The sequence below is a fragment of the Shimwellia pseudoproteus genome, assembly GCF_016415625.1.
Classification (GTDB): domain Bacteria; phylum Pseudomonadota; class Gammaproteobacteria; order Enterobacterales; family Enterobacteriaceae; genus Shimwellia; species Shimwellia pseudoproteus.
In genome coordinates, this window is the sequence record NZ_WBXP01000018.1 from 1 (window position 1) to 57,671 (window position 57,671).

Sequence of the window (57,671 nt, forward strand, 5' to 3'; positions counted from 1 at the left end):
TTTGAACTTTTGCTTTGTCACAGGATGTCGCTACAGGGTCAGGAGTGTGGTGATCTGATCCTAATTTCGGCTAAAAGTTCGATTTATTCAACAAAGCCGATCCATATTGCTATTTGCCGTGATATCGCTCTTTGCATTAAGGGAGTGCATCACACTAACGCCGACCCGGCGCGGCGATCACGAGGCGCTTTTTTGGTGTTTTTTCATCATTCTGCCGCTGCAATATTTTCTTGTCGGTATTCAGTGGTACGGCGTATTTGCCATTTTTATTCCGGTCTACGCATTTTTATTTATCCCCACCCGGATGGCGCTCTCCGGTGACAGTAAAAACTTTTTAGAAAGAAGTGCCAAAATACAGTGGAGTATGATGCTTGCTGTTTATTGCATTAGCTATGCGCCAGCGCTACTGATGTTACCCGTGGCCGGATACGAAAATCAGAATATAAAATTGTTATTGTTTCTGATGATTGTGGTGCAACTTTCTGACGTGCTGCAATACGTCTTCGGTAAGTTAATCGGCAAAAGGCCGATTGCGCCAGCGCTCAGCCCGAATAAAACCATTGAGGGGTTTATTGGGGGGATTGCTTCCGCCACGTTAGTCGGCGCACTGCTCTGGTGGGTGACACCGTTTGCGCCATGGCAGGCGGCGCTGATTTCCCTCGCCATCACCCTGTTAGGGTTTGCGGGAGGGCTCTGTATGTCGGCCATAAAACGCGACCGCGGCGTAAAAGACTTTGGCGCCATGATTGAAGGGCATGGCGGCATGATGGATCGTATTGATTCACTGTGTTTTTCCGCCCCGGTCTTTTTCCACCTTGTCCGGTTTTATTTCACCTGACCTCCCCGCCGTTATTCTTCCTGTTGTGAGACATTATGGACGATTTAACCCTGCGTTATTACGACGCTGAAATGCGCTACCTGCTTGAGGCCGGTGAAGAGTTTGCCCGCGCCCACCCGGAACAGGCGGCACGGCTAAACCTCGATAAAGCCGGTGCCCGTGACCCGTATGTCGAACGGCTGTTTGAAGGCTTTGCCTTTATGATGGGGCGGCTGCGCCAAAAGCTGGATGACGATTTACCGGAGCTGACAGAAGGGCTGGTCAGCCTGCTGTGGCCGCATTACCTGCGTACCATACCGTCCCTGTCGGTAGTTGAATTTTACCCGGACTGGCGGGCACTGAAAGAGCCGGTATCTATTGCCAAAGGTGTTGAGGTGCTGTCGCGGCCCATTGGCGAGAAGGACACCCGCTGCCGCTACAGCACCACCCAGGCGATCAGCCTTCAGCCGCTGTCGCTGGTACGGGCCAGGCTGCTCACCGACCCTGAAGGCCGTTCGGTTATTACCCTGCGTTTTGAATGCAGCGACCTGGCCGACTGGCAACGCTGCGATCTTAGCCGCATTGCGTTTTACTTCAATGCCGACGCCCCACTGGCCTGTGCCATGCACGAGGCGTTTACCATGAATGTAGCCCGCCTGGGGTTGAGGTTACCCGGTGAGGCGGACAGCAAGCCCCTGGACGGGCATTTCACTGCCGAAGGATTTGGTGACGACGATATCCTGTGGCCCAGGGGCAGTAGCGGTTTTAGTGGTTATCAGCTGTTGCTGGAGTATTTCACCTTCCGCGAGAAGTTTATGTTTACCGCACTGCGCGGGCTGGAGCAGGTCACTTTCCCGACGGAGCTGCGCGGGTTTGAGATTGATGTCGTACTGAGCGAACGCTGGGCCCACGATTTTAGCTTTACCGAAAAGCATCTGCGGCTTAACTGTGTGCCGGTCATTAACCTTTTCCCGCTGGAGTCCGATCCGCTGGCGGTGAACGCACTACAAACGGAATACCTGCTTAACCCGATGCGCATACAGGATGGCCACACTGAAATATATAGCGTGGATTCCGTCACGCCCTCCAGCCAGCACCGGTATGTGCCATTCTCCAGTTTTCGCCATAAAGGCGGGATGCTGCACCATGATGCGCCGGAATATTACTACCACACCCGCGTGCGCCGGGGGCCGTCCGGGCTGCACAACACCTGGCTTACCCTCGGCGGTGAGGCGTTCGATAATCATACTGTGCCGGAAGAGGAGAGCCTCTCCCTGACGCTGACCGGCACCAATGGTCAGCTACCGCGCCGCGCGCTGCAAAGCACAGTGCTCGATAGGGTGATGAAAACCACCCCGGCCAGCATGGCGGTGCGTAATCTCTGCGCTCCGACGTTACCCTGCTATCCGCCGGATCAGGATCGCTTCCACTGGCGCATATTGAGCCACCTTGGCAGTAGTTTTCTCTCGATGATGGACAATGCCGATGTGCTGCGCGGCACCCTGGCACTGTATGAGTGGACCCACAGCGAGATGAACCGCCGCCGGCTGGAGGCCATTATCGGGGTGACGCACAGCGAAGCGGAGCGCTTTGAGCAGGGCTATCTGGTCCGCGGCGTACAGATTGAGATTACGCTCGATAGTCATGGCTTTGCCGGGCGCGGCGATATCTGCCTGTTTGGTGAAATGCTCAGCCGCTTCTTTGCGTTGTATACCGATATCTACCTGTTCAACCGTCTGATTATTATTCTGCAACCAACCGGAGAGCGCCTGGAATGGGAAGAGAAGCACAACCGCCGTATTCCCGGCTGAGCCCGCGACTGGAGGCCGATCTTCACCGGATAAGCTTCTATCGCTTCTGCCAGCTACTGGAAAAGCGCCAGCCTGGCAAGCCGTTACTCGGCGCCACCAGCCATCCCGCAGATGATCCGGTGCGCTTTTGCCCGCACCCGGGAATGGGGTTTCCCGTCAGTGAGTTGAAAGCGGTTGAGTATGATGACGAGGACGACGCGGCACCGGCTGTTATCCGCACCACGTTTATGGGGATATACGGTGTTGACTCGCCGCTGCCCACGGCGTATCTCGATGACATTACCCAGCGTCGGGAGGGCCATGAGGCGTTACAGGGGTTCCTCGATATTTTTAGCCACCGCATCCTGACGCAGTTTTACCGCATCTGGCGCAAATACTGCTACCCGGCCAGCTTCGAACCCGGCGGCAGCGACGCTATCTCCCGGGCGCTGCTCGGGCTGGCCGGGCTGGGGATCCCCGGTACCGCAAACCATATCACCACGCCGCTCTCGCGTTTTCTGGCGCTGCTGGGCGTATTGCGCCAGCCGGGCAAAACCCAGCAAGGGGTGCAGGTGCTGGTGGGTCTGTTGGCGCCGCACACCCGGGTGCGGGTCAGCCCGTATAGCCCGCGCCCCGTCGCAATCCGCCAGCCGCTGGGATTTTATGGCGAGGCGGGTTTCCTGCTGGATGGCAGTATGCCGCTGGGGGATGAAGCGATGGATACCAACAGCCAGCTGTTGATAGCGCTGGCCACGGATAACGCACAGGAGACCCAGGAGTGGATGCCGGACGGCGCGTGCTTTCAGGATCTGCTGGTGATGTTACGGGTCTATCTGGGCTGGCGATTCAACGCCCGGATCACGCTAACGGCCCGTACCCAGTTGCTGGCAGCCACTCCGTTGGGGGAGGCGCCTTTCTGGCTGGGCATGAATGGCGTGCTGGGCGCCGGGGAGGAAACCCTCCCGGAGGGCATTCCGCCCACCGTAACGACCGAACTGGGTTATTACGCGGGCCTGCAACCCGCCACACCACAACAAGGAAATCGACGTGTCAGATACCGGTTTGTCTAACATTCTCCCCTGGCTGTTGGCCCTCAGCCTGACGGGCTGCGGGGCGGCACAGCGTGTCACTGATGGCACCGCGTCGGCATTACGGGCGGTGTTTTACCCGCAGATTAAGGTACTGCGGCTGGATTTTACCGCCCGCGCAGCACTCAATACCGACACCCGTGAGAGCTATTCGCTGTCTGAGCCGGTGATGGTGCGCGTTTACCAGTTGAAGGCCCGGGAAACGTTCGACCGGGCGGTATATCAGCAACTGCTGAACGAGGGCGATATCCTGCTGGCAGGTGACCTGCTTGCCAGGCGTGATGTGGTGATAACGCCCGGCGGGAATGTGAGCCTGGATATGCCAATGGCGGCCGACGCGCAATTTGTTGCTGTAGTGGGGCTGTTTCGCCACCCGGACACTACCAAAAACACCTGGAAGCTGGTGCTGCCCCGTACGGCACTGGACCCGGATAAACCTCGGGTGCTTGAGGCCGCCAGCAACTATCTGACGCTGCTGCCCATTAAGGATAAATAATGGCTCAGGAATATAACTCCCCGTCGCTGTATGAGTTGCTGGTGGGGAACTTCACCGGCGGCCTGGCGCTCCATCAGGTGAATGAGCAGCACCAGGTTATCCTCTCGGTGCTGGATAACATGCAGCGTATTCTCAACTGCCGGGCCGGGACACTGGCGCATTTGCCGGATTATGGCCTGCCGGATATGACGACCATTTTGCAGGGGATGCCGGGTACCACCCATCAGCTGATGGCTACCTTCTCGGCTGTTCTGCTTAAATATGAACCCCGGGTGAAAAGCATCGCGGTGGTGGTGCTGGAGCATACGCATCCCGGTAGGTTGCGCTACGCCATTGATGCGGAGCTCAACGGGCTGGGGCTGGTGCGCTATGGCACGGTGTTTATACCGGAAGGGCGCGTACTGTTGCGTCATCTGAAGCAGCAATATGCAGGCGCATAGCGCCCGAGTTTGCCACCGACACTTTCATCACTTCCCGCTATTGAATGGATATAACCCGTGAACAATCCCGCCCAACACAAAACCGGTGGCGACCCGCGCTTGCTGCCGGATTATGTCGCCCTGTGTGACGAACTGGCAAAACTTTCTCACCCGGCGCGCCCGGATATTGACTGGCACCGCGTGGTGCAGCTTAGCGGCGTGCTGTTTCGCCACAACGGCGTGGAACTGCAAACCGCCTGCTGGTATACCCTTGCCCGGGCACGCACCGCCGGGATAGCCGGGCTGAACGACGGCCTGGCTATCCTCTCGGCCCTGTTGCGCTACCAGTGGCAGGTATTCTGGCCCTTGTCTGCCCATGCCCGGGCCGATATCCTCGCCGGTTTTAGCCAGCGGCTACAGTCGGCGCTGCGTACCCTGGTGCTGAATAATGGCGACCTGGCGCAGGTATATCTGGCCGGGCAACAGCTGAACAGGATCAGGGATATTCTGCAACAGCAGGAGTCCGGGAGTGCCCGCCAACTGGAGGCCCTGTGTGCCTTTATGCACAATGCGGCTCTCCGTCTGGAAAACGCCACCCCCGGGCACCTGCCGCCAGCGCTGTCGGATACTGTCGCTGAGGTGGCTGAGGGTATGTATGTTGAACGTCCGGTGTATACCGGCAGCGGCCGGTACTGTGAACCACCCGCCGCAGTGCCGCCAATGGTGAGAGCGGCTTTGCAACCCAGCCTGCATCCGGGGCGCCGCTTTATCCTCGGTGTAGTGATGGGGGTCGTAACCGGTGTGGTGGTGGGGATAGCGTCGGTGATGGTGCCGGGTGGCGCCGGAGGGTGGGGGTGGCCGTCTTCACCCTCGGGGGCGGATCGGGCACTGCCGGTGAATGCCAGTGAGCAGGCGTTAAACCGGTTACAGGCACTGCCGCCCCTGTGGCGCCATACCTATGGCTTTGCGCTGATTGCCAGGGCAGAACCCGGGGAGGCCGACAGGCTGCGCGCCCAGTGGCAGGGCTATATTCACGGTAATGCTCTGCCGCCGGAGGCGCTTTCTGGCTGGCACCAGGGGATGGAAGGGTTGCAGGAGATGGCCCGGCGCCTGAATACCCTTGATGAGCGCAAAGGGAAGTATCTGACCGGCTCTGAACTGAAGTCGATGGTCTTTACCATCACCCAGCATTTTTCCCGGGCAGTGCCGGTGGAAGAACGTCTGTATCAGCTCAGCCACGCCGGGGACAATGCGCCACTGGCTGCCCAGCAGCTACAGCTGGATATCTATTTGGATCAGCTACTCAACCGCTACATGCTGATTCAGCAACAGATTAATGAAGGGGCGTGAAGGTGGGGAAAAGCACCGGCCTGATGTCGCAGACCGGTGCATAAGGTGGAGAGGTGGGTCAGTACATTACTTTATGGCCGTACTGCTCCAGGATCCCCTTAACGCGCTCCATGGTCTCTTTTTTCGGCGGCTTGATCCCGTCCAGCTTGTACTCTTCGCCCATGGCCGTCCATTTATGTTTGCCCAGCTCATGGTAGGGCAGCAGCTCTATCTTCTCGACGTTCCCCATATCCCGGGTAAATTCACCGAGGCGGTGAGCAGAGTCATCATCGTCTGACCAGCCCGGCACCACCACGTAACGAATCCAGGTATTGATTCCGCGTTTAGAGATGTATTTGGCGAAGTCGAGGGTGCGCTGGTTTGATACCCCGACCAGGTTCTGGTGGATATCGTCGTTCATTTGCTTGAGGTCGAGCATCACCAGATCGGTTACGTCGAGCAGCTCATCAATCACCGGATCGTAACGGCGGACAAAACCGTTAGTGTCGAGGCAGGTGTGGATACCCTCTTTTTTGCAGGCCCGGAACCAGTCACGCACAAACTCAGCCTGCAGGATAGCTTCGCCGCCGGAGGCGGTCACACCGCCGCCCGAGGCATTCATAAAGTGGCGGTAGGTTACAACGTCTTTCATTAACTCTTCAACGGTGATTTCTTTACCGCCGTGGGTATCCCAGGTATCCCGGTTATGGCAGTACATGCAGCGCATCAGGCAGCCCTGGAAGAAGGTAATAAAGCGGATGCCGGGGCCATCCACAGTACCGCAGGATTCGAAGGAGTGAATACGACCAATTACTGACATTGCGGTGTTATCTCCATGTATACCCCCTGTGGCGGGGTGGGTGAGCGCGGGTCTGGTTGCCGCGTCGAGTCTGTTTTGGCAGAGAACTGTATAAACAACAGGTACCTGGCAAAACCGGCTCCGGAGAGAAGGTGAGATCGCCTTACACTCAACAGTACGTCTGATACTGACCAGTATAAGAAAGGCCCCACTTTCGTGGAGCCTTCATTTTACGCTTATTCAAACGTTTTTTCAGTCAAAACCACATTAGATGGATTGAGTGAAGGTACGAGTGATAACGTCCTGCTGCTGTTCTTTAGTCAGGGAGTTAAAGCGTACTGCGTAGCCAGATACACGGATGGTCAGCTGCGGATATTTTTCCGGGTTTTCCATCGCGTCGAGCAGCATTTCACGGTTCATAACGTTAACGTTCAGGTGCTGACCACCTTCGATGGACTGTTCGTGATGGAAGTAACCATCCATCAGGCCAGCCAGGTTAGCTTTACGAACTTCGTCGTCTTTACCCAGTGCGTTAGGAACGATAGAGAAGGTGTAAGAGATACCATCTTTAGCGTAAGCAAACGGCAGTTTTGCAACGGAGGTCAGAGAGGCAACAGCACCTTTCTGGTCACGGCCGTGCATCGGGTTAGCACCAGGACCGAACGGCGCACCAGCGCGACGACCATCCGGGGTGTTACCGGTTTTCTTACCATACACAACGTTAGATGTGATGGTCAGGATAGACTGGGTCGGGATAGCGTTACGGTAGGTAGACAGTTTCTGAATTTTCTTCATGAAACGTTCAACCAGGTCAACAGCCATGTCATCAACGCGAGCGTCGTTGTTACCGAACTGCGGGTATTCGCCTTCGATTTCGAAGTCGATAGCCAGACCGTCTTCGTCACGAATCGGTTTAACTTTCGCATATTTGATAGCAGACAGGGAGTCAGCCGCTACGGACAGACCAGCGATACCGCAAGCCATGGTGCGGACGATGTCACGGTCGTGCAGTGCCATCAGAGACGCTTCGTAGCTGTATTTGTCATGCATGTAATGGATGATGTTCAGGGCGGTGACATACTGCGTTGCCAGCCAATCCATGAAGTGATCCATACGATCCATTACGGTATCGAAGTCCAGAACGTCGCCAGAGATAGGCGCAGTTTTCGGACCAACCTGCATTTTCAGTTTTTCATCAACGCCACCGTTGATTGCGTACAGCATGGTTTTCGCCAGGTTTGCACGCGCACCGAAGAACTGCATTTGTTTACCAACGACCATCGGGCTTACGCAGCAAGCGATGGCATAGTCATCGTTGTCGAAGTCCGGACGCATCAGATCGTCGTTTTCGTACTGGATAGAAGACGTATCGATAGAGACTTTTGCAGCGAATTTTTTGAAATTCAGCGGCAGTTTTTCAGACCACAGGATGGTCATGTTCGGTTCCGGAGACGGGCCTATGGTGTACAGGCTGTTCAGGAAACGGAAGCTGTTTTTGGTAACCAGAGTACGACCATCCAGGCCCATACCCCCAACGGATTCAGTTGCCCAAATCGGGTCGCCGGAGAACAGTTCATCATATTCTGGGGTACGCAGGAAGCGAACCATACGCAGTTTCATGATCAGGTGGTCAACGATTTCCTGAGCCTGTTCTTCAGTCAGTTTACCGGCTTTGATATCACGTTCGATGTAGATATCCAGGAAGCTGGATACGCGACCGAAGGACATTGCAGCACCGTTCTGAGATTTAACGGCAGCCAGGTAACCGAAGTAAGTCCACTGAGCAGCTTCCTGAGCGTTGGTAGCCGGAGCAGAGATATCGCAACCGTATTTGGCAGCCATTTCTTTGATCTGACCCAGCGCGCGATGCTGGTCGGCGATTTCTTCACGCTGACGAATGACGGCTTCCAGATCTTCACCGCTTTCCAGTTTGGCCTGCAGGGAAGTGAACTGAGCAAATTTGTCTTTCATCAGGTAGTCGATGCCGTATACGGCGATACGACGGTAGTCACCGATGATACGGCCACGGCCGTAAGCATCCGGCAGACCGGTCAGGATACCGGCTTTACGGCAACGCAGGATGTCCGGAGTATAAACATCGAACACACCCTGGTTGTGGGTTTTGCGGTATTCAGTAAAGATTTTTTTAACTTCTGGGTCCAGAGTACGGTTGTAAGCCTTGCAGGAGTTTTCAACCATTTTGATGCCACCGAACGCGATAAGACCACGTTTCAGCGGAGCTTCAGTCTGCAGACCAACTACTTTTTCCAGATCTTTGGCGATATACCCAGCATCATGAGAGGTGATGGTGGAGATAACAGAGGTATCAAAATCAACAGGCGCGTGCGTGCTGTTTTCGATTTTGATGCCTTCCATGACTTTTGCCCACAGTTTGGTAGTTGCATCAGTTGCACCTGCCAGGAAGGACTCGTCACCTTCATAAGGAGTGTAGTTTTTCTGGATGAAGTCACGCAGGTTGACCCCATTCTGCCAGTCACCTGCAGTAAAACCTTCCCAGGCTTTGGCAAACATTTCATTAAGCTCGGACATTTAACACCTACCTTCTAGTGTGGATATCTTATTTACTACCCGGTTGCGGTACTTAGTGCTTATCGCCGCCGCGTAGGTAAATTACCCAGTAAGTCAACCCAACTAACAAACCGCCACCAATAATGTTCCCGATAGTCACCGGAAGCAGGTTATCGGTGATGAAGTTCATCACAGTCAGGTGAGAAAAATTCTCCGGACTGGACCCAACCGCGGTCCAAAATTCCGGCGTTGCGAAATCACGAATCACAATCCCCATCGGGATCATAAACATGTTTGCAATACTGTGTTCGAAGCCGCTGGCCACGAACATCGCCACAGGTAAAATCATGGCGAACATTTTATCCATCAGGCTGCGGCCAGAGTAGCTCATCCAGACCGCGAGGCAGACCATCAGGTTTGCCAGGATGCCAAGGCAGACCGCCTCAACAAAAGTATGATGCATTTTATGGTCTGCGGTCTGGAGTACGTTCAGGCCCCAGGCGCCGTTAGCCGTCATATATTCACCTGACAGCCAAATCAGCAAGACAAAGAGTAATGCACCCACCAGGTTGCCGACATAGACGTTAATCCAGTTTCGCGCCAGTTGGCCCCAGGTAATTCTGCCGCTGGCTTTAGCGACGACGATCAAAACAGTAGAGGTGAACAGATCGGCACCGCAGATAACACACAGGATCAGGCCCAGTGAAAAGCATAGACCACCAACAAGTTTGGTGATGCCAAAGGGCATTGCAGCCGCGCCTGTGGTTGCGGTGATATAAAATACGAAGGCGATAGAAATAAATACGCCAGCAGTGATTGCCAAATAAAATATCGTTAATGGTTGTTTCGTTGCTTTATAGACACCAGCTTCTTCAGCGACTTTCGCCATAGCGGGAGGAAGCAATAGATCAAAAGGGTTGTCAGCTTTCACACTAACTCTCTCTTTATTAATTCGGCGACCAGATACTAACAAAGCATTATAGAGTAAAATTTGATGCAGATCATATGTCGCCAAGCTAACGGGCCCGAAAACTACAGGGTTATTGTGAGTTTTAGGCATAAGTTTTTGATTATCCTGATAAAAATAAATTTTAAAAATTATTATATCTGTTGAATAACGTTGTGAGACCTCCCTGTAATCGTAAAAAAAGATTGACTAATAATGCTTAAAAGTAGCAGTGCCCCCTGGGCTTGTTATTTTATTTACCCATTGGTAACTCAGCTATTACATTTAAAGTATTATTCGCCGCGGAATAAAAAAACGGGGCAATTCAATGCCCCGTAATATAGCGGATAATCCAGAGTTATCCTATCCAAAAGTGGTATTAAGCTGGATTTGCGGCAAACCACTGTGCTTTAGCACGCTGTAATTTGTCGTAAGCGGCCAGCATTGCCTGATGGGCCGGGAAGCCATTCAGGGTGTCATCTACCGGCTGCAGGCCGTAGAACGGCGCTTCGCCGCTAATGGCGGCACTGGCGTCTTCTACTGTCTGGGCGCCATACATCCGTACAAACGCATTCAGGTACTGCAGCGGCTGGCGCTCTTCTTCTTCATTGAGCAGCAGCAGGGTTTGTAGGCAGCGGTAATAGTTGGCGCGGGCCGGGCTGAACAGGGAGCCATTGAACTCCATTGTCCATTCGGTCCAGATCAGCGCCTGTTCCAGATCACCACCCGCCAGGGACAGCATCGCTTTCAGCTCACCAATACGCAGGGTATACCAGCCGTTATCGGCACCGGTGGCCAGGCCCAGCAGTTCGCGCACCCGGGTAAAGTCATCGTGGCCTTCTTCGTCTAACTGCTCGATCAGCGCCAGGTAGTCTGCTTTATCCCAGTTGCTGCCCGGCAAGCTGAGAATAGTATCCCGCAGGTGGCTGCCCATATTGTTGTTCGCCAGCCACAGATCTTCTGCCGGATAGATATCGGACATCCCCGGCACCAGGATACGGCAGGCGTATACATCAAGATGTTCGTAATCAGCGATGTAAACCTCTTTGCCTTCGGCGCGGAAGATTGCCATCAGCGTGGCGAACTCTTGCTCGGTCGTCCCGGAGAAGTTCCAGTCGGCAAACGGATAGTCGGCATCCTGCTTAAACAGATCCCAGGAGATAAGACCGCTGGAGTCGATAAAGTGGGTTTCCAGGTTGGTGTGTTCGGCCACTTCTTCGTCATCAAAGGTGGGCGGGGTGAACACATCCAGATCTTTCAGGCTGCGGCCTTGCAGCAGCTCTGTCACGGTACGTTCCAGTGCGACACCGAAGTCCGGGTGGGCGCCAAAAGAGGCAAAACAGGTGCCATTCTGCGGGTTAAACAGTACCACGCAGATAACCGGATACTTACCGCCCAGGGAGCCGTCATAGGCGAAGATAGGGAAACCTTCTGCTTCCATGCTGTTGATCGCTTCCACCACCGCCGGGTAGCGGGCCAGCACGTCTTTAGGAATTTCCGGCAGGCTGATGGATTCCGCAATGATGCGGTTTTTGATATAGCGCTCGAAGACCTCAGACAGCCCCTGAACCCGCGCTTCGTTGCGGGTATTACCGGCGGACATCCCGTTAGACACATACAGGTTGGCGATGATGTTCATCGGAATATAGACGGTCTGCTCATCGGACTGACGAACAAACGGCAGGGCGCAGATCCCGCGGTCGTCGTTGCCGGACTGCAAATCGACCAGCAGGCTGGCCGCCAGCTCATGGTCCGGATCATAGAACCCGCGCAGGTGATCATCGAGGATCCCCTCCGGCAGGCTATCGTCTTCCGGCAGCGGGAACCACTTCTCGGTAGGGTAGTGAACAAACGGACCATTGGCGATGGTTTTTCCCAGCCAGAAGTCAGCAAAGAAATAGTTGGTGGACAGACGTTCGAAATACTCACCAAGCGCTGATGCGAGGGCGGCTTTTTGGGTGGCGCCTTTCCCGTTGCTGAAGCACAGCGGGCAGTCCACATCGCGGATATGTACCGACCAGACATTGGGAACCGGGTTCAGCCAGGAGGCCTCTTCGATGTTAAAACCCAGCGCGCTGAGTTTATGCTGGAAGCGAGCGATGGAGTCTTCCAGGGCGGCGTCTTTGCCGGGAATAAATGTTTGAGTCATGGGTTTCACTTTTTATCGTACGCAAAGCGCGCAATGATACGGGTTTTACCTGTCGGGTGCTATTGCCGGGTATTCGGCAGCAAAAATTAAATTTCTTGCCAGAATTAGGATTTATGCCATCAATCAGGACGTAAATCATGCAAGCCTTCGACCTGCACCGCATGATGCTGGATAAGGTGTCCGCGAGTTTCCTGTGGGAAGTCGCTGTCCGCTGTGTCTATACCTTTGTACTGGTCTATTTGTTTCTCAAACTCACCGGGCGGCGCGGTGTGAGCCAAATGTCGCTGTTTGAAGTGTTGATTATTCTCACGCTGGGTTCCGCCGCGGGGGATGTGGCGTTTTATGACGATGTCCCGATGCTGCCTGTGCTGGTGGTGTTTTTGGTGCTGGGGGCGTGTTACCGGCTGGTCATCTGGCTGATGACCCACAGCGAGCGGTTACAGGGGCTACTGGAGGGAAAACCGGTCATTATTGTGGCCCAGGGCGAGCTGGCGTGGAGCCATTTGCAGCAAGAAAATATGACAGAGTTTGAGTTTTTTATGGAGTTACGCCTGAGCGGTGTTTCCCATCTTGGCCAGATTGCGCTGGCGATCCTCGAAACCAACGGCCAAATCAGTATTTACTACTACCCGGAGGCGGAAATAAAACCCGGGCTACCGATCTTACCCGGCGTTGGCCAGCAGCCATACCGTGTCTTGCCGGAAAACGGCGATTATGCGTGCATCCGCTGTAGCGCGGTGCGGGATATGTGTGCCGGCGATCGTTGCCGCTGCTCCCGTTGTGGAGAAGAACGCTGGCTGAAGGCCAGCCGGGCTTCCCGGGTTAGTTAGCAGCGATTTACGCCAGATTTTCGCTGTTTAACAGTCGATGCGTTTGTGTGATTTCCGCCACAAAATCATCCCGGAGGCGATTAGCCATTGCAGCCGGTGCGTCGCAATGATAAAACCGATAGCCACAGGAAAACGTATTGATTTAGGTGTGGTGAGGGGAAATGACTCAGATTTTTAATTTTAGCTCTGGCCCGGCAATGCTACCGGCTGATGTACTGCGACAGGCTCAGGCTGAGCTGTGTGACTGGAATGGCTTAGGCACCTCGGTAATGGAGATCAGTCACCGCGGTAAAGCCTTTATCGAGGTGGCGGAACAGGCCGAAAAAGATTTACGTGATCTTCTCCATATCCCGGCTAACTACAAAGTATTGTTCTGCCACGGCGGTGGCCGTGGTCAGTTTGCGGCGGTGCCGCTGAACCTGGCGGGCAATAACCGCGTGGCCGACTACGTTGATGGCGGTTACTGGGCAGAAAGCGCAGCCAAAGAAGCCAAAAAATACCTCACCCCGAATGTGATCGATGCTTGCATTACCGTGGACGGCGAGCGCGCGATCAAACCGATGCGCGAATGGCAGCTGTCTAAAGAGGCGGCCTATCTCCATTACTGCCCGAACGAAACCATTGATGGGATTGCCATCAATGAAATGCCGGCTTTTGGGGATGATGTCACCGTCGTTGCGGACTACTCCTCAACTATCCTTTCCAGCCCTATCGATGTCAGCCGTTTCGGCGTGATTTATGCTGGCGCCCAGAAAAATATCGGCCCGGCGGGCCTGACCCTGGTAATTGTCCGTGACGATCTGCTGGGTAAAGCGAATAGTGCCTGCCCGTCAATCCTCGACTACACCGTGCTGGCGAACAATGACTCAATGTTCAACACCCCGCCGACCTTTGCCTGGTATCTGGCGGGCCTGGTGTTCAAATGGCTGAAAGCCAAAGGCGGCGTGGCGGCAATGGATCAAATCAACCAGCAAAAAGCCGAGTTGCTGTACGGCGTAATCGATAACAGCGATTTCTACCGTAACAATGTGGCTGCAGCAAACCGCTCACGGATGAACGTGCCGTTCCAGCTGGCAGACAGCGCCCTGGATGCGGTTTTCCTCGCAGAGTCTTTTGCGGCGGGTTTGCATGCGCTGAAAGGCCACCGCGTGGTAGGGGGAATGCGTGCCTCCATCTATAACGCCATGCCTCTGGAAGGGGTTCGTGCCCTGACCGATTTTATGCTGGATTTTGAACGCCGCCACGGGTAATCCCTCCCGGAAGGCTACCGATCTGCCCCCGCGACACGCATCGCGGGGTTTCAATTTTTTGACGTGAGAGCTTTACCCCTATGCAGGAATCCCTGACCCTCCAGCCCGTTGCGCTGGTCAATGGCACTATCAATCTTCCTGGTTCTAAAAGCGTATCTAACCGCGCGTTGTTGCTGGCCGCACTGGCGACCGGCACCACCACCCTGACTAACCTGCTGGACAGCGATGACGTCCGCCATATGCTTAATGCCCTGCAACGGCTGGGGGTGTCTTATTCGCTGTCTGACGATCGCACCCGCTGTGAGGTTACTGGCCTGGGCGGGCCGCTTCAGGCGCAGGGCCCGCTGGAGCTGTTTTTAGGTAACGCAGGTACCGCAATGCGCCCGCTGGCGGCGGCGCTATGCCTGGGAAGTAACGACATTATTCTGACCGGTGAACCGCGCATGAAAGAGCGGCCTATTGGCCATCTGGTGGATGCGCTGCGCCAGGGCGGGGCACAGATTGACTATCTGGAGCAGGAAAACTACCCGCCGCTGCGCCTGCGCGGTGGTTTTACCGGCGGAAATGTCAGCGTTGATGGTTCGGTTTCCAGCCAGTTTCTGACCGCACTGTTAATGGCTGCGCCGCTGGCCAGCCAGGACACGGTGATTGATATTAAAGGCGACCTGGTATCAAAACCCTATATTGATATTACCCTTAACCTGATGCAGACGTTTGGCGTTGCGGTAGAGAACCAGCAATACCAGCGTTTTGTGGTGCGCGGCCAGCAGCAGTACCACTCCCCGGGGGATTACCTGGTGGAAGGGGATGCCTCTTCTGCGTCCTATTTCCTGGCGGCGGGCGCCATAAAAGGCGGCACCGTGAAAGTGACCGGTATTGGCCGCAACAGTGTGCAGGGCGATATTCGCTTTGCGGATGTGCTGGAAAAAATGGGCGCGACCATCACCTGGGGCGATGATTTTATTGCCTGTACCCGGGGCACCCTCAACGCCATTGATATGGATATGAACCATATTCCCGATGCGGCGATGACCATCGCCACCGCGGCACTGTTCGCCAACGGCACCACCACGCTGCGCAATATTTACAACTGGCGGGTGAAGGAAACCGATCGTCTGGCGGCGATGGCCACTGAGCTGCGTAAAGTCGGTGCTGATGTGATTGAAGGCGAGGATTTTATTACCATTACCCCTCCGGCCCGGCTGACGTTTGCCGAGATAGGCACCTATAACGACCACCGGATGGCAATGTGCTTCTCCCTGGTGGCCTTGTCGGACACGCCGGTCACTATCCTTGATCCGAAATGCACCGCAAAAACCTTCCCGGACTATTTCCAGCGTCTGGCGGCCATTAGCACCCAGGCTTAATTTACCCCCGGGCCTTGCGCTGGCAGGGCCCGGGTTTCCCGCCGCTATTTCTCTTCGTATCCCCGCACTGTATGGCAGTTACTTCTATACTTATTGTTTCAGAATGATATTTCACGACAGTGGTAACAGTCCGGGAGGTTGCAGCGTATAATGCGCGCCGTAATGGTTCACCTGCATTCTCAGAAAAGGAGAGAAAGATGACAGCACACGCTCCGGTAATCACCATTGATGGCCCAAGCGGCGCAGGAAAAGGCACCTTATGCAAGGCAATGGCAGAGGCGCTGCAATGGCATTTACTGGACTCAGGGGCGATATATCGGGTACTGGCACTGGCCGCCCTGCATCACCGGGTTGATGTGGATGCCGAAGACGCGCTGGTGCCACTGGCTGCCCATCTGGATGTGCGGTTCGTCTCTAACGGCGGTAAGCTGGACGTTATTCTGGAAGGGGAGGATGTCAGTGGTGAAATCCGTACCCAGGACGTGGCGAATACCGCATCAAAAGTGGCGGCATTTCCGCGGGTTCGTGAAGCGCTGTTGCGCCGCCAGCGGGCGTTTCGCGAAGCGCCAGGCCTGATTGCCGATGGTCGCGACATGGGGACGGTGGTGTTCCCGGATGCGCCGGTAAAAATATTTCTGGATGCCTCTTCAGAAGAGCGCGCCCAGCGCCGTATGCTACAGTTGCAGGATAAGGGCTTTAGTGTTAACTTTGAGCGCCTTTTGGCCGAGATCAAAGAACGCGATGAACGCGATCGCAACCGTGCAGTCGCACCGTTGGTACCGGCAGAAGATGCTTTAGTGCTTGACTCAACGCGATTAACTATTGAGCAAGTAATTGAAAAAGCGTTAGAATACGCCCGCCAGAAATTGGCGTCTGTGCAGTCATAAAGCACAGCAGAATCGGTCCGGAATGGCCCGGGAAGCACGCTTCCTGAGCGGTTCCGGCTATTGTTTCAGTAGTACCTGCCGCAATGGATTGTTGGCAGGCATTTAAACAACCCCATCCGGCATGGAGCCAGGTGGACGTTAAATTAAAGATCCTAATACTAAACATGACTGAATCTTTTGCTCAACTCTTTGAAGAGTCCCTGAAAGAAATCGAAACCCGCCCGGGTTCAATCGTTCGTGGTGTTGTTGTTGCTATCGACAAAGACGTAGTACTGGTTGACGCCGGTCTGAAATCTGAGTCTGCCATTCCGGCTGAGCAGTTCAAAAACGCCCAGGGCGAACTTGAAATCCAGGTTGGTGACGAAGTTGACGTTGCTCTGGATGCAGTAGAAGACGGTTTCGGTGAAACTCTGCTGTCTCGTGAGAAAGCTAAACGTCACGAAGCGTGGCTGATGCTGGAAAAAGCTTACGAAGAAGCAGCTACCGTTACTGGTGTTATCAACGGCAAAGTCAAGGGCGGCTTCACTGTTGAGCTGAACGGTATTCGTGCGTTCCTGCCGGGTTCCCTGGTTGACGTGCGTCCGGTTCGCGACACGCTGCACCTGGAAGGCAAAGAGCTTGAATTCAAAGTAATCAAGCTTGACCAGAAACGTAACAACGTTGTTGTTTCCCGTCGTGCTGTTATCGAATCTGAAAACAGTGCAGAACGCGATCAGCTGCTGGAAAACCTGCAGGAAGGCATGGAAGTCAAAGGTATCGTTAAGAACCTCACTGACTACGGTGCATTCGTGGATCTGGGCGGCGTAGACGGCCTGCTGCACATCACCGATATGGCCTGGAAACGCGTTAAGCATCCGAGCGAAATCGTGAACGTTGGCGACGAAATCACTGTTAAAGTGCTGAAATTCGACCGCGAACGTACCCGTGTATCCCTGGGCCTGAAACAGCTGGGCGAAGATCCTTGGGTAGCTATCGCTAAACGTTATCCGGAAGGTACCAAACTGACCGGTCGCGTTACCAATCTGACTGACTACGGCTGCTTCGTTGAAATCGAAGAAGGCGTTGAAGGTCTGGTTCACGTATCCGAAATGGATTGGACCAACAAAAACATCCACCCGTCCAAAGTTGTTAACGTTGGCGACGTAGTGGAAGTTATGGTTCTGGATATCGACGAAGAACGTCGTCGTATCTCCCTGGGCCTGAAACAGTGCAAAGCCAACCCGTGGCAGCAGTTCGCTGAGACCCACAACAAAGGCGATCGCGTTGAAGGTAAAATCAAGTCTATCACTGACTTCGGTATCTTCATCGGCCTGGACGGCGGCATCGACGGTCTGGTTCACCTGTCTGACATCTCCTGGAACGTTGCAGGCGAAGAAGCAGTACGTGAATACAAAAAAGGCGACGAAATCGCAGCTGTTGTTCTGCAGGTTGACGCAGAACGTGAACGTATCTCCCTGGGTGTTAAACAGCTGGCAGAAGATCCGTTCAACAACTACGTTGCTCTGAACAAGAAAGGCGCTATCGTTACTGGTAAAGTAACCGCAGTTGATGCGAAAGGTGCTACAGTTGAATTAGCTGATGGCGTTGAAGGTTACCTGCGCGCTTCTGAAGCTTCACGTGACCGTGTAGAAGATGCTACTCTGGTTCTGAGTGTTGGCGACGAAGTTGAAGCTAAATTCACTGGCGTTGACCGTAAAAACCGCGTAGTAAGCCTGTCTGTTCGTGCTAAAGACGAAGCTGAAGAGAAAGATGCAATCGCTTCTGTTAACAAACAGGAAGACGGTAACTTCTCTAACGCAATGGCTGAAGCGTTCAAAGCAGCTAAAGGCGAATAATTTCGACCTTACGCTTAAAGGCGGCTGCGGCCGCCCTTGTTCGTTCGAGAGCTGTAAGATAATTTTCCTGACAAGGAAACCGGAGGAAGCATGACCAAGTCAGAATTGATTGAAAGACTTGCAAGCCAGCAATCTCATCTGCCCGCTAAAGCGGTGGAAGATGCCGTAAAAGAGATGCTGGAGCATATGGCCTCTACCCTGGCAGAGGGCGAGCGTATCGAAATCCGGGGTTTCGGCAGTTTCTCTTTGCACTATCGCGCGCCACGTGTTGGACGCAACCCTAAAACCGGCGATAAAGTGGAACTGGAAGGCAAATATGTTCCGCACTTCAAGCCGGGTAAAGAGTTGCGCGACCGCGCCAATATTTATGGCTGAGCCCACCGGGCTGACCAGACAAGAAACGACATCTGCGGATGTCGTTTTTTTTTGCCTGCAAGATGCGTATTTGGCCGTATTTCTGGGGTAACGCATGCTGTAGCGGTCACTTTTCACTGAATAATTGCCGGATAAACAGAATATCGGGGAGGACGGCGGCCCCCGGCGCGACGACACTGTGCACGACAAGGAGGGCACAACAAGGAGGGCACATGTTGTCATTACGGATCAGCGGTTGCTGTGTGGTTGGCGGGGTACTCCCGCTGTGCTGGCTGGCGTCACTTCCCGGGTTGCCGTTAACCGGGGCTGCGGTTCTGGTGGCTATCCTGCTGCTGCTTATCCCGCTTCGGGCGCTACGCTACACCGGTTTAATACTACTCATGGCCTGTTGGGCTTGTCTGGCGGGCCATCGGGTATTGTGGCCCGCCACGGCGCTGACCCAGGGGGTTATCCACGCCGAAGGGGAACTGCTAAGCCAGAACGAGGGGGGCCATACCCGGGTGGCACTCTACCGCTATAACGGGCAGCCGCTTTTCCCCCGGGTTAACGTACGGGTTCGCGGTTTACCTGCGTCCCCGGAGGTGTGCCCGGGCCAGCGCTGGTCAATGCACCTGCGGCTGCGTCCGGTACACGGCCAGTTGAATATTCCCGGGTTCGATAGCCAGCGCCGTGCCGTGGCCAACCGGCAGATCCTTACCGGCAAGGTGCTGAAGTCGCAACGGCTGTCCCACACCTGTAGCTGGCACAGCCGCCTCACTCGCCATATTACGACCGCTGCCGGAGAGCACCGCCACGGCGCGGTGATCCGGGCGCTGGCATTTGGTGACCGCCGGGGGCTGCCAGAACCGGTAAGGCAGTTATTCCGGGATACGGGAACCGCGCACCTGATGGCGATTTCTGGCCTGCATATTGCCCAGTCCGCCGGGGTGTTTTGGTTGCTGGCGCGGCTGGTGCAGTGGCTATTACCGGCGGCGGGTATTGGGGTTCGTATCCCCTTACTGGTGGGCATCCTCGGGGCGGCGCTGTATTGTTGGGTCTCGGGTGCAAATCCCCCGGCATTACGGGCGTTACTGGCACTGATGCTCTGGAGCCTGTTACGCCTTAGCGGGCGCAAATGGCCGCCGGAAACGGTCTGGCTATGCTGCGTGGCGGGGATCCTGTTTGCCGATCCGCTGACTATACTGTCAGACAGTTTTCGCTTATCGGCTTGCGCGACCGGCGCGCTGGTATTGTGGTACCGCTGGGTGCCGTTTGATTTAGCCGCGTATCCCCGCGGCTGGCGTTACCTGGCCGGGTTGGGGCATCTGCAACTGGGGATCAGCGCACTGCTGTTGCCGGCACAGGTGATTATCTTCCACGGCGTCAGCCTCAGCGCGTTTGCCGCCAATATGGTAGCGGTGCCGCTGGTCAGTCTGCTGGTGGTGCCGCTGCTGTTGGTGGGGATGCTCACCAGTGGGATCCCCGGGGCCGCCTGGCTGTGCTGGTGGCTGGCGGATAACGTCCTGGATGCGGTATTGCGCGTGATGCACTGGCTGCCCCCGGGCTGGCTGGCGCTGGACAGCCGGGCAACGGGGCTGGCATTTATCCCGCTGGTGGTGATGGTCACCTGGCGGCTGGGATGGTACCGCAGCTCCCCGGCACTGGTACTGGCGATGCTGCTGGCGTGCACCAGTGGTTACTGGCCCACGGCCAGTGGCGGCTTGCGCTGGGCGGTGCATATGCTGGATGTGGGGAACGGTCTGGCGGTGGTGGTGGAGAAAGACCGTCGGGCGCTGCTTTACGATACCGGTAATCGCTGGCCGGGCGGGGACAGCGGCCAGCAGGCGATTATTCCCTGGCTGCGCTGGCGTGGGCTGGCGCCCGATGGGGTTATCATCAGCCACGGGCATCTCGACCATATCGGCGGGCTGGGCAGCATTCAGCGGGCCTGGCCTGGGTTACCGGTATATAGCGCCATGCTGACCCCGGGCCACCGGCCGTGTTTTGCCGGGGAGGCGTGGCGCTGGCAGGGGCTGAGCCTGCAGGTGCTCTGGCCGCCGCGTAGCCGCCCGGGGGCAGAGAATAACCATTCCTGTGTGGTGAGGATCAGTGACGGCACCCACAGTATCTTGCTCACCGGGGATATTGAGCGCGCGGCGGAGTTGGCTATGCTGAAAACGCAGCGCGGTAATGTCCAGGCCAGTGTGTTACAGGTACCCCACCACGGCAGCCGGACATCATCTACCGGGCAGTTATTACAGTGGGTGAATCCTCAGGCCGCGCTGGCGTCTGTGGCGCGCTATAATCCATGGCGTTTTCCGGCGCATCAGGTGGTGCAACGTTACCGTCAGCGCGGTATCGACTGGCACGATACCGGGCAATCTGGCCAGATTACTGTACAAATGTTTAGCGATCGGTTGGAAATTTTGAGCGCCCGCAAGCAAATTTACCCTCGCTGGTACCATCAGTGGTTTGGCGTACCTGCCGATAGCGGGTAGAATGTGCGGCTATTTCATTAGGATGTTGGTTAGACTGAATGCATAACGATAAAGATCTCTCCACGTGGCAGACCTTCCGACGGCTTTGGCCGGTAATCGCGCCTTTCCGGCCGGGCCTGATTGTGGCCGCAGTGGCGTTAATCCTCAACGCAGCCAGTGACACTTACATGCTGTCGTTGCTCAAACCGTTGCTGGATGATGGCTTTGGTAAAACTGACCGCTCTGTTCTGATGTGGATGCCCTTAGTAGTTATTGGGTTGATGCTGTTACGCGGTATCACCAGCTACGTATCAAGCTATTGTATCTCGTGGGTATCCGGTAAAGTTGTGATGACTATTCGTCGCCGTCTGTTTAATCACATGATGGGGATGCCGGTCTCTTTCTTTGATAAACAATCTACCGGGACACTGCTTTCCCGTATCACCTATGACTCTGAACAGGTTGCGTCGTCCTCTTCCAGCGCACTGATCACCGTGGTCCGCGAAGGGGCCTCGATAATCGGCCTGTTTGTGATGATGTTCTACTACAGCTGGCAGTTATCGGTGATCCTGATAGTGCTGGCACCGGTGGTTTCTGTTGCTATTCGCATCGTGTCTAAGCGGTTTCGCAGTATCAGTAAGAACATGCAGAACACCATGGGCCAGGTGACCGCCAGCGCCGAGCAGATGCTGAAAGGGCACAAAGAAGTGCTGATTTTTGGTGGCCAGGAAGTTGAAGGGGAACGCTTTAACAAAGTCAGTAACCGGATGCGTCACCAGGGGATGAAAATGGTCTCTGCCTCGTCCATTTCTGACCCGATTATCCAGCTGATTGCCTCCCTGGCGCTGGCGTTTGTGCTCTACGCCGCCAGCTTCCCGAGCGTGATGCAAAGCCTGACGGCCGGTACCATTACCGTGGTCTTCTCCTCAATGATTGCCCTGATGCGTCCGCTGAAATCGCTGACCAACGTCAATGCGCAATTCCAGCGCGGGATGGCTGCCTGCCAGACCCTGTTCTCTATTCTGGATATGGAGCAGGAAAAAGACGAAGGCAAACGGGTTGTTGAGCGCGCTCACGGGGATATCGAATTCCGCAATGTGACCTTTACCTACCCGGGGCGGGATGTACCGGCACTGCGCAATATCAACCTCAAAATCCCAGCCGGGAAAACCGTCGCCCTGGTGGGGCGCTCTGGCTCCGGTAAATCAACCCTTGCCAGCCTGATCACCCGTTTCTACGATGTGGACTCCGGTGAGGTGCTGCTTGATGGTCACGACCTGCGCGAATATACCTTGCGTTCGCTGCGTAATCAGGTGGCGCTGGTCTCCCAGAACGTCCACCTGTTTAACGATACCATCGCCAACAATATTGCCTACGCCCGTACGGAAGAGTATGACCGTGCGCAGATTGAACAGGCGGCGACCATGGCCTATGCCACTGACTTTATCAACAAGATGGATAACGGTCTGGACACGGTGATTGGGGAAAACGGCGTGCTGTTATCCGGCGGCCAGCGCCAGCGTATCGCGATAGCCAGGGCACTGCTGCGCGACAGCCCGGTGCTGATCCTCGATGAAGCCACCTCCGCGCTGGATACCGAATCCGAACGGGCGATCCAGGCGGCGCTGGATGAACTGCAGAAAAACCGCACCTCACTGGTGATTGCTCACCGGCTGTCTACCATTGAAAAAGCTGATGAAATCATTGTGGTTGAAGATGGCACCATTGTGGAACGCGGTAGCCATACGGATCTGCTGGAACAGCGCGGCGTGTACGCGCAGTTACACCGGATGCAGTTCGGCCAATGATCGAAAAGATCTGGTCAGGTCATTCGCCGCTCTGGCTGCTGTTATGGCCGCTCTCCCTGCTATACGGCCTTATCACTGCGGTTATCAGGCTCAGTTACCGGCTGGGCTGGCGGCGTAGCTGGCGCTCACCGGTACCGGTGGTGGTGGTGGGCAACCTGACCGCAGGCGGTAACGGCAAAACCCCGGTGGTTATCTGGCTGGTTGAGCAGCTAACAGCCCGGGGGATCCGGGTAGGGGTTGTCTCACGCGGGTACGGGGGGAAGGCCGGGCACTATCCTCTGCTGCTGTCGGCGGGCACCACCACCGCTGAGGCCGGTGACGAGCCGGTGCTGATTTATCAGCGCACCGGCGCTGCGGTCGCGGTGTCTCCTCGCCGGGCGGAGGCGGTCCAGGCGTTGATTGATCAGGCGCAGCCGCAAATTATTATTACCGATGACGGGTTACAGCATTATGCCCTGTGCCGGGATAAAGAAATTGTGGTTGTGGATGGCGTACGCCGTTTCGGTAATGGCTGGTGGTTACCGGCCGGGCCGATGCGGGAGCGGGCAGGGCGTCTGCGATCGGTTGATGCGGTCATCGTCAACGGCGGTACCGCGCAGCCTGGGGAGATAGCGATGTCGCTGTCTCCAGGGCAGGCGGTTAACCTGAAAACCGGCGCCCGCTGTGATGCCAGCCAGTTGTCCCATGTGGTGGCAATGGCCGGTATCGGCCACCCACCGCGCTTTTTTGCCACACTGGCATCGCTGGGGGTGGTGACAGAAAAAAACGTCCCGCTCTCGGATCACTATGCGCCGTCTGCTGAGGCTATTCAGGGGCTGGTCGGCCCGGGGCAGACTCTGCTGATGACCGAAAAAGACGCCGTCAAATGCCGGGCTTTTGCCGAAGATAACTGGTGGTATCTGCCGGTGGATGCACAACTTGCCGCGCCGGATGCCGAAAAACTGCTTGCTGAACTTCAGGCCCTGGTCAATTAATCACTGCGCCCGGGGCGGTTCACGCAGCGTATAACAGGATGCGTGATGCCGCCTATTGCTCTCTCCCTTCGTCAGGCCCGCCGGCTACAGCTGTCCGCCCTGGGCCTGCTGCGCAAACCGCGCCGTCATCCTCGTCCTGCTGACCTGCTCAGCGCCATTGAACAAATGTCCCTGTTGCAGATAGACACCATCAATATTGTTGCCCGTAGCCCTTACCTGGTGCTGTTCAGCCGGCTGGGATCGTACCCGGCAACATGGCTTGATGATGCGCTGGCCACCGGACAACTGTTCGAATACTGGGCCCATGAAGCCTGTTTCCTGCCGCGCCAGGATTTTGCCCTGGTGCGCCACCGGATGCTGGACCCACAGGGAATGGGCTGGAAATACCATCACGACTGGATGACCGCACACCAGCAAGAGATAGGTGCGCTACTGGCGCAGATTGAGCGCCACGGCCCGGTGCGATCCGCAGATTTCTCCCACACCGGGAAGGGCAGCAGCGGCTGGTGGGAGTGGAAGCCCCATAAGCGCCACCTGGAAGGGCTGTTTACCCGCGGCGACGTGATGGTTGCCCGGCGGCACAATTTTCAGCGGGTCTACGATCTCACCCGGCGGATCATGCCGGAATGGGACGATGCCCGGGATCTTATCCCCCGTGAACAGGCGGAGGCCCGGATGCTGGAGAACAGCGCCCGTAGCCTGGGTATTTTTCGCCCGGAATGGCTGGCGGACTATTACCGCTTACGCAATGTCGATCTGAAACCGCTGCTCACGGCCTGGCTGGACAGCGGCAGCATCATCCCGGTGGAGGTGGAGCAACTGGGCACGATGTACTTGCACCAGCAACAGTTGCCGGCACTGACGGCAGCCCTGGATGGAAAATTGCCCGCCACCCATACCACCGTACTGTCGCCGTTTGATCCGCTAGTGTGGGATAGGCGGCGGGCTGGGCAATTATTTGATTTTAGTTACCGGCTGGAGTGTTATACCCCGGCGCATTTACGGCGTTACGGCTATTTTGTGTTACCGCTGCTGTACCGGGATGCACTGGTGGGGCGAATGGACAGCAAAATGCACCGTAAAGCCGAGTGTTTTGAGGTTATCAACCTCTACCTGGAAACAGAGACCCGTATAACCGCGGGGCTGATCAACGGCATACGTACGGCCATCACCGATTTTGCCCGCTGGCAGGGGGCGGTGCAGATCCGCCTTAGCGAATTGCCCCCGGCGCTGGCCGCTCTGAGTGCGCTGGAGTGGGAAATCCCGCTGGTACCGTGATATTCTCGTCGCTATTGTTCGATCCGTCAGGAGGAGTTATGGATCATCGTTTGTTAGAAATCGTCGCCTGCCCGGTATGTAACGGCAAGCTCTACTTCAACCAGGATAAACAAGAACTGATTTGTAAGTTTGACGCGCTGGCCTTTCCGTTGCGGGATGGGATCCCGGTGCTGCTGGAGCACGAGGCGCGCTCACTGACTGCGGAAGAGAGTAAACCATGAGTTTTGTCGTCATTATTCCTGCCCGCTACGCCTCTACCCGGCTGCCCGGTAAACCATTAAAAGACATCAATGGTAAGCCGATGATTGTTCACGTGCTGGAGCGTGCCCGTGAATCCGGGGCGGAGCGTGTCATTGTGGCCACTGACCACCCGGATGTGGCCCGGGCCGTAGAAGCCGCCGGTGGTGAAGTCTGCATTACCCGGGCGGATCATCAGTCCGGCACTGAGCGCCTGGCGGAAGTGGTCGAAAAATACCAGTTCAGCGACGATACCCTGATAGTGAATGTTCAGGGCGATGAGCCGATGATCCCGCCGGTGATTATTCGCCAGGTGGCAGACAACCTCGCCCGGGTTGATGCCGGTATGGCGACCCTGGCAGTGCCGATTAGCGAACCGGAAGAAGCCTTCAACCCCAATGCCGTAAAAGTGGTGCGTGACGCGCAGGGCTTTGCGCTCTATTTCTCCCGGGCGACCATTCCCTGGGATCGCGACCGTTTTGCCCAGACCCGGGACACCATTGGTGACTCTCTGCTGCGCCATATCGGCATTTATGGCTACCGGGCGGGCTTTATCCGCCGTTATGTGAGCTGGGCGCCGGGCCCGCTGGAGCAGATTGAAATGCTCGAACAGCTGCGCGTGCTGTGGTATGGCGAGAAAATTCACGTGGATGTGGCCAAAGCGACGCCTACCGTTGGGGTTGATACACCTGACGATCTGGCGCGGGTCCGCCAGGCGATGGCCTGATTTTTCCGTTAATCCCGTGCAACCGCCGGAGATGCAGCGCCCCATATGGCTGGCGATGTGTCCCCGGCGGTTTTTTTATTCTCATTGTGCGGCGCCGGGCGGAATGAGGATTAATTGCCGGGAACTTGATCTGACCGGATGACAGTTGCCCTGAGTATGCTCATGATGGCGGGTAGCGTGTTCGTGAGGGTGAAAACAATGGAACAACTGCGCAATGAACTGAGCCACTTACTGGGTGAGCGCCTGAGCCGCCTGGAATGTGTGAGTGAGAAACTCGACTCTACGCTGTGGTCGCTGTATGACAGCAACGGAAATGCACTGCCCCTGCTAGCCAAAAGCTTTGTCACCCGGGGAGAGGCGGCCCAAATGGCCAGCAAGATGTCGATGCTGGCCCGGGCGGGCACCCTGCGTTTGCCCACCATCTACGGGGTGATAACCCATGACAATACCCCCGGCCCGGATGTGCTGCTGATGGAGCGCCTGCGGGGTGTTTCTGTGGAAGCGCCAACCCGCACCCCGGCCCGCTGGGCGCAACTGAAAGACCAGATCGTTGAAGGGCTACTGGCCTGGCACCGTATCGACAGTGCGGGCTGTGTGGGAATGGTGGACAGCACCCAGGATAACGTCTGGCCTAACTGGTATCGCCAGCGGGTGGAGACCTTATGGAGCACCCTGACCCAGTTTCGCAATACCGGCCTGACGATGCAGGATAAAGGGATTTTATTTCGCAGCCGGGAATACCTGCCGCAATTATTCGCCGGCTTTAATGATAACTGCGTGATGGTGCACGGTAATTTTAATTTGCGCAGTATGCTAAAAGATGCCCGCAGCGATCAGCTGGTGGCGGTGGTGAACCCCGGTCCGGTGCTGTGGGCCCCCCGGGAATTTGAACTGTTCCGGTTATACGAAGAAGGGCCAGACAGCGAGTTGTTCTGGCACTATCAACAGCGGGCGCCGGTGAGTGAGTCGTTTTTGTCCCGGCGCTGGCTGTATGTCATGTGGCGTGAAGTGGCCCAACTGGTGCAACACGGGCGCTTTGACCGCCCGGCATTCGACCGGGCCGCCAGTGAGTTACTGCCCTGGCTGGGCTGATACGCCATTCACCCGCTGCCAGATCCGGCCCAGGGTTTCATACACCACCCGATCACTGTGGGTCAGCCACAGGGGGGAGGGCAAGGCCCTTTCCCAGGGGTTAAGCGGGGAGTCAATAGCCAGCTGGTTGGCCGGGGCCGGGATCGGGTTAAGACCGGCGTGGTGGAAGAAGATCATCGCCCGGGGCAGATGCGACGCTGAGGTCACCAGCAGGAAGGGGGCATTACCGATGGTTTTTGCCACGGCGGCGGCCTCCTGGCCGGTATCTCTCGGGCTGTCGAGGGTGATGATGCTGTCCCGCGGAACCCCGAGGCTGACGGCAACCCGGGCACCGGCTTCGGCGGTGCTGACCGGGTTAGTCTTTGCCGCCGCACCGGTGAAGATCATCGTTGATCCGGGGTTCTCTCGCCACAGCCGGACCCCTTCCGTGACCCGGGCGAGGCTGTTATTCACCAGATTTGAACTGGGGGCTCATTGCGGATTCCAGGTATAGCCACCACCGAGGACTACCACCCAGGCGACCCGGGTTTTACCGGGCTGCCAGGTAGGGTAGTGATTTTCGATGGGGCGCAGCAGGCCATCGGCGACTGGTTGCAGGCTTAACAGCAGCAATGTGAGCCAGCTTGCTGTTAATAATATTTTTCCGGTTTTTTGCCAGCGGGTAAACCACAGCAACACAATGGCCAGCCCGATTACCAGCAAAAGAAAAGGCAGCGGCAGTAATAAACCGCCGATAGCTTTTTTCAGGGTAAAAAGCATCAGTGATGGTTCCTTTTTTGACCATATAGCAGAGAAACAGCGGGGATATTACACCCTGAGGGTTCATTATCCTTGCGCATGTGACAAAATAGCGCTTTTGCCAGTCGGCTACCTGAGTTTCGGAGTTGTAGCAATGCAGGATCGCAATTTTGACGATATTGCCGAGAAGTTCGCGCGCAATATTTATGGCACGACCAAAGGCACGTTGCGCCAGGCGATCCTGTGGCAGGATTTGGATCGCTTATTTGACGCGCTACCGCAGCGCCCTTTACGGGTGCTGGATGCCGGGGGCGGGGAAGGGCAAACCGCGTGTCGGGTTGCCGAACGTCACCACCAGGTTACCCTGTGTGACCTTTCCCAGGAGATGCTGTCGCGTGCGCAGCAGGCGGCCCGGGAAAAAGGTGTGATCGACAATATGCATTTTATACATTGTGCGGCGCAGGACATCGGGCAACATTTGGAAAGCCCGGTGGATCTGATATTGTTTCACGCGGTACTGGAATGGGTCGCCGATCCCCAGGCGGTACTGGCGCACCTGTGGCAATGCCTGGCCCCGGGTGGCGCGCTGTCACTGATGTTTTACAATGCCAATGGTTTGCTGATGCACAACATGGTGGCCGGTAATTTTGGCTATGTTGAGCAAGGCATGCCGAAGCGCAAAAAGCGTACGCTCTCCCCGGACCACCCGCTGGATCCCCAGCAGGTTTATCAATGGCTGGCCGACATTGGCTGGCAGATAACCGGCAAGACCGGGGTGCGGGTTTTCCATGATTACCTGCGGGAGAAACACCAACAGCAGGAATGTTTTGACAGCCTGCTGGCGCTGGAGACCCGTTACTGCCGACAGGAGCCTTGGATAAGCCTTGGCCGTTATATTCATGTCACCGCCATCAAGCCGGAGAACCAAGGATAAACTATGAGTGATTTTTCCCAGACGGTGCCTGAACTGGTTACCTGGGCCAGGGAAAATGATTTTTCAATTGCGCTGCCCACCGATCGGCTGGCGTTTTTACTGGCTATTGCCACACTGAATGGCGAGCGGCTAGACGGTGAAATGAGCGAAGGCGAACTCAAAGATGCATTTCGCTACGTCAGTGAAGCCTTTGAGCAAACGAATGAAACAATGACCGCGCGCGCCAATAACGCCATCAACGATATGGTGCGCCAGCGTTTGCTCAACCGCTTTACCAGTGAGATTACCGAAGGTAACTCTATCTACCGTCTGACCCCGCTGGGGATCGGTATTACCGATTACTATATTCGCCAGCGTGAGTTTTCAACACTGCGTCTGTCGATGCAGTTATCTATTGTGGCGGGCGAACTTAAGCGCGCGGCGAACGCGGCGGATGAAGACGGGGATGACCTGCACTGGCACCGCAATGTGTTTGCCCCGCTGAAATATTCCGTGGCGGAGATTTTCGACAGTATCGATATGACCCAGCGCATCATGGATGAGCAGCAACAGGCAGTAAAAGACGATATTGCCGGGCTGTTGAATAAGGACTGGCGGGCGGCGATTACCAGCTGTGAAGTGCTGCTTTCCGAGACGTCCGGTACCCTGCGTGAATTGCAAGATACCCTGGAGGCGGCGGGGGATAAGCTCCAGGCTAACTTATTGCGTATTCAGGATGCGATCCTTGGGCGCAGCGGGCTGGAGTCGATAGAGCGGCTGGTTTTTGATCTGCAAAACAAGCTGGATCGTATTATCAGTTGGGGCCAGCAGGCCATTGACCTGTGGATCGGTTACGATCGCCATGTGCATAAATTTATCCGTACCGCGATTGATATGGATAAAAACCGGGTCTTTGCCCAGCGCTTACGTCAGTCGATTCAGAACTACTTCGACGCGCCCTGGGCGCTAACCTATGCCAGCGCCGATCGTCTGCTGGACATGCGTGATGAAGAGATGACACTGCGTGACGACGAAGTGACCGGCGAATTGCCTGCGGATCTGGAGTTCGAAGAGTTTAACGAACTTCGTGAGCAGCTTGCGGCGATGATCGAGTCCTCATTACAGGTTTATAAAGAGCAACAGAAGCCACTGGATCTGGGATCGGTCATGCGCGCCTATCTGGCGCAATACCCCCGGGCCCGTCATTTCGATGTGGCGCGAATAGTGGTCGACCAGGCAGTGCTCCTGGGTGTGGCTGAAGCAGATTTTTCCGGACTGCCTGCTAAATGGCAGCCGATTAATGATTACGGAGCCAGGGTACAGGCGCATGTCATTGACAAATATTGAACAAGTGATGCCAGTTAAGCTGGCACAAGCGTTGGCGAATCCTTTATTTCCTGCGCTGGACAGCCAGCTGCGCGCTGGCCGTCATATTGGCCTGGATGAGCTTGATAATCATGCCTTTTTGATGGACTTCCAGGAGTACCTGGAAGAGTTTTATCACCGCTATAACGTGGAACTGGTGCGGGCGCCAGAAGGTTTCTTCTATTTGCGTCCCCGCTCCACGACCCTGATCCCCCGCTCGGTACTGTCTGAGCTGGACATGATGGTGGGCAAGATCCTGTGTTATCTGTACCTCAGCCCCGAGCGGCTGGCCAACGAGGGTATTTTTACCCAGCAAGAACTGTATGACGAGCTGACCACGCTGGCTGATGAAGCCAAACTGCTGCGGCTGGTGAATAACCGGTCTACCGGGTCTGACCTGGATCGCCAGAAGTTGCAGGAAAAAGTCCGCGCCTCATTAAGCCGCCTGCGCCGTTTGGGCATGGTGTGGTTTATGGGCCACGACAGTAGCAAATTTCGTATTACCGAGTCGGTGTTTCGCTTTGGTGCCGATGTTCGCAGTGGTGACGATCCGCGGGAAGCGCAGCTGCGCATGATCCGCGATGGCGAAGCCATGCCGGTGGAGAGCCACCTGCAGCTGCATGATGAGTCGGACGAACCTCTTCAGGACAAAGCGGAGGATGAAGAAGAATGATTGAACGCGGAAAATTTCGTTCACTGACCCTGGTGAACTGGAACGGCTTTTTTGCCCGAACCTTTGACCTTGATGAACTGGTGACCACCCTCTCCGGGGGGAACGGGGCGGGTAAATCCACGACCATGGCGGCGTTTGTTACCGCCCTGATCCCGGATTTAACCCTGCTGCACTTCCGTAACACCACCGAAGCCGGGGCGACCTCTGGCTCCCGGGATAAAGGCCTGCACGGGAAACTGAAAGCCGGGGTCTGTTACTCGGTGCTGGACGTGATTAACTCACGCCATCAGCGCGTGGTGGTTGGGGTCCGGCTGCAACAGATAGCCGGCCGTGACCGGAAAGTAGACATTAAGCCGTTTGCGATTCAGGGGCTGCCGACCGCTATCCAGCCGACACAACTGCTGACCGAGACCCTCAACGAACGCCAGGCCCGGGTGCTTACCCTCCAGGAACTGAAAGACAAAATTGACGGGATGGACGGGGTACAATTTAAACCGTTTAACTCCATCACCGAATACCACTCCCTGATGTTTGATCTGGGGATCGTTGCCCGTCGTCTGCGCTCTGCGGCAGATCGTAGTAAATACTATCGCCTGATTGAAGCGTCGCTGTACGGCGGGATCTCCAGCGCCATCACCCGCTCCCTGCGCGACTATTTGCTGCCGGAAAACGGCGGGGTGCGCAAAGCATTCCAGGATATGGAAGCCGCCCTGCGCGAAAACCGGCTCACCCTCGAAGCGATTCGGGTAACCCAGTCTGACCGTGACCTGTTCAAGCATTTGATCTCGGAAGCCACGAACTATGTGGCGGCGGATTATATGCGCCACGCCAACGAACGGCGCGTTCATCTTGATAAAGCGCTGGAATTTCGCCGCAGCCTGTTTAGCAACCGCAAACAGCTCTCTGCGGAGCAGTATAAACATGTGGATATGGCTCGGGAGCTCGGGGAGCACAGCGGTGCAGAAGGGGATCTGGAAGCGGATTATCAGGCCGCCAGCGACCACCTGAACCTGGTGCAGACCGCCCTGCGTCAGCAAGAGAAGATTGAGCGCTATGAGGCGGATCTGGAAGAGTTGCAGATTCGGCTGGAAGAGCAAAATGAAGTGGTGGCGGAAGCCGTCGAACAGCAGGAAGATAACGAATCCCGCGCTGAAGCCGCTGAACTGGAAGTGGATGAGCTGAAAAATCAGCTGGCCGACTACCAGCAAGCGCTGGATGTGCAGCAGACTCGCGCTATTCAGTACCAGCAGGCTTTACAGGCCCTGGAACGCGCCCGGGAACTGTGCCATCTGCCGGATCTCACCCCGGACAGTGCCGAAGAGTGGCTGGAAACCTTCCAGGCAAAAGAACAAGAAACCACCGGCAAAATGCTCGATCTCGAACAGAAGATGGGCATGATGCAGGCGGCACACAGCCAGTTCGAGCACGCCTGGCAACTGGTGGTGGCGATTAATGGCCCGGTTAGCCGTAGCGACGCCTGGCAGGTGGCCAGGGAGCTGTTACGCGATGGGGCAGAGCAACGCCACTACGCGGCGGAAGTGCCGGCATTGCGCGCCCGCCTCAGTGAACTGGAGCAGCGCCTGCGCGAACAGCAGGATGCCGAACAGTTACTGGCCGAGTTCTGCAAGCGTCAGGGTAAATCTTTCGATCCGCTCGATCTCGAGACGGTACAGCAGGAACTGGAAGCGCGCATCGAGTCACTGTCTGACTCAGTGGCCCAGGCCGGTGAACAGCGTATGGCGCTGCGCCAGGAACTGGAACAGGCCCAGTCAACGCTGAAAACCCTCACCCTGCGGGCCCCGGTCTGGCTGGCGGCCCAGAGCAGCCTGAACCAGCTTGCCGAGCAGACTGGCCAGAGTTTTACCTCCAGCCATGACGTGACCAGCTACCTGCAACAGCTGCTGGAACGCGAGCGTGAAGTCACCGTTGAACGTGACGAAGTAGGCGCCCGCAAACAGGCCGTGGACGAAGAAATTGAACGCCTGAGCCAGCCCGGCGGCGCAGAAGATCAGCGCCTGAATGCCCTGGCCGAACGCTTTGGCGGGGTGTTGCTGTCTGAAATCTATGATGATGTCAGCCTGGAAGATGCGCCTTACTTCTCCGCGCTGTATGGCCCGTCCCGCCACGCTATTGTGGTGCCGGACCTGAGCCAGGTGCGTGAACAGCTGTCTGGCCTGGAAGATTGCCCGGAAGATTTGTATCTCATCGAAGGTGACCCGCAGTCCTTTGATGACAGCGTTTTCGGGGTGGATGAGCTGGAAAAAGCGGTGGTGGTGAAGATAGCCGATCGCCAGTGGCGTTATTCCCGCTTCCCGGAAGTGCCGCTGTTTGGCCGTGCGGCCCGGGAAAACCGGATTGAAAACCTGCACGCTGAACGGGAAACCCTCAGCGAACGTTATGCGACGCTGTCGTTTGATGTTCAGAAAACCCAGCGTCTGCATCAGGCGTTCAGCCGCTTTATTGGCCAGCACCTGGCCGTGGCGTTTGAGGCCGATCCGGAAGCGGAAATTCGTATTCTGAGCGGCCGCCGTGGGGAACTGGAACGGGCGCTCTCCAGCCACGAAAACGACAACCAGCAGCAGAAGACGCATTTTGAACAGGCGAAAGAAGGCGTTGCCATGCTTAACCGCCTGCTGCCGCGGGTTAACCTGCTGCTGGACGATACCCTGCCGGACCGCTGCGAAGAGGTCCGCGATCGCCTGGCGGAAGCCCATGAGGCCGCCCAGTTTATTCAGCAATTCGGCAACCAACTGGCCAAACTGGAGCCTATCGTCTCTTATCTGCAGAGCGACCCGGAACAGTATGAACAGCTGAAAGCGGATTATGAATACGCCCAGACGCAACAGCGTGAATCCCGCCAGAAAGCGTTCTCGCTGACGGAAGTGGTGCAGCGCCGGGCGCACTTTAGCTATACCGATGCAGCAGATATGCTGGATGGCAACAGTGATCTGAATGAAAAATTGCGCCAGCGTCTGGAGCAGGCAGAAACTGAACGTAGCCGCGCCCGTGAGGCCCTGCGCACCCATGCTACCCAGTTGAGCCAGTATCATCAGGTGCTTGCGTCACTGAAAAGCTCCCACGACACCAAGAAAGAGCTGCTGGCTGAACTGTACACCGAGATGAAAGCCATCGGTATTCAGGTGGATAGCGAGTCAGAAGTCCGCGCCAGAGCCCGGCGTGATGAACTGCACGCCCGGCTGTCGACTAACCGCAGTCGCCGTAGTCAACTGGAGAAACAGCTGGCGATTTGCGAAGCAGAAATGGACAGTCTGACCCGCCAGTTGCGTCGCCTGGAGCGTGATTATCACGAAATCCGCGAGCATGTGGTGGTGGCCAAGGCGGGCTGGTGTGCGGTGATGCGCATGGTGAAAGACAATGGTGTGGAACGCCGTCTGAACCGCCGTGAGCTGGCGTATTTATCCGGTGACGAGCTGCGTTCAATGTCGGATAAAGCGCTGGGGGCTCTGCGTCTGGCGGTTGCCGATAACGAACATCTGCGCGATGTGCTGCGCGTGTCGGAAGATCCGAAACGCCCGGAACGTAAAATTCAGTTCTTTGTGGCGGTGTATCAGCATCTGCGTGAGCGTATTCGCCAGGATATTATTCGCACCGATGATCCGGTGGAAGCCATCGAACAGATGGAAATCGAGCTTAACCGCCTGACAGAAGAGCTGACCGCCCGCGAGAAGAAACTGGCTATCAGTTCGCGCAGTGCGGCGAATATTATTCGCAAAACTATCCAGCGTGAACAGAACCGTATCCGGGTACTCAACCAGGGGCTGCAAAGCGTCTCGTTCGGCCAGGTGAACAGCGTGCGTCTGAACGTGAATGTGCGGGAAGCCCACTCTACGTTACTGGATGTGCTGTCAGAAGAGCATGAACAGCATCAGGATCTGTTTAACAGCAACCGGCTGACCTTCTCTGAAGCGCTGGCCAAGCTGTACCAGCGCCTGAACCCGCATATTGATATGGGCCAGCGTACGCCGCAGACCATCGGTGAGGAGCTGCTGGATTACCGTAACTACCTGGAAATGGAAGTTGAGGTTAACCGCGGGACTGACGGCTGGTTACGTGCGGAAAGTGGCGCGCTCTCTACCGGGGAAGCTATCGGTACCGGGATGTCTATTCTGGTGATGGTGGTACAGAGCTGGGAAGAAGAGTCCCGCCGGTTACGGGGCAAGGATATCTCCCCGTGCCGTTTACTGTTCCTCGACGAAGCCGCCCGTCTGGATGCCCGCTCAATCAATACCCTGTTTGAGTTGTGTGAACGCCTCGAAATGCAGTTGATTATCGCGGCGCCGGAAAATATCAGCCCGGAAAAAGGTACCACCTATAAACTGGTGCGTAAGGTGCATCAAAACCACGAGCATGTGCATGTGGTTGGGTTACGCGGTTTCGGCGTTACCGATCCGCAGGAGCCTGCCGCGCCAGCAGACGCGTCGTAACGTCACGGCGATATCACTGAACTTACCCCATGTCTCTTTTGACATGGGGTTTTTTGTTGATGTCATTTAAATAATTCCCCCCATTAATGGCCATTTTTCAGAATAGGTTCATACGGATTTTCTTTATAGTAACAGGGCGAATTACACGACCTATAATGTTAATTAAGCAGCAAATTATTGTGAGCAAGTTGTCTGAATTAGGGGGCAAGGGAGGTTGCATATGAAACTGAACAGTCGCAGGATGTCCGCGCTGAGCATGTGTGTTGCACTGGGGCTCGCTCCGTTGTTCACCGCCCAGGCCGATGAGCCTGAAATTATCCCATCTGATAGCTCTGCGGTGGTTGCCGCGGCACCTACCGATGTCAATGAGTCACTGCCGATGTCACCCGCGATGGCGGGACTGCTGGGCCGGGCGCCGGTGAGTGCGCCAGTTACCAGTGGTACGGTAACCAGCACCAGCGGCAGCACCACGGCTAGCGGAAGCGGTAGTCTGGTCACGCCGGTGGCACCACCGACCGGGTTAACGGTACAGCAAGGGCGCGATCGTCTGCAGGCTCTGCTGCCTGCGGGTTATACGCCGGTCTATTTTAATGCGCTGGCGGCCCTCTATGGCGCCCGTAATATGAGCCCGATGTGGAGTGATAGCGAAGCGGTGCGGCGTTTTCAGCTGCAACTTGCCGAAACGGCGATTGCCGGTTTTCAGCCACAATTTGCCACCTGGGTAAAATTACTGACTGATTCGTCAGTCACCGGAATGAGCCGTGACGTGGTGCTGTCTGATGCGATGCTGGGGTATCTCGATTACGTCAGTAACGTTAGCCGCCAGGGAAGCCACTGGCTGTACAGTACCAGCCCATACACTATGGAGCTGCCGGCCCTGTCGGTGATTAACCAGTGGCAGCTGGCTATCGATCGCCGCAGTGAGGCGAATTTTGCCACCTCACTGGCGCCCCAGAACCCTCAGTACCACCAAATGCGCGCGACGCTGCTGCATCTGATGGGGGATTCCCGTCAGAGCTCGCAACAGCGCGCGGCGCTGGTGGCGCTGAATATTCAGCGTCTGCGTCTGTTACCGGACAATCTTTCTACCGGGATCATGGTAAATATTCCTGACTTCTCGCTGAAGTATTATCTCAACGGTAATCAAATGCTGGCGTCACGGGTTATTGTCGGGCGGCCGGATCGTAAAACCCCGCTGATGAGCAGCGCCCTGAGTAACGTGGTGCTTAACCCGCCGTGGAACGTACCGCCGACGCTGGCCCGCAAAGATTTGCTGCCCAAAGTGCGTAAGGATCCCGGCTATCTGGATCGCCACGGGTTCACCATGATGCGCGGTTGGGGGAGTTCTGAGCCGATTAACCCGCGCCAGGTGAACTGGTCCGGGATCACAGAAACCAATCTGCCGTATCGCTTCCAGCAGAAACCGGGGCCCACCAACTCCCTGGGGCGTTATAAATTTAATATGCCCAGCTCTGATGCTATCTATTTGCACGATACCCCGAATCACAACCTGTTCCAGAAAGATGTGCGGGCGCTGAGTTCCGGGTGTGTGCGGGTCAATAAAGCGTCCGAATTGGCGAATATGTTATTGCAGGATGTTGGCTGGAACGATGCACGCATCTCTGATGCCATGAAAGCGGGTAATACCCGTTATGTGAATGTGCGTAATCATATTCCGGTGAATCTCTATTATTTAACGGCATTTGTCGGTGATGACGGGCAGACGCAATTTCGTACAGATATTTACAATTATGATTCCGTTGCGCGATCTGGCGCACAAATCCTGCCAAAAGCAGAACAGTTGATTAGGTAAGTTAAGCAATTTAAACAATTTTGCGGTCGTAATACTGGACTGGCGCGGTGTGAAAGTGTTTCACAAGCCGCGCCAGCGCTGGAGCGGCATCTTGACGCGTGCTTTTTTGACGTTTAATGTGCCGAATGTGCGCCAGAAGTGCATTTATTCACAAATCCAGCCTGTGCCCGGCGAAGGTGCGGTGCTGGTTGTGGAATATTACGATTAATAACTTACCTGTAGACTAACATCATGGACAAATTTGACACTAACCGCCGCAGGTTGCTGGCGTTAGGTGGCGTTGCTCTGGGAGCGGCAATGTTACCGACGCAAGCGTTTGCGACACTATCCACACCGCGTCCGCGTATTCTGACGCTGAATAATCTCCACACCGGAGAGACTATCAAAGCCGAGTTTTTTAACGGTAATGGATATAATCCTGAAGAACTCAGTCGGTTAGATCATTTCTTCCGCGATTACCGCGCTAATCGTATTAAATCTATTGATCCCGGTCTGTTTGATCAGCTCTACCGTTTGCAGGGCCTGCTGGGCACCACCAAACCGGTGCAGTTGATCTCTGGCTATCGCTCACTTGACACCAATGCGGAGTTGCGTTCCCGTAGCCGCGGGGTGGCAAAAAACAGTTACCATACCAAAGGTCAGGCAATGGATTTCCATATTGAAGGCATTGCGCTGAATAATATTCGCAGAGCGGCGTTATCCATGGGCGCAGGTGGTGTAGGATACTACCCACGCAGTAACTTTGTGCATATTGATACCGGGCCGACCAGGCACTGGTAGGGACCTGTCTTTGGGACGGGTATGAATAATATCCGGCCCAGGCCGGTAATGGAGCGTTATGAACTATCATATTATTCCGGTAACGGCTTTTGCCCAGAACTGTTCGTTGATCTGGTGTGAGGGCTCCCAACAGGCCGCGCTGGTGGACCCAGGTGGTGATGCAGATAGAATCAAACAAGCAGTAGCGGCGAAAGGCGTTACGGTTTGCCAGATCCTGTTGACCCACGGCCATCTCGACCATGTTGGGGCCGCTGCTGAACTCGCCGCACACTACGGTGTGCCGGTGATCGGCCCGGAAAAAGAAGATCAGTTCTGGCTTCAGGGGTTACCGGCCCAGAGCCAAATGTTCGGGCTGGAAAACTGCTTGCCGCTGACGCCGGATCGCTGGCTGAGCGAGGGGGACCAAATCCCTCTGGGGGATGTGACTTTACAGGTGTTGCATTGCCCCGGGCATACTCCCGGCCACGTGGTGTTCTTTGAGCCCCAGTCGGCGCTGTTGATCTCCGGCGACGTGTTGTTTAAAGGCGGGGTTGGCCGCAGTGATTTCCCGCGCGGCGATCACGGCCAGTTAATTGCGTCGATTAAAGAGAAGTTGTTACCGCTGGGCGATGACGTTACCTTTATTCCGGGGCACGGTCCGCTGTCCACCCTGGGGGAAGAGCGCCGTACTAACCCGTTCCTGCAGGACGAGATGCCGCTGTAATGTGTGTCCTGCCTGGCAGGCGCAGCATATAAACGTATAAAAAAGGCCGCAATCGCGGCCTTTTCTCTTGGTAGGGTGAGGAGTAATGGGGCGGGGGATTATTCAATCACCGCCACAATGGCTTCGCACAGGGCGGACATATTGTCCGGCGTCATCCCGGCAACGTTGATGCGGCCAGAAGCAACAGCGTAGATCCCAAACTCTTCGCGCAGGCGCAGTACCTGCTCTTTGGTCAGACCGCTGAAAGAGAACATCCCGTTCTGGCGAGTGATAAAACTGAAATCGCGGCTGGCGCCTTTTTCCTGCAGGGTATTAACGAACAGCAGACGCATACGCTGGATACGTTCGCGCATACCGGTCAGTTCCTGCTCCCACAGGTTGCGCAGGGCGTCATTACTTAAAATGGTCGCCACCACCGAGGCACCGTGAGCCGGAGGGTTAGAGTAGTTGGCGCGGATGCAGGCTTTCATCTGGCTGAAGGCGCGATCGGCGGTATCGCTGTCCGCTGCAACCAGGGTGCAGGCCCCGACGCGTTCGTTATACAGGCCGAAATTTTTGGAGAAGGAGCTGGCGACGATCAGTTCCTGATGCAGGGCGGCAAAGGCGCGCAGGCCTTCGGCATCCTCTTCCAGACCGCGGGCAAAACCCTGGTAGGCAAAGTCAAACAGCGGCAGCCAGCCTTTTTCTTTGTTCAGGTTGGCCAGTTGTTGCCACTGCTCAAGGGTCGGATCAATACCGGTTGGGTTATGGCAGCAACCGTGAAACAGCACCACGTCCCCGGCCTGAGCCTGCTGAAGGCTGGAGAGCATCCCGTCGAAATCCAGGCTGTGGTTTTCGGCATCGTAATAGTGGTAATCACACACTTCCAGGCCTGCGGCGCCAAACACGCTTTTATGGTTCGGCCAGCTTGGGTTACTGACCCAAATGCGTTTGGCACTGGTATTTTTCGCCAGGAAGTCCGCCGCAACGCGTAACGCCCCTGTCCCGCCAGGGGTTTGGGCGGTCTTAGCGCGTTTCGCGTCAATAAGTTGGCTGCCTTTACCAAACAGTAATTCCTGCGTGCAGCGGCCAAATTCGGGAATACCATCAATACCGAGGTAATTTTTGGTGGTTTCATTTTCCAGCAAATATTGTTCGGCTTTCTTAACGCTGGTCAGCACCGGGGTCTTCCCGGTTTCATCTTTATAGACACCAATACCAAGGTTGATTTTGGACGTTCGCTGGTCGGCGCGGAACAGATCGGCCAGACCAAGGATCGGATCTGCAGGGGCGGCGGTGATGTTTTCAAACATGTTGAGGTTCCATTTTCAGAAAGGGAAATCTCCTCCAGATTAACGGCGGATTTACAAAATGCCAATCGTTTACCGACAAAATGCTGCGCCGCTCGAAAACTTGCTGTGCGCTGGCAAATATTCCCGCGATAAATCGCGCGCTAAAGCAGCATTCCCGCCGATCTTGACGGAATAACGGGGGGCTAGGCGGTTTTTATAAACTCAATAAATGCCCGCAGCGGTGGCGGTACCAGTTTGCGACCGGAGTAATAGAGCCAGGGGCCGGGGAAGCGCTGCCACCAGGGTTCCAGAACGGGCTCCAGCGCACCGCTGGCGATGTGTGGCTGGAGCCACTCTTCAAACAGGTAGATTACCCCCAGCCCGCTAATCGCGGCCTCTACGGCCATGTCTGTTGCGCTACCGGCGCTGTAAATAATCGGCCCGCTGGGGACCACAGTGACAATATCTTCCCCCTGCTGATAAACCCATTTCTCCAGGTTGCCCTTACTGAAACGCCCGGACAGGCAGGCGTGGGAACGCAGATCGTCAGGATGCTGCGGACGACCGTGGTGGTCAAGGTATGCCGGGGCCGCCGCCGTGGCGAACCGCTGCTCCCGGGGGCCAACCGGTATGGCTATCATGTCCTGCTCCAGCCACTCCCCGTAGCGGATCCCGGCATCACAACCGGCAGACAGCAGATCAACCACCTCACTTTGTGCGGTTACCTCCACGCGAATGTCCGGGTAGCGGGCGAGAAACCCTGGCAGGATCTGCGGTAACCACAGGCGGGCGGTGTTAACCGGGACATTCAGCCGCAACAGGCCGGCGGGGCTGTCGCGGCCGGCGAGGGTTAATTCCAGCGCCGCGTCGAGGGCGGCAATCGCCGGTTCAATACGCTCAAGAAGTAGCTTCCCTTGTTCGGTCAGGAGAACACTGCGCGTGGTGCGATGCAGGAGCCGGACCGCCAGGCGATTTTCAAGACGGCGCACCGCCGCACTTAGCCCGGACGGGCTGACCGCTAATTGCCTTGCCGCTTCCCGGAACCCTCCGGCGGCGGCAACCGTGGCAAACGCTTTTAAATCCCCCAGCTCATCGGTCGCTTTTTTTACCATCATGTTCTCTCCGTCAGTACCTTCGGGGGTATTGTGCATTTTAATGCACACCCCGTACACCGTCATCCGGATACTAAACGGCATGCTACCGGCGTAGCATGCCGTTTATTGCAACACCACAGCCGACAATATCAGGAGATATATTATGAGTTCATCTACACCATTAGCCCTTGTCACTGGCGCATCGTCTGGTATCGGGATGAGTTATGCACGCCGACTGCTGGCGGACGGCTACGATGTGATTGCGGTTGGCCGCCGTAAAGCGCGCCTGGAATCACTGGCCGCAGAATTTCCTCAACGGCGTGTACAGGTGGAAGTTGCGGATCTCAGCACCCTGGCTGGGGTTCAGGGGCTGGCGGAGATATGCCGCCGTGAACCGATTACGCTGCTGGTGAATAATGCCGGTGTGTCACATTACATGGGGTTCACACAGTTACCGGCGGAGCAGGCCTGTGAATTACTGCATGTAAAAGTGCTGGCGCCGACGCTGCTGGCCCATGCGGTATTGCCGGGTATGATAGCCAGCAAGCAGGGCACCATCGTTAATGTGGCCGGGATGCTGGCATTTGGGGCGACGGCGCCGCTTGGTCAGGCCCCGGGCCGGGCCACTTATGTGGCGTCGCTGAGCCATCTGGTGTCGCTGACCCTGGCGCTGCACGAAGAGTTTGCCCATACCGGGATGGCATTTCAGGTGCTCTGTCCCGGGGTGGTGGCCACCGAGTTTCATGAGCGCCAGGGCATGGATCTGAGCGCGTTCCCACGGATGTCCGCTGACGATGTGGTGACGGCGAGCCTCAATGCGCTGCGGTTACAAGAAGTGGTGTGTGCTCCCGGGGTTGAGGATAACCGGTTGCTGGATTGCGCATTACAGGCAAGTCTTGCGGCTTTCCAGGGCCAGTCCCCGGCGCTGGCTTCCCGCTACCGGTAATACCGGAGAGGGGAGAATAACAACGCCAGTCAGGGGCTGACTGGCGTTGTGTTCCGGTGATATGCGCCTTAGAACTGGTAAACCAGACCCAGCGCCAGCTGATCGTCGGTGCCCACCATGCCGCCAACGGTGCGGGTATAATCGGAGTTATCCAGCAGGTTGAAGCGGTAGTCCGCAAAGACGTTCATGTTTTTGTTGAAATAGTAAGTTGCGCCCAGCTCGATATATTTGGCCATATCCGCGCTGCCGCCGTCGAAATCATGCCCGTTGTCGCTGCGGGCCTCCAGCTTTTTGCCTCTGCTCTGTACATAGGACAGTGACGGACGTAAGCCGAAATCAAACTGATACTGGGCTATCGCTTCGAAGTTTTCCGTTTTATTGGCAAACTGATCGTCGTTTTCCAGGGTCAGATTACGGGTCTGGGCATAGACCGTGGCCAGATAGATGTTATTGGCGTCATATTTCAGGCCCACGGCCCAGGCTTCCGCGCGTTTACCTTTATTGTCATCTTTCTGTTGGCCAGTACGGGCCGAGTTACTGTACGAGCCAATAATGCCGAAGCCGTCAAAATCATAACCCAGTGAGTAACCGGCGCCATCGCCGTTAGAGGTTGCCGGGTTAGCGCGGTCGTTTTTCCCCTGATACTGGATCCCAAAGTGCAGCCCTTCCGCCAGCCCGAAGAAGTTGCTGTTGCGGTAGGTCAGCAGGCCGGTTGAACGCATGGTCATAAAGTTATCGACATGACCGCCGCCCCAGGTTTCCCCGGACCAGGAGGGGGCCATATCGGTAAAGGACTCGACGTCATAAACGATGCCGTAGTTACGGCCGTAGTCGAGGGAGCCGTAATCACCGGCGCTCAGGCCGGCGAAGGCCAGACGGGTTTTTTGGCTCTGGGCGCCTTCGGGTGTGCTGGCCATGGCGCGATATTCCCACTGACCATAACCGGTCAGCAGATCGTTAACCTGTGTTTCCCCTTTAAAACCAATCTGTGCGTAGGTGCTGTCAGAGTTGGTGGTATCACCACTGGTCGTGAAATCGTGTTCGGCGTTGATCTTGCCGTACAGATCCCGCTTATTGCCGTTTTTATTGAATATTTCTGCAGCGTTAGCTGTACCAGTAACCAGCAGGGCAGGAATCACCACCGCCAGGATGTTGCGCTTCATCATTATTGATTACCCTCATAGGTTTTATTATTGACACCTGCCACTGCCATCAATGGTTTGTTGTTAAAACATTGATAAAAGTTTGGTGTCTTGTTGTGTCTGTCAGGCATATTTCCATCCGGACTGCCGTTTCGCTAGCCTGAAAATGCTACAAATATCAATAAAAGATTACAAAAAGAAAAATAATGTAATTAAATATTTAATAATTTGTACTTTGTGAGATGCTTCAACTTTCATCACCGAACGGTAAAGTTAGCTAAATATCCATTTCAGGATATCTGTATTTCTTAGCAATTATTAATATAATGTTATTTTATTGTTAATTTATGCTTTCTTAAGTAACTATTTGTGCGTTAATCATTGAAATGAGCCACCGGACGGCGCGTGAATTGGCTTTTACCTGGCGTGTTTCTTGCTAACAAAAGTCAATCACCGGGCGGCGATATTTTTTGCAGATGATGGGTGAGACACATTCTGTAAAGAATAGATCTGGATTAATGATTGCAAATATGATTTAAGGCGCTAGCGCAGTATTGTGCGTTATTGGCATCTGCTATAGGCCAGTTATTACATAATGTAACGACAATGCCGGGAAGGGATAGCGGCATGGGAGGAGGCCGGGAGAGGCTAGCGCTACCGTGAAAAAGAATGGCTGGGGATATAAAACGAAAAAAGCCGGCCCAGGGCCGGCTTAATCAGTGATGGCGGACCATCAGTCAGCTGATCAGAAGGTCGCGCTGCGCGGTGTGCGCGGGAACGCAATAACGTCACGCACGTTCTGAACCCCGGTAACGTAAGCTATCAGGCGCTCAAAGCCGAGGCCGAAACCGGAATGCGGCACGGTGCCGTAACGGCGCAGATCGCGGTACCACCAGTAGTCCTCTTTATTGAGGCCCATTTCCGCCATCCGGGCGTCCAGCACGTCGAGGCGCTCTTCACGCTGGGAGCCACCAATGATTTCGCCAATCCCCGGTGCCAGTACGTCCATGGCGGCAACGGTTTTACCGTCATCGTTCATGCGCATGTAGAACGCTTTGATATCTTTCGGGTAGTTTTTCACTACCACTGGCGCGTTAAAGTGTTTTTCCGCCAGATAGCGTTCGTGTTCAGAGGCCAGATCAACACCCCAGTAAACCGGGTTTTCGAATTTTTCACCACATTTTTCCAGGATAGCCACCGCATCGGTGTAGTCCACCTGGGCAAAGTCGGTGCTGATGAATTTTTCCAGCCGGGTAACCGCGTCTTTATCGACACGCTCGGCAAAGAATTTCATATCGTCCGCGCGCTCTTCCAGTACCGCCTTAAAGACGTACTTCAGCATGGCTTCCGCCAGACGGGCGTTATCTTCCAGATCCGCAAAAGCCACTTCCGGCTCCAGCATCCAGAACTCGGCCAGATGGCGGCTGGTATTGGAGTTTTCAGCGCGGAAGGTCGGGCCAAAGGTATAGACTTTGGACAGCGCGCAGGCGTAGGTTTCCGCATTCAGCTGGCCGGAGACGGTCAGGAAAGACTCTTTGCCGAAGAAGTCCTGGTCAAAGTCCACTTTGCCCTGATCGTTACGCGGCAGGTTTTCCATATCCAGGGTGGATACGCGGAACATTTCCCCGGCACCTTCGGTGTCGGACGCGGTGATAAGCGGGGTAGATACCCAGAAGAACCCCTGCTCGTCAAAGAAACGGTGCAGTGCCTGCGCCAGGGTATGGCGTACCCGGGCCACTGCGCCAATCAGGTTAGTACGCGGGCGCAAATGGGCGACTTCGCGCAGATACTCGATGCTGTGGCGTTTAGCCGCCATCGGGTATGTATCCGGGTCTTCCACCCAGCCGGTCACTTCAACAGAAGATGCCTGAATTTCGAAAGCCTGGCCCTGGCCCTGAGAGGCGACGATTTTACCGGTAGCGATAACAGAGCAGCCGGTGGTCAGACGCAATATTTCCTGATTGTAATTGGGCAGAGAATTATTGACGACGACCTGTACAGGATCAAAGCAGGAACCGTCATAAACGGCGAGGAAGGAAAAGCCAGCTTTTGAATCTCTTCGTGTACGTACCCACCCGCGGACGGTGACTTCGCTGTCAACGGCAGTGCGGCCCTGGAGTACGTCGGCTACAGGCACAACGCTCATATTTTTCTCTCTATATAGTCCAATAACAATAAGTGCTCGTCCCGCGGATTGCGGGAACCGTCTATGTTACCTGGCACACGCCAGCAAACAAGCAGAATTCACCACCAGAACAAAGAAAAGCGCAGCGCGGGGGGAAATCACGGGGAGCCAAGTGGCCCCCCGGGGGAATTAACTGGCTTTTTTCACCAGTGGCAGGTCAAAGGCTTTGCGTAATGCCCGGACAAACGCTTTATCCTGGCAGATGGTTTTGCCTGGGCTGTCCGAGAGTTTGGCCACCGGTTTACCGTTACATTCCACCAGTTTAATTACGATATTCAGTGGCTTAACCGTTGGGATGTCGCAGGTGAGCCGGGTACCAATCCCAAAACCAAGATTGATGCGCGAGGCGAAATGGCGGTACAGATCGATGGCTTTGGGTAAATCCAGATTATCAGAGAAAATCAGCGTCTTGCTGAGCGGGTCAATGCCCAGCTTCTGATAGTGGACAATGGCTTTTTCACCCCATTGCACCGGGTCCCCGGAGTCGTGGCGCAGCCCCTGGTAGCGGGTGGCGAACACCTCGCCAAAGTCACGCAGGAAAACGTCCATGGTGATGCAATCTGTCAGGGCAATGCCCAGTTGATCCGGGTACTCGTCAAGCCACGCCTGGAGGGCCGCGCGCTGGCTATTTGCCAGTACCGGGCTGATTTGCTGATGGGCCTGGAACCACTCGTGTGCCTGGGTACCCATTGGGGTCAGATCGAGACGGCGGGCCAGATCGTAATTACTGGTGCCAATAAACCAGGGCTCTTGTTTCAGGCGTTCGACAATGGCGAACTGCACATCGCGGGAAAAACGCCGCCGGGTGCCGAAGTCCATCAAACGGAATTTGTCGAGGGAGATATCGGTGGTGATACGCCGGAAGTCCGCCAGTTTATGCTCCAGGTGAGCAAGCGCCATGTCCACGGTGACTTCCGGGGAACGATAGCGGTGCACGACCTCGCTAATGACGGCGAGCAGGGGAACTTCCCACATAATGACTTCCCGCCACGGACCGGTCAGCCGGATAGCCAGTTTGCCTTCTTTATTGCGGATAGAGACCTGGCTTGCGTCGTAGCGATAGTTTTTCAGCCACTGCAAATAGTCAGTTTCAAAAAACGGTAGCCCGCTGAGCCACTGGTGTTCATCTTCGCTTAAGGCCAGACCCTGCATGGCCTGCACTTGTTCACGGATGGCGCCGGCATACATACCCAGCATGTCATCACCACGGCAGCGGAACTCAGCCGCTACATTGACATCGTAATAACGGTGAAATACTGCCTGCTGCATATGAAGCTTATAAGCATCCGTATCCAGTAGCGAATGCAATATCGGGGAAGCGTGTTGTGTCATGGCGCGTTACAGCATCCTCATTACAGGAGCGTTTCCATCATGGCTTGGAATCAGATAAAGACGCAGGAGTATACCCTGATTATCCGTTTATTAAAGCAGGATCACAACATAAGCCTGAAGCCAGGTCGATAGCGAATTGTGCCAGCAAGCCGACAGTGCATGCAAACTATACATCCTGTAAAGAAAAGATGAAGATTCTGCGTGGCAACAAAACCGTAACCGGAATAGACTGGGATCCGATACTTACGGCAGATACAAAAGGTTATCTATGACTCAACAACCCCAGGCCAAATACCGCCACGATTACCGTGCGCCGGATTATACCATTACTGATATTGATTTGACCTTTGAACTCGATGCAGCGGCCACTATTGTCACCGCAGAAAGCAAGGTGCAGCGCCATGCCGGGTCTGGGGTTGCGCTTTGTCTGGATGGTGAGGAATTAACCCTCAAATCGATCGCTGTCGATGGCCAGCCGTGGCGCCATTACCACCAGGAAGATGGCGCTCTGGTGATAGAACAACTGCCGGAACGGTTCACGTTGACCATCGTCAACCAGATAAGCCCGGCGACAAATACCGCCCTGGAGGGGTTATACCAGTCCGGGGATGCGCTGTGTACCCAGTGTGAATCCCAGGGGTTCCGTCATATTACCTGGTACCTGGACCGCCCGGATGTGCTGGCCCGGTTTACCACGAAAATTATTGCCGATGCGGCCAAATACCCGTTTTTACTCGCCAACGGTAACCGCATTGCCCAGGGGGCGCTGGACGACGGCCGCCACTGGGTGCAGTGGCAGGATCCGTTCCCGAAACCGAGCTATCTGTTTGCCCTGGTCGCCGGTGATTTCGACGTGCTGCGGGACACGTTTACCACCCGCTCCGGCCGGGATGTCGCCCTTGAGTTGTATGTCGATCGCGGCAACCTCGATCGCGCCGACTGGGCGATGACCTCCCTGAAGAGCGCCATGAAATGGGATGAGACCCGCTTCGGGCTGGAATATGACCTCGACATCTATATGGTCGTGGCGGTGGACTTCTTCAACATGGGGGCGATGGAGAATAAAGGGCTGAATATCTTTAACTCCAAATACGTGCTGGCCCGGGCGGAAACCGCCACTGATAAAGACTACCTGAATATTGAACGGGTGATCGGCCATGAATATTTCCATAACTGGACCGGTAACCGCGTAACCTGTCGGGACTGGTTCCAGCTCAGCCTGAAAGAGGGGCTGACCGTGTTCCGTGACCAGGAGTTCAGCTCTGATCTCGGCTCCCGGGCGGTGAACCGCATCAGTAATGTGCGCACCATGCGCGGCATGCAGTTTGCCGAAGATGCCAGCCCGATGGCGCACCCGATCCGCCCGGATATGGTCATCGAAATGAACAACTTCTATACCCTGACAGTGTATGAGAAAGGGGCCGAAGTGATCCGCATGCTGCACACCCTGCTGGGAGAGGCGAACTTCCAGAAAGGGATGCAGCTCTATTTCGAGCGCCATGACGGCAGCGCCGCCACCTGTGACGATTTTGTCCAGGCGATGGAAGATGCCTCTAATGTTGACCTTTCACAGTTCCGCCGCTGGTATAGCCAGTCCGGCACCCCTATTGTGACGGTGCACGACGATTATGACCCGGAAACCGAACAATACCGTCTGACCCTCAGCCAGCGGACCCCGGCGACGGCGGATCAGGCGGAGAAGCTCCCGCTGCATATTCCGTTTGATATTGAGCTGTATGACAACCAGGGTAAGGTGATTCCACTACAGAAAGAGGGCCATCCGGTTCACAACGTGCTGAACCTGACCCAGGCCGAGCAGACCTTTATCTTTGATAATGTCTATTTCCAGCCGGTGCCCTCCCTGTTACGTGAATTCTCGGCGCCAGTGAAACTGGAATATAAATGGAGCGATCAGCAGCTAACTTTCCTGATGCGCCACGCCCGCAATGATTTTTCGCGCTGGGATGCAGCCCAAAGCCTGCTGTCCACCTATATCAAGCTGAGCGTTGCCCGTTATCAGGCAGGCCAGCCGCTGTCACTGCCGCTGCACGTTGCTGACGCCTTCCGGGCTATTTTGCTTGATGAGCAGATCGATCCGGCGCTGGCGGCAGAAATTCTGACGCTGCCGTCCCAGAATGAGATAGCGGAACTGTTCCAGACCATCGATCCTCAGGCGATTGCGGCGGTGCATAACGCACTGACCCGTACCCTGGCCCGGGAACTGGCTGACGAGCTGCTGGCGGTCTATGGCGCTAACAGGTTGTCCGGTTACCGGATCGATCACGACGATATCGGTAAACGCGCCCTGCGTAATACCTGCCTGCATTATCTGGCATTTGTGGATAACGGCCAGGCGGATGCGCTGGTGAGCCGCCAGTATCACGAGGCGGACAATATGACCGATGCGCTGGCGGCGCTGTCAGCCGCGGTTGCCGCAGAGCTGCCGTGCGGTGCTGCCCTGATGCAGGAGTATGACGATCGCTGGCATCAGGATGGTCTGGTGATGGATAAATGGTTTATTCTCCAGGCCACCAGCGGTGCCGACAATGTCCTCGACACCGTACGGGCGCTGCTGAACCACCGGTCATTCAGTATTGGCAACCCGAACCGGGTTCGCTCTCTGATTGGCGCGTTTGTCAGCGGCAACCCTGCGGCATTCCATGCCCTGGATGGCAGCGGTTATCGCTTCCTGGTTGAGATGCTCACCGAGCTGAACACCCGTAACCCTCAGGTGGCGTCACGCCTGATTGAGCCGCTGATCCGTCTGAAACGCTATGACAGCAAGCGCCAGGCGCTGATGCGTGACGCGCTGGAAACCCTCAAAGGGCTGCCGAATCTGTCGGGCGACCTGTATGAGAAGGTCACCAAAGCGCTGGCCTAATCGTCGCTTTTGACACTTAACAACCCCGCATAGCGGGGTTTTTTTATTATTGGGCCGGTTCGGCAATGTCGCTCAGTGCGCGGGTGAAGTGGCCCAGGGCGTTATCCAGGGCCCGCTGTAGATCGGGGCTGAAACGGGCACTGTGCTGGTAATCAGCAATCTGGTTGTGCCTGGCGTACAGCACCGGCAGCACCCGCCGGGCGCCGAGGGTGGTAAAGAGCGGTGTCCCGGTGTCCGGAGGCAATAGCGGCTCTCCGGTGACCAGCGGTAATACTACTTTATGGTCGAGGGCGCCGGGGGGAAAGGTTGCTATCAGGCGCTGTAGCAGCCCGGGTAGCGGTTCAGGGAGGGCCGGGGTGGCAATCATTATCCCCCCGGCGCTGGCCAGCTGCTCCTGAAAGGTTTGCAGCGCCGGGCTAATACGCCGGGATAGCCAGAGATCTTCCGGGGTGAAATTCTGGATATGCCAGTGGCAGACATCAATCTCCTGTCTGCTGAGGGCTTCTCTGGCATATTCCAGTAACGCGCTGGCAGGGGAAGGGAAGCGTGGGCTGCCAGTCAGGGTGATCACGCGCATACGTGGACCTCCACGAGTAACTGATACCCGGGACAGTGCCACTTTTTGCCAGGGAAATTAACTATTATTTTCGGCACAGAATAGCTGAAATGCGCATATTATCGGCAAAACAGGAAAACGATTGCCTATTGCGGATCTTTTTTTGCTATAGGTCAATTCCCTTTCATGGGCAGATGATGAATAATACGCCCCCGGTTTGCACACCGGGAATCCAGGAGAGTTCATGTACTATCCCTTCGTTCGTAAAGCACTTTTCCAGCTCGATCCAGAGCGCGCTCATGAATTAACGTTTCAGCAATTACGCCGCATTACTGGTACCCCTCTGGAAGCGCTGGTGCGCCAGAAGGTGCCGTCCAGGCCGGTGACCTGCATGGGGCTGACCTTTAAAAACCCGCTTGGGCTGGCCGCAGGACTGGATAAAGACGGTGAGTGCATTGATGCTCTTGGCGCGATGGGCTTTGGTTCCCTTGAAATAGGGACCGTGACACCGCGCCCCCAGCCGGGTAATGATAAACCACGGTTATTCCGCCTGGTCGCCGCTGAGGGCCTGATCAACCGCATGGGCTTTAACAATCTGGGTGTTGATAACCTGGTTGAGAATGTCAAAAAAGCGCATTTTGATGGCGTGCTGGGGATCAATATTGGCAAAAATAAAGACACGCCGGTAGAGCAGGGTAAAGACGATTACCTTATTTGTATGGATAAAATTTATCCATATGCTGGCTATATCGCCATCAATATCTCGTCGCCAAATACCCCGGGGTTACGTACCCTGCAATATGGTGAGGCCCTGGATGATCTGTTGAGCGCCATCAAAATCAAACAGCAGGCGCTTCATGAGCAGCACAGTAAATATGTTCCGATTGCAGTTAAAATCGCGCCGGATCTTACCGAAGAAGAATTGATTCAGGTCGCTGACAGTTTGGTTCGCCATAATATTGATGGCGTTATTGCCACCAATACCACGCTGGATCGCTCCCTGGTTCAGGGCATGAAATATTGCCATGAAACGGGGGGATTGAGCGGGCGCCCGGTGCAATTAAAAAGTACCGAAATCATCCGCCGGTTATCGGCAGAATTAAATGGCCGGTTACCGATCATTGGCGTGGGCGGTATCGACTCGGTCATTGCCGCCCGGGAAAAAATGGCCGCGGGCGCTTCACTGGTGCAAATTTATTCCGGATTTATATTCAAAGGGCCCCATTTAATAAAAGAAATTGTAGGGAATATCTGATTTTTTAAAATATGTCCTTGACCGGGGCTTTATTTTTAGCCCTGGTTGCTTTATATTTCTCAACTGTTGCTAATTTGAGCATTTAGCCGTTAATACGTTATGGCTTTCGGCAATACGCACAGGGATGTCGTAAACACTTGGGTGAATAAAGGGGACGTGGATGAAGATTAAACCAGACGATAACTGGCGTTGGTATTATGACGATGAACACGATCGAATGATGCTCGACCTGGCCAATGGTATGCTATTTCGTTCGCGCTTTCCCCGTAAAATGCTAACCCCCGACGCATTCTGTGCGCCGGGGTTTTGCGTTGATGATGCCGCGCTTTATTTTTCCTTCGAAGAGAAATGCCGCGATCTGGAATTAAACCGGGATCAGCAGGCCGAATTAATCCTTAATGCCCTGGTGGCCATTCGCTTTCTGAAGCCGCAAATGCCGAAAAGCTGGCATTTTGTCGCCCATCCACAAACCTGGCAGCCGGCGGCTGGCGATATGCTCTGTGTCTGGCTCAGCGATGATCGTCAGCAGGTTAATCTGCTGGCGGTGGAAAGCGGTGAAAACGCGACCCTGTGCCTGTTGGCCCAGCCGGGATTGGTCCTGGCGGGGCGTACCATGCAACTGGGGGATGCCATCAAAGTGATGAACGATCGTCTGATGCCTGCCACGCGCCAGCCTTGTCGGCTGGAGCAGGCGGTTTAATTCGACGCGAGTGTTACGTCACTCAGGGGAATACAGCTACAGGCTAAAATGGTGCCATCTTCACCAATGGCGCCTTCCTTCATGGCGTGAACCTGCCCCCCGGTGAGCGCGATCCGACAGCAGCCGCAAATGCCGGCCCGGCAGGAGTAGGGAACACGTATCCCGTTTTGCTCAAGCTGCTCCAGTAACGGCTGCTGGTTATTGCCGGTGAATGTCTGTTGTTGCCAGTTGATGGCCAGCGCCCGTTGCTGTGCCCCTGACTGGGCTGTCGCAACGGCAGAGACGGTATCCGCCCCGGCGCCATAGTGCTTTGCCGGCCCGGTGGCGAGCACTTCCACGTCATCCCCTTCCCGAATAACACCGCTGTGGCGGGCTATCAGGTTCTGGCCGAAGTCGACATCCCCATTATCCTGGGCGGTGCGAAACTGTTGTAGCGTCGCCAGCGGTTCTGCAGAAGGGTGTTTGCGGCCCTGTTCGGGGCTGATGGTGGTGAAAATGCAGCGGCTGCAGGGTTTTACCACATCAAAGGTGACGCCGCCCACCCGGATAACCTTCCAGCTATCTTCCGCCCACGCCGGTGCGCCAGCAACCACCAGATTGGGGCGAAATTGGGTCATACTGACACTGGCAGGGCAGCGCTGCTGCAAATCGCGCAGGGAGCTTTCGCTGGTCAGCAGATAGGGGAAACCGTCGGCAAAACTCAGCGGTACGGCCTGATGATTTTTCACCCGGCGCGACAGTTGCGGGCTAAGCCAGCGTAGCTGTACTTCCCGGGGGAAAAAGCCGCTGAGCCAGCTATTTATTGGCGCTGGTGCAATCAGTGCGCTGAAATGGTTGCCCCATACTTCCGTCGGGGACTGTACCGACAGGAAATCGTCGTAACGGATATGGGCCGTGCTGGCGTCCGGTGCGGTAAGATGCAGACCATCCGGCAGTAGTGATGGGGTAAACAACACCATTTGTGGATACTGACGGGCGGTGATAAACGTTCCGTCCGTCTCGGTGATCATAAAAATACGATCCTGGGCGAGACCGCTCAGATCAGCCAGACCATGTGAAATCCGCAACCCGCGCATTGATTTCACCGGGTGGATGTATAAGCGGGAAAGGGTAAGCATGACAGCACTCCGTGCGGTGCAATGATATAAAGGCCAACTTTATGACATGTGCCACAGATTAGCTATAATGCGCGACAATTTTCATAAATGATAAGTGATGATATGAATTCTCTGTTTGCCAGTACGGCACGTGGTCTCGAAGAACTGTTAAAAACAGAACTGGAAAGCCTGGGCGCAACCCAGTGCCAGGTTGTCCAGGGTGGTGTCCATTATCAGGGAGACGCGCGGCTGGTTTATCAGAGTTTGCTCTGGAGCCGTTTGGCGTCCCGTATTTTGCTACCGTTGGGTGAGTGCAACGTCTACAGCGATCTGGACCTGTATCTTGGGGTACAGGCCATCGACTGGACTGCACTGTTCGCCCCGGGGGCAACCTTTGCCGTGCACTTCAGCGGCCTGAACGACACTATCCGTAATAGCCAATATGGCGCGCTGAAAGTTAAAGACGCCATTGTGGACAGCTTTACCCGCAAAAACCTGCCGCGGCCGAATGTCGATCGTGAATTGCCGGATGTCCGTATTAATGTCTGGCTGAATAAAAATGTGGCCAGTATCGCGCTGGATCTGAGCGGTGAAGGGTTACATCAGCGTGGTTATCGCGATCGTACCGGCCAGGCACCCATCAAAGAAAACCTCGCCGCCGCGATTGTGATGCGCTCTGGCTGGCAGCCGGGGACGCCGCTGCTGGATCCAATGTGTGGTTCCGGCACCTTGTTAATTGAAGCCGCCATGATCGCCACCGATCGCGCCCCCGGGTTGCACCGCACCCGCTGGGGGTTCAATGGCTGGGCGCAGCACGACACTGAACTGTGGAAATCCGTAACCAGTGAAGCACAAGTCCGCGCCCGCCGCGGGGCCGCAGACTACAGTTCACGTTTTTACGGTTCAGATAACGACAGCCGGGTGATTGAGCGCGCCCGGACCAACGCCCGTCAGGCGGGCTTAGGAAACCTGATCTCATTTGAGGTTAAGGATGTTTCCCGGTTGACCAATCCGCTGCCAGAAGGGCCCCAGGGGACGGTGATCAGTAACCCGCCTTATGGTGAGCGCCTCGATAGCGAACCGGCCCTGATAGCTCTGCACAGCGTACTGGGGCGCATTATGAAAAGCCAGTTTGGCGGCTGGAACCTCTCGCTGTTTAGCGCCTCGCCGGAGTTGCTGAGCTGCCTGCAGCTGCGGGCAGAACGGCAATTTAAGGCCAAAAACGGCCCGCTGGATTGCGTGCAGAAAAACTACCAGCTGATGGCCAATACCGGGGGGACGCCGCCGGCAGCGATTGCGGAAGATTATGCTAACCGCCTGCGCAAAAACCTGAAAGTTCTCGATAAATGGGCGCGGCAGGAAGGCATTGAGTGTTATCGGGTGTATGATGCGGACCTGCCAGAATACAATGTCGCAGTGGATCGCTATGGCGACTGGGTGGTTGTGCAGGAATATGCGCCACCGAAAACGGTTGATCACAACAAAGCGCGTCAGCGGTTATTTGACGTGATTGCCGCAACCCTCGCGGTACTGGAAATCCCGCCCGGCAAACTGGTGCTGAAAACCCGTGAACGGCAGAAGGGGAAAAATCAGTACCAGCGGATGGCGGAAAAGGGCGAATTTATTGATGTTAAAGAGTTCAATGCCCATTTTCTGGTGAACCTGACTGACTACCTGGATACCGGGTTGTTCCTCGATCACCGTATTGCCCGTCGTATGCTGGGCCAGATGAGTAAAGGCAAAGATTTCCTCAACTTGTTCTCATACACCGGTAGCGCCACGGTACATGCCGGGCTAGGCGGCGCGCGTTCTACCACCACGGTCGACATGTCCCGTACTTATCTGGAATGGGCAGAGCGCAATTTACGGCTCAACGGCCTGACTGGCCGCGCACATCGCCTGATCCAGGCTGATTGCCTCGCATGGCTGCGGGAGGCCCGGGAACAGTTCGATCTGATCTTTATTGATCCACCGACATTCTCTAACTCCAAACGCATGGATGATGTATTTGATGTTCAGCGAGATCATTTGGCGTTGATGAAAGATTTAAGCCGTCTGCTGCGCAAGGGCGGTACCATTATGTTTTCCAACAATAAACGCGGTTTCCGCATGGATCTGGACGGGCTGGCGGCGCTGGGATTACAGGCGCAAGAAATCACCCAGAAAACCCTGTCACGGGATTTTGCCCGTAATCGTCAGATCCATAACTGTTGGCTGATCACCCGCCTGGGTGAGGAGTAAAAAGATGTCGTTAATCAGTATGCACGGGGCGTGGCTGTCGTTCAGCGACGCGCCGTTACTCGATAATACCGAACTGCATATCGAGGAAAATGAACGGGTTTGCCTGGTTGGCCGTAACGGTGCCGGGAAATCCACCCTGATGAAAATTATTAATCAGGAAGTGCCTCTCGATGATGGCCGTATTGTGTATGAACAGGATCTGATTGTTGCCCGTCTGCAACAAGATCCACCGCGCGATGTGGCGGGAACCGTATATGACTTTGTGGCGGAAGGGGTGGAGGAGCAGGCCGAGCATCTGAAGGCGTATCACGATATTTCCCAGAAAGTGATGGTTGATCCGAGTGAGAAAAACCTCGATAAAATGGCCCGCATTCAGGAAATCCTCGAACACCAGGGGCTGTGGCAACTGGAGAGCCGGATTAACGAGGTGCTGGTCCAGCTGGAGCTGGAACCCAATACACCGCTGTCGTCGCTGTCTGGGGGGTGGTTGCGTAAAGCGGCTCTGGGGCGGGCGCTGGTGAGCGCCCCGCGGGTACTGCTGCTGGATGAACCGACCAACCACCTGGATATTGAAACCATTGACTGGCTGGAAACTTTCCTGAAAAGTTTCCAGGGCAGCATTGTATTTATTTCCCATGACCGGTCATTTATTCGCAATATGGCGACCCGTATTGTCGATCTGGATCGCGGCAAACTGGTTTCATACCCGGGCAATTACGATGAGTATCTGCTTGCCAAAGAAGAGGCGCTGCGGGTCGAAGAACTGCAAAATGCGGAGTTCGATCGCAAACTGGCTCAGGAAGAAGTGTGGATCCGTCAGGGGATCAAGGCGCGCCGTACCCGTAACGAGGGGCGCGTGCGCGCACTGAAAGCCATGCGCCGTGAACGCGGTGAGCGCCGGGATGTAATGGGCAAAGCAAAAATGCAGGTAGAAGAGGCGACCCGCTCAGGGAAAATCGTCTTTGAAATCGAAAATCTGCATTATGAGATTGACGGCAAAGTGCTGGTGAATGATTTCAGCGCCCAGGTGATGCGCGGCGATAAAATCGCGCTGGTGGGGCCAAACGGCTGCGGGAAAACCACCCTGCTGAAGCTGATGCTTGGCCAGCTGGCGCCCACCTCCGGCAGTGTGCATATCGGTACTAAGCTGGAAGTGGCCTATTTCGATCAGCACCGGGCGGAACTTGACCCAGATAAAACCGTGATGGATAACCTGGCGGAAGGCAAACAAGAAGTGCTGGTCAACGGTAAACCTCGCCACGTGCTGGGCTATCTGCAGGACTTTTTATTCCATCCCAAACGCGCGATGACCCCGGTACGGGCGCTGTCGGGCGGGGAGCGTAACCGCCTGTTATTGGCGCGTCTGTTCCTTAAACCCAGTAACTTGTTGATTCTTGATGAGCCCACCAACGATCTGGATGTTGAAACCCTGGAACTGCTGGAAGAGCTTATCGACAGCTATCAGGGCACGGTTCTGCTGGTTAGCCACGATCGTCAGTTTGTTGACGATACGGTCACCGAGTGCTGGATCTATGAAGGCGATGGCCGGATTGCCAGCTATGTGGGGGGATATTACGATGCCCGGGGTCAGCAGGCATCAGTTCGCTCGCTAAAAGTACCGCCAGTGACTAAATCCTCAGCGGTTGTCAGCCAGAATCAAGAAAACGCAGAAACGGCAAAACGCGCAGCCAGTAAACTAAGCTATAAACTGCAGCGCGAATTAGAGCAACTCCCTCAGCAGCTTGAAGCGCTCGAAGATCGCGTCAACACGCTTCAGGCTCAAGTAAGTGATGCTGCGTTTTTTAATCAACCCCATGAGGCCACGCAACAGGTTCTGTCTGATATGGCAGATGCTGAAAAAGCGCTGGAGGCCGCGTTTGAACGTTGGGAATATCTGGAATCGCTTAAACAAGGTGCCTGATGAATCTGGAGAACTGGCATGTGTGAAACACACCATGCGGGAAAACATATTTTATGTCCGCAATGCGATTTGCTGGTGACCGTACCGCCCCTTAATCTGGAGCATAAAGCGACTTGTCCCCGCTGCGGGACTGCATTGACGA

The 57,671-nt window shown here is 55.6% G+C and carries 43 protein-coding genes and 3 pseudogenes (1 of these 46 running past the window's edge); 34 read left to right on the forward strand and 12 right to left on the reverse strand.

Annotation, left to right across the window (positions count from 1 at the left end; genetic code table 11):
- Positions 1 to 100: 100 nt before the first annotated feature.
- The 6 genes and pseudogenes from F9C28_RS09905 to F9C28_RS20380 all read left to right on the forward strand — a co-directional run.
- Positions 101 to 838, forward strand: a pseudogene (locus F9C28_RS09905) (phosphatidate cytidylyltransferase); the annotation flags it as partial.
- 35 nt (positions 839 to 873) lie between these two features.
- The gene (tssF, locus tag F9C28_RS09910) at positions 874 to 2,628 is read left to right on the forward strand and encodes a type VI secretion system baseplate subunit TssF (protein ID WP_199015051.1); all 1,755 of its coding nucleotides are present in this window, start codon (positions 874 to 876) and stop codon (positions 2,626 to 2,628) included.
- Positions 2,592 to 3,677 (forward strand): type VI secretion system baseplate subunit TssG, encoded by a 1,086-nt coding sequence (tssG, locus tag F9C28_RS09915; protein WP_199015052.1) that lies wholly within the window; start codon positions 2,592 to 2,594, stop codon positions 3,675 to 3,677. The genes tssF and tssG overlap by 37 nt, the downstream gene beginning before the upstream one ends.
- The gene (gene tssJ, locus F9C28_RS09920; RefSeq protein WP_332909409.1) at positions 3,655 to 4,191 is read left to right on the forward strand and encodes a type VI secretion system lipoprotein TssJ; all 537 of its coding nucleotides are present in this window, start codon (positions 3,655 to 3,657) and stop codon (positions 4,189 to 4,191) included. Before tssG ends, tssJ begins: the two co-directional genes overlap by 23 nt.
- Complete coding sequence (gene tssE, locus F9C28_RS09925; protein ID WP_199015053.1) at positions 4,191 to 4,631, forward strand: type VI secretion system baseplate subunit TssE; 441 nt, start codon at positions 4,191 to 4,193, stop codon at positions 4,629 to 4,631. The genes tssJ and tssE overlap by 1 nt, the downstream gene beginning before the upstream one ends.
- A gap of 57 nt (positions 4,632 to 4,688) precedes the next feature.
- Positions 4,689 to 5,960 (forward strand): VasL domain-containing protein, encoded by a 1,272-nt coding sequence (locus F9C28_RS20380; RefSeq protein WP_199015054.1) that lies wholly within the window; start codon positions 4,689 to 4,691, stop codon positions 5,958 to 5,960.
- 58 nt (positions 5,961 to 6,018) lie between these two features.
- Here the strand turns inward: F9C28_RS20380 and pflA are convergent, their stop codons facing one another.
- The 4 genes from pflA to ycaO all read right to left on the reverse strand — a co-directional run bounded on the left by pflA (position 6,019) and on the right by ycaO (position 12,362).
- Complete coding sequence (gene pflA, locus F9C28_RS09935) at positions 6,019 to 6,759, reverse strand: pyruvate formate lyase 1-activating protein (protein ID WP_199015055.1); 741 nt, start codon at positions 6,757 to 6,759, stop codon at positions 6,019 to 6,021.
- A 246-nt stretch (positions 6,760 to 7,005) separates the two neighbouring features.
- On the reverse strand, positions 7,006 to 9,288 hold the full coding sequence (pflB, locus tag F9C28_RS09940; protein ID WP_199015056.1) for a formate C-acetyltransferase: 2,283 nt from the start codon (positions 9,286 to 9,288) through the stop codon (positions 7,006 to 7,008).
- 52 nt (positions 9,289 to 9,340) lie between these two features.
- Complete coding sequence (focA, locus tag F9C28_RS09945) at positions 9,341 to 10,198, reverse strand: formate transporter FocA (protein ID WP_199015057.1); 858 nt, start codon at positions 10,196 to 10,198, stop codon at positions 9,341 to 9,343.
- 394 nt (positions 10,199 to 10,592) lie between these two features.
- Entirely contained in the window at positions 10,593 to 12,362 is a 1,770-nt protein-coding gene (gene ycaO / locus F9C28_RS09950) for a 30S ribosomal protein S12 methylthiotransferase accessory factor YcaO (RefSeq protein WP_199015058.1), read from the reverse strand.
- A gap of 137 nt (positions 12,363 to 12,499) precedes the next feature.
- Between ycaO and F9C28_RS09955 the strand changes: the two genes are divergently transcribed.
- The 13 genes from F9C28_RS09955 to F9C28_RS10015 all read left to right on the forward strand — a co-directional run bounded on the left by F9C28_RS09955 (position 12,500) and on the right by F9C28_RS10015 (position 27,478).
- The gene (locus F9C28_RS09955) at positions 12,500 to 13,192 is read left to right on the forward strand and encodes a DUF421 domain-containing protein (protein WP_199015059.1); all 693 of its coding nucleotides are present in this window, start codon (positions 12,500 to 12,502) and stop codon (positions 13,190 to 13,192) included.
- A 161-nt stretch (positions 13,193 to 13,353) separates the two neighbouring features.
- Positions 13,354 to 14,442 carry a 3-phosphoserine/phosphohydroxythreonine transaminase gene (gene serC, locus F9C28_RS09960; protein WP_199015060.1) on the forward strand — a complete coding sequence of 363 codons (1,089 nt, stop codon included), beginning with the start codon at positions 13,354 to 13,356 and terminating at the stop codon, positions 14,440 to 14,442.
- Between the two features lie 80 nt (positions 14,443 to 14,522).
- Positions 14,523 to 15,809: a 3-phosphoshikimate 1-carboxyvinyltransferase gene (aroA, locus tag F9C28_RS09965; RefSeq protein WP_199015061.1), complete on the forward strand. Its 1,287-nt coding sequence runs from the start codon at positions 14,523 to 14,525 to the stop codon at positions 15,807 to 15,809.
- Positions 15,810 to 16,006: 197 nt separating this feature from the next.
- Positions 16,007 to 16,696: a (d)CMP kinase gene (cmk, locus tag F9C28_RS09970; protein ID WP_199015062.1), complete on the forward strand. Its 690-nt coding sequence runs from the start codon at positions 16,007 to 16,009 to the stop codon at positions 16,694 to 16,696.
- Between the two features lie 164 nt (positions 16,697 to 16,860).
- On the forward strand, positions 16,861 to 18,531 hold the full coding sequence (rpsA, locus tag F9C28_RS09975) for a 30S ribosomal protein S1 (RefSeq protein WP_002439551.1): 1,671 nt from the start codon (positions 16,861 to 16,863) through the stop codon (positions 18,529 to 18,531).
- 90 nt (positions 18,532 to 18,621) lie between these two features.
- Positions 18,622 to 18,906: an integration host factor subunit beta gene (ihfB, locus tag F9C28_RS09980; RefSeq protein WP_199015063.1), complete on the forward strand. Its 285-nt coding sequence runs from the start codon at positions 18,622 to 18,624 to the stop codon at positions 18,904 to 18,906.
- A 212-nt stretch (positions 18,907 to 19,118) separates the two neighbouring features.
- Positions 19,119 to 21,383: a DNA internalization-related competence protein ComEC/Rec2 gene (locus tag F9C28_RS09985; RefSeq protein WP_199015064.1), complete on the forward strand. Its 2,265-nt coding sequence runs from the start codon at positions 19,119 to 19,121 to the stop codon at positions 21,381 to 21,383.
- Positions 21,384 to 21,421: 38 nt separating this feature from the next.
- On the forward strand, positions 21,422 to 23,170 hold the full coding sequence (msbA, locus tag F9C28_RS09990) for a lipid A ABC transporter ATP-binding protein/permease MsbA (protein ID WP_199015065.1): 1,749 nt from the start codon (positions 21,422 to 21,424) through the stop codon (positions 23,168 to 23,170).
- Entirely contained in the window at positions 23,167 to 24,144 is a 978-nt protein-coding gene (lpxK, locus tag F9C28_RS09995) for a tetraacyldisaccharide 4'-kinase (RefSeq protein WP_199015066.1), read from the forward strand. The genes msbA and lpxK overlap by 4 nt, the downstream gene beginning before the upstream one ends.
- A 45-nt stretch (positions 24,145 to 24,189) precedes the next feature.
- A complete protein-coding gene (locus F9C28_RS10000) occupies positions 24,190 to 25,422 on the forward strand; it encodes a winged helix-turn-helix domain-containing protein (RefSeq protein ID WP_199015067.1) in 1,233 nt (410 codons plus the stop codon).
- Positions 25,423 to 25,460: 38 nt separating this feature from the next.
- On the forward strand, positions 25,461 to 25,643 hold the full coding sequence (ycaR, locus tag F9C28_RS10005) for a protein YcaR (RefSeq protein ID WP_199015068.1): 183 nt from the start codon (positions 25,461 to 25,463) through the stop codon (positions 25,641 to 25,643).
- Positions 25,640 to 26,386, forward strand: coding sequence for a 3-deoxy-manno-octulosonate cytidylyltransferase (gene kdsB / locus F9C28_RS10010; protein WP_199015069.1), 747 nt, complete (start codon positions 25,640 to 25,642; stop codon positions 26,384 to 26,386). The genes ycaR and kdsB overlap by 4 nt, the downstream gene beginning before the upstream one ends.
- A gap of 198 nt (positions 26,387 to 26,584) precedes the next feature.
- Positions 26,585 to 27,478: a YcbJ family phosphotransferase gene (locus tag F9C28_RS10015; protein WP_199015070.1), complete on the forward strand. Its 894-nt coding sequence runs from the start codon at positions 26,585 to 26,587 to the stop codon at positions 27,476 to 27,478.
- Here F9C28_RS10015 and elyC read toward each other — a convergent pair.
- Positions 27,458 to 28,237, reverse strand: a pseudogene (elyC, locus tag F9C28_RS10020) (envelope biogenesis factor ElyC). The gene F9C28_RS10015 and the pseudogene elyC overlap by 21 nt on opposite strands.
- Before the next feature lie 133 nt (positions 28,238 to 28,370).
- Here elyC and cmoM point away from each other — a divergent pair.
- From cmoM to F9C28_RS10060, 8 genes and pseudogenes are all read left to right on the forward strand, one after another.
- Positions 28,371 to 29,150, forward strand: coding sequence for a tRNA uridine 5-oxyacetic acid(34) methyltransferase CmoM (gene cmoM, locus F9C28_RS10025; protein WP_199015071.1), 780 nt, complete (start codon positions 28,371 to 28,373; stop codon positions 29,148 to 29,150).
- A gap of 3 nt (positions 29,151 to 29,153) precedes the next feature.
- A complete protein-coding gene (gene mukF, locus F9C28_RS10030; protein ID WP_199015072.1) occupies positions 29,154 to 30,476 on the forward strand; it encodes a chromosome partition protein MukF in 1,323 nt (440 codons plus the stop codon).
- Positions 30,457 to 31,167: a chromosome partition protein MukE gene (gene mukE, locus F9C28_RS10035; protein WP_199015073.1), complete on the forward strand. Its 711-nt coding sequence runs from the start codon at positions 30,457 to 30,459 to the stop codon at positions 31,165 to 31,167. Before mukF ends, mukE begins: the two co-directional genes overlap by 20 nt.
- Positions 31,164 to 35,612 (forward strand): chromosome partition protein MukB, encoded by a 4,449-nt coding sequence (gene mukB / locus F9C28_RS10040; RefSeq protein WP_199015074.1) that lies wholly within the window; start codon positions 31,164 to 31,166, stop codon positions 35,610 to 35,612. The genes mukE and mukB overlap by 4 nt, the downstream gene beginning before the upstream one ends.
- A 544-nt stretch (positions 35,613 to 36,156) precedes the next feature.
- Positions 36,157 to 37,425, forward strand: a pseudogene (ldtD, locus tag F9C28_RS10045) (L,D-transpeptidase); the annotation flags it as partial.
- A gap of 49 nt (positions 37,426 to 37,474) precedes the next feature.
- The gene (locus F9C28_RS10050; RefSeq protein ID WP_199015076.1) at positions 37,475 to 37,633 is read left to right on the forward strand and encodes a hypothetical protein; all 159 of its coding nucleotides are present in this window, start codon (positions 37,475 to 37,477) and stop codon (positions 37,631 to 37,633) included.
- Positions 37,634 to 37,656: 23 nt separating this feature from the next.
- Positions 37,657 to 38,205: a DUF882 domain-containing protein gene (locus F9C28_RS10055; RefSeq protein WP_199015077.1), complete on the forward strand. Its 549-nt coding sequence runs from the start codon at positions 37,657 to 37,659 to the stop codon at positions 38,203 to 38,205.
- A gap of 58 nt (positions 38,206 to 38,263) precedes the next feature.
- Positions 38,264 to 38,908 carry an MBL fold metallo-hydrolase gene (locus F9C28_RS10060; protein WP_199015078.1) on the forward strand — a complete coding sequence of 215 codons (645 nt, stop codon included), beginning with the start codon at positions 38,264 to 38,266 and terminating at the stop codon, positions 38,906 to 38,908.
- Positions 38,909 to 39,006: 98 nt separating this feature from the next.
- On the opposite strand, the gene F9C28_RS10065 is transcribed toward F9C28_RS10060, so the two are convergent.
- Complete coding sequence (locus F9C28_RS10065; RefSeq protein ID WP_199015079.1) at positions 39,007 to 40,200, reverse strand: amino acid aminotransferase; 1,194 nt, start codon at positions 40,198 to 40,200, stop codon at positions 39,007 to 39,009.
- Positions 40,201 to 40,382: 182 nt separating this feature from the next.
- Positions 40,383 to 41,294, reverse strand: coding sequence for a LysR substrate-binding domain-containing protein (locus tag F9C28_RS10070; RefSeq protein ID WP_233149015.1), 912 nt, complete (start codon positions 41,292 to 41,294; stop codon positions 40,383 to 40,385).
- A gap of 142 nt (positions 41,295 to 41,436) precedes the next feature.
- On the opposite strand from F9C28_RS10070, the gene F9C28_RS10075 reads away from it, so the two are divergent.
- Positions 41,437 to 42,219 (forward strand): SDR family NAD(P)-dependent oxidoreductase, encoded by a 783-nt coding sequence (locus tag F9C28_RS10075; protein WP_199015080.1) that lies wholly within the window; start codon positions 41,437 to 41,439, stop codon positions 42,217 to 42,219.
- 68 nt (positions 42,220 to 42,287) lie between these two features.
- Here the strand turns inward: F9C28_RS10075 and F9C28_RS10080 are convergent, their stop codons facing one another.
- The 3 genes from F9C28_RS10080 to pncB all read right to left on the reverse strand — a co-directional run bounded on the left by F9C28_RS10080 (position 42,288) and on the right by pncB (position 46,878).
- Positions 42,288 to 43,385 carry a porin gene (locus F9C28_RS10080; RefSeq protein ID WP_269846425.1) on the reverse strand — a complete coding sequence of 366 codons (1,098 nt, stop codon included), beginning with the start codon at positions 43,383 to 43,385 and terminating at the stop codon, positions 42,288 to 42,290.
- Between the two features lie 721 nt (positions 43,386 to 44,106).
- Entirely contained in the window at positions 44,107 to 45,507 is a 1,401-nt protein-coding gene (gene asnS / locus F9C28_RS10085) for an asparagine--tRNA ligase (protein WP_199015081.1), read from the reverse strand.
- A 168-nt stretch (positions 45,508 to 45,675) separates the two neighbouring features.
- Positions 45,676 to 46,878 carry a nicotinate phosphoribosyltransferase gene (gene pncB / locus F9C28_RS10090; RefSeq protein ID WP_199015082.1) on the reverse strand — a complete coding sequence of 401 codons (1,203 nt, stop codon included), beginning with the start codon at positions 46,876 to 46,878 and terminating at the stop codon, positions 45,676 to 45,678.
- A gap of 268 nt (positions 46,879 to 47,146) precedes the next feature.
- Between pncB and pepN the strand changes: the two genes are divergently transcribed.
- Entirely contained in the window at positions 47,147 to 49,759 is a 2,613-nt protein-coding gene (pepN, locus tag F9C28_RS10095) for an aminopeptidase N (RefSeq protein ID WP_199015083.1), read from the forward strand.
- A gap of 46 nt (positions 49,760 to 49,805) precedes the next feature.
- Here pepN and F9C28_RS10100 read toward each other — a convergent pair whose 3' ends face one another.
- Complete coding sequence (locus F9C28_RS10100) at positions 49,806 to 50,336, reverse strand: NAD(P)H-dependent oxidoreductase (RefSeq protein ID WP_199015084.1); 531 nt, start codon at positions 50,334 to 50,336, stop codon at positions 49,806 to 49,808.
- A 223-nt stretch (positions 50,337 to 50,559) separates the two neighbouring features.
- On the opposite strand from F9C28_RS10100, the gene pyrD reads away from it, so the two are divergent.
- Positions 50,560 to 51,570 carry a quinone-dependent dihydroorotate dehydrogenase gene (gene pyrD / locus F9C28_RS10105; RefSeq protein WP_199015085.1) on the forward strand — a complete coding sequence of 337 codons (1,011 nt, stop codon included), beginning with the start codon at positions 50,560 to 50,562 and terminating at the stop codon, positions 51,568 to 51,570.
- A 160-nt stretch (positions 51,571 to 51,730) separates the two neighbouring features.
- Positions 51,731 to 52,270 carry a cell division protein ZapC gene (locus F9C28_RS10110; RefSeq protein ID WP_199015086.1) on the forward strand — a complete coding sequence of 180 codons (540 nt, stop codon included), beginning with the start codon at positions 51,731 to 51,733 and terminating at the stop codon, positions 52,268 to 52,270.
- Here F9C28_RS10110 and F9C28_RS10115 read toward each other — a convergent pair.
- Positions 52,267 to 53,388 (reverse strand): YcbX family protein, encoded by a 1,122-nt coding sequence (locus F9C28_RS10115; RefSeq protein ID WP_199015087.1) that lies wholly within the window; start codon positions 53,386 to 53,388, stop codon positions 52,267 to 52,269. The two genes, F9C28_RS10110 and F9C28_RS10115, sit on opposite strands and share 4 nt — an antisense overlap.
- Before the next feature lie 102 nt (positions 53,389 to 53,490).
- Here F9C28_RS10115 and rlmKL point away from each other — a divergent pair, with 102 nt between their 5' ends.
- The 3 genes in view from rlmKL to pqiA are tightly spaced (at most 18 nt apart) and all read left to right on the forward strand, a layout consistent with a single transcriptional unit that may run on beyond the window.
- Positions 53,491 to 55,608, forward strand: a complete 2,118-nt coding sequence (rlmKL, locus tag F9C28_RS10120; RefSeq protein ID WP_199015088.1) for a bifunctional 23S rRNA (guanine(2069)-N(7))-methyltransferase RlmK/23S rRNA (guanine(2445)-N(2))-methyltransferase RlmL — start codon at positions 53,491 to 53,493, stop codon at positions 55,606 to 55,608.
- Between the two features lie 4 nt (positions 55,609 to 55,612).
- The gene (locus tag F9C28_RS10125; protein ID WP_199015090.1) at positions 55,613 to 57,529 is read left to right on the forward strand and encodes an ABC transporter ATP-binding protein; all 1,917 of its coding nucleotides are present in this window, start codon (positions 55,613 to 55,615) and stop codon (positions 57,527 to 57,529) included.
- An 18-nt stretch (positions 57,530 to 57,547) separates the two neighbouring features.
- Positions 57,548 to 57,671, forward strand: the 5' end (the start) of a protein-coding gene (gene pqiA, locus F9C28_RS10130; protein WP_199015092.1) for a membrane integrity-associated transporter subunit PqiA. Its footprint extends 1,145 nt past the window's final position; only the first 124 of its 1,269 coding nucleotides appear in the window; it begins with the start codon at positions 57,548 to 57,550; its stop codon lies off the right edge, out of view.

What these genes read in the sequence shown, in the direction of transcription:
- ihfB (WP_199015063.1), top strand. Translation starts at nt 18,622, where the DNA reads ATGACCAAGTCAGAATTGATTGAAAGACTTGCAAGCCAGCAATCTCAT.
- F9C28_RS10000 (WP_199015067.1), top strand. Translation starts at nt 24,190, where the DNA reads ATGCCGCCTATTGCTCTCTCCCTTCGTCAGGCCCGCCGGCTACAGCTG.
- aroA (WP_199015061.1), top strand. Translation starts at nt 14,523, where the DNA reads ATGCAGGAATCCCTGACCCTCCAGCCCGTTGCGCTGGTCAATGGCACT.
- serC (WP_199015060.1), top strand. Translation starts at nt 13,354, where the DNA reads ATGACTCAGATTTTTAATTTTAGCTCTGGCCCGGCAATGCTACCGGCT.
- msbA (WP_199015065.1), top strand. Translation starts at nt 21,422, where the DNA reads ATGCATAACGATAAAGATCTCTCCACGTGGCAGACCTTCCGACGGCTT.
- F9C28_RS10100 (WP_199015084.1), bottom strand. Translation starts at nt 50,336, where the DNA reads ATGCGCGTGATCACCCTGACTGGCAGCCCACGCTTCCCTTCCCCTGCC.
- kdsB (WP_199015069.1), top strand. Translation starts at nt 25,640, where the DNA reads ATGAGTTTTGTCGTCATTATTCCTGCCCGCTACGCCTCTACCCGGCTG.
- rpsA (WP_002439551.1), top strand. Translation starts at nt 16,861, where the DNA reads ATGACTGAATCTTTTGCTCAACTCTTTGAAGAGTCCCTGAAAGAAATC.
- pflB (WP_199015056.1), bottom strand. Translation starts at nt 9,288, where the DNA reads ATGTCCGAGCTTAATGAAATGTTTGCCAAAGCCTGGGAAGGTTTTACT.
- F9C28_RS10065 (WP_199015079.1), bottom strand. Translation starts at nt 40,200, where the DNA reads ATGTTTGAAAACATCACCGCCGCCCCTGCAGATCCGATCCTTGGTCTG.
- rlmKL (WP_199015088.1), top strand. Translation starts at nt 53,491, where the DNA reads ATGAATTCTCTGTTTGCCAGTACGGCACGTGGTCTCGAAGAACTGTTA.
- pepN (WP_199015083.1), top strand. Translation starts at nt 47,147, where the DNA reads ATGACTCAACAACCCCAGGCCAAATACCGCCACGATTACCGTGCGCCG.
- cmk (WP_199015062.1), top strand. Translation starts at nt 16,007, where the DNA reads ATGACAGCACACGCTCCGGTAATCACCATTGATGGCCCAAGCGGCGCA.
- tssG (WP_199015052.1), top strand. Translation starts at nt 2,592, where the DNA reads ATGGGAAGAGAAGCACAACCGCCGTATTCCCGGCTGAGCCCGCGACTG.
- mukF (WP_199015072.1), top strand. Translation starts at nt 29,154, where the DNA reads ATGAGTGATTTTTCCCAGACGGTGCCTGAACTGGTTACCTGGGCCAGG.
- F9C28_RS09955 (WP_199015059.1), top strand. Translation starts at nt 12,500, where the DNA reads ATGCAAGCCTTCGACCTGCACCGCATGATGCTGGATAAGGTGTCCGCG.
- F9C28_RS10060 (WP_199015078.1), top strand. Translation starts at nt 38,264, where the DNA reads ATGAACTATCATATTATTCCGGTAACGGCTTTTGCCCAGAACTGTTCG.
- ycaO (WP_199015058.1), bottom strand. Translation starts at nt 12,362, where the DNA reads ATGACTCAAACATTTATTCCCGGCAAAGACGCCGCCCTGGAAGACTCC.
- mukE (WP_199015073.1), top strand. Translation starts at nt 30,457, where the DNA reads ATGTCATTGACAAATATTGAACAAGTGATGCCAGTTAAGCTGGCACAA.
- asnS (WP_199015081.1), bottom strand. Translation starts at nt 45,507, where the DNA reads ATGAGCGTTGTGCCTGTAGCCGACGTACTCCAGGGCCGCACTGCCGTT.
- pncB (WP_199015082.1), bottom strand. Translation starts at nt 46,878, where the DNA reads ATGACACAACACGCTTCCCCGATATTGCATTCGCTACTGGATACGGAT.
- F9C28_RS10055 (WP_199015077.1), top strand. Translation starts at nt 37,657, where the DNA reads ATGGACAAATTTGACACTAACCGCCGCAGGTTGCTGGCGTTAGGTGGC.
- F9C28_RS10110 (WP_199015086.1), top strand. Translation starts at nt 51,731, where the DNA reads ATGAAGATTAAACCAGACGATAACTGGCGTTGGTATTATGACGATGAA.
- cmoM (WP_199015071.1), top strand. Translation starts at nt 28,371, where the DNA reads ATGCAGGATCGCAATTTTGACGATATTGCCGAGAAGTTCGCGCGCAAT.
- F9C28_RS09985 (WP_199015064.1), top strand. Translation starts at nt 19,119, where the DNA reads ATGTTGTCATTACGGATCAGCGGTTGCTGTGTGGTTGGCGGGGTACTC.
- tssF (WP_199015051.1), top strand. Translation starts at nt 874, where the DNA reads ATGGACGATTTAACCCTGCGTTATTACGACGCTGAAATGCGCTACCTG.
- F9C28_RS10115 (WP_199015087.1), bottom strand. Translation starts at nt 53,388, where the DNA reads ATGCTTACCCTTTCCCGCTTATACATCCACCCGGTGAAATCAATGCGC.
- F9C28_RS10015 (WP_199015070.1), top strand. Translation starts at nt 26,585, where the DNA reads ATGGAACAACTGCGCAATGAACTGAGCCACTTACTGGGTGAGCGCCTG.
- pflA (WP_199015055.1), bottom strand. Translation starts at nt 6,759, where the DNA reads ATGTCAGTAATTGGTCGTATTCACTCCTTCGAATCCTGCGGTACTGTG.
- ycaR (WP_199015068.1), top strand. Translation starts at nt 25,461, where the DNA reads ATGGATCATCGTTTGTTAGAAATCGTCGCCTGCCCGGTATGTAACGGC.
- pyrD (WP_199015085.1), top strand. Translation starts at nt 50,560, where the DNA reads ATGTACTATCCCTTCGTTCGTAAAGCACTTTTCCAGCTCGATCCAGAG.
- F9C28_RS10125 (WP_199015090.1), top strand. Translation starts at nt 55,613, where the DNA reads ATGTCGTTAATCAGTATGCACGGGGCGTGGCTGTCGTTCAGCGACGCG.
- F9C28_RS10075 (WP_199015080.1), top strand. Translation starts at nt 41,437, where the DNA reads ATGAGTTCATCTACACCATTAGCCCTTGTCACTGGCGCATCGTCTGGT.
- mukB (WP_199015074.1), top strand. Translation starts at nt 31,164, where the DNA reads ATGATTGAACGCGGAAAATTTCGTTCACTGACCCTGGTGAACTGGAAC.
- F9C28_RS10070 (WP_233149015.1), bottom strand. Translation starts at nt 41,294, where the DNA reads ATGATGGTAAAAAAAGCGACCGATGAGCTGGGGGATTTAAAAGCGTTT.
- lpxK (WP_199015066.1), top strand. Translation starts at nt 23,167, where the DNA reads ATGATCGAAAAGATCTGGTCAGGTCATTCGCCGCTCTGGCTGCTGTTA.
- F9C28_RS10080 (WP_269846425.1), bottom strand. Translation starts at nt 43,385, where the DNA reads ATGATGAAGCGCAACATCCTGGCGGTGGTGATTCCTGCCCTGCTGGTT.
- tssE (WP_199015053.1), top strand. Translation starts at nt 4,191, where the DNA reads ATGGCTCAGGAATATAACTCCCCGTCGCTGTATGAGTTGCTGGTGGGG.